General features: G+C 62.5%; 58 protein-coding genes, 2 tRNA genes and 3 pseudogenes. 37 read left to right on the top strand and 26 right to left on the bottom strand.

All coding sequences use genetic code 11. From position 1 onward, the window contains the following. The first annotated feature begins 188 nt into the window (after positions 1 to 188). The 4 genes from NKJ08_RS24395 to NKJ08_RS24410 are packed head-to-tail and all read left to right on the top strand — an operon-like array spanning position 189 to position 2,976. Complete coding sequence (locus NKJ08_RS24395; RefSeq protein ID WP_352529414.1) at positions 189 to 746, top strand: CDP-alcohol phosphatidyltransferase family protein; 558 nt, start codon at positions 189 to 191, stop codon at positions 744 to 746. After that, positions 718 to 1,920 (top strand): AI-2E family transporter, encoded by a 1,203-nt coding sequence (locus NKJ08_RS24400; RefSeq protein WP_352529319.1) that lies wholly within the window; start codon positions 718 to 720, stop codon positions 1,918 to 1,920. The genes NKJ08_RS24395 and NKJ08_RS24400 overlap by 29 nt, the downstream gene beginning before the upstream one ends. Before the next feature lie 5 nt (positions 1,921 to 1,925). Then, the gene (gene hdaA, locus NKJ08_RS24405) at positions 1,926 to 2,630 is read left to right on the top strand and encodes a DnaA regulatory inactivator HdaA (RefSeq protein WP_352529416.1); all 705 of its coding nucleotides are present in this window, start codon (positions 1,926 to 1,928) and stop codon (positions 2,628 to 2,630) included. A 10-nt stretch (positions 2,631 to 2,640) separates the two neighbouring features. Further along, positions 2,641 to 2,976 carry a hypothetical protein gene (locus NKJ08_RS24410; RefSeq protein ID WP_352529321.1) on the top strand — a complete coding sequence of 112 codons (336 nt, stop codon included), beginning with the start codon at positions 2,641 to 2,643 and terminating at the stop codon, positions 2,974 to 2,976. Positions 2,977 to 3,416: 440 nt separating this feature from the next. Here NKJ08_RS24410 and NKJ08_RS24415 read toward each other — a convergent pair whose 3' ends face one another. Further along, positions 3,417 to 4,469 carry a GlxA family transcriptional regulator gene (locus NKJ08_RS24415; protein WP_352783719.1) on the bottom strand — a complete coding sequence of 351 codons (1,053 nt, stop codon included), beginning with the start codon at positions 4,467 to 4,469 and terminating at the stop codon, positions 3,417 to 3,419. A 132-nt stretch (positions 4,470 to 4,601) separates the two neighbouring features. Here NKJ08_RS24415 and NKJ08_RS24420 point away from each other — a divergent pair, with 132 nt between their 5' ends. Continuing rightward, on the top strand, positions 4,602 to 5,429 hold the full coding sequence (locus tag NKJ08_RS24420; RefSeq protein ID WP_352529325.1) for an alpha/beta fold hydrolase: 828 nt from the start codon (positions 4,602 to 4,604) through the stop codon (positions 5,427 to 5,429). Between the two features lie 116 nt (positions 5,430 to 5,545). Here the strand turns inward: NKJ08_RS24420 and NKJ08_RS24425 are convergent. Then, positions 5,546 to 5,622 (bottom strand) — tRNA-Pro (locus NKJ08_RS24425). A gap of 159 nt (positions 5,623 to 5,781) precedes the next feature. On the opposite strand from NKJ08_RS24425, the gene NKJ08_RS24430 reads away from it, so the two are divergent. Beyond that, the gene (locus NKJ08_RS24430) at positions 5,782 to 6,087 is read left to right on the top strand and encodes an ETC complex I subunit (RefSeq protein WP_352479279.1); all 306 of its coding nucleotides are present in this window, start codon (positions 5,782 to 5,784) and stop codon (positions 6,085 to 6,087) included. Positions 6,088 to 6,143: 56 nt separating this feature from the next. After that, a tRNA-Arg gene (locus tag NKJ08_RS24435) sits at positions 6,144 to 6,220 on the top strand. 38 nt (positions 6,221 to 6,258) lie between these two features. Here the strand turns inward: NKJ08_RS24435 and NKJ08_RS24440 are convergent. Continuing rightward, positions 6,259 to 7,167: a LysR family transcriptional regulator gene (locus tag NKJ08_RS24440; protein WP_352783722.1), complete on the bottom strand. Its 909-nt coding sequence runs from the start codon at positions 7,165 to 7,167 to the stop codon at positions 6,259 to 6,261. A 163-nt stretch (positions 7,168 to 7,330) separates the two neighbouring features. Here NKJ08_RS24440 and NKJ08_RS24445 point away from each other — a divergent pair, with 163 nt between their 5' ends. The 6 genes from NKJ08_RS24445 to NKJ08_RS24470 all read left to right on the top strand — a co-directional run bounded on the left by NKJ08_RS24445 (position 7,331) and on the right by NKJ08_RS24470 (position 12,276). Beyond that, positions 7,331 to 8,521 (top strand): MFS transporter, encoded by a 1,191-nt coding sequence (locus NKJ08_RS24445; RefSeq protein ID WP_352529329.1) that lies wholly within the window; start codon positions 7,331 to 7,333, stop codon positions 8,519 to 8,521. Beyond that, positions 8,518 to 8,979, top strand: coding sequence for a cyclophilin-like fold protein (locus tag NKJ08_RS24450; RefSeq protein WP_352778809.1), 462 nt, complete (start codon positions 8,518 to 8,520; stop codon positions 8,977 to 8,979). The genes NKJ08_RS24445 and NKJ08_RS24450 overlap by 4 nt, the downstream gene beginning before the upstream one ends. Positions 8,980 to 8,995: 16 nt before the next feature. After that, on the top strand, positions 8,996 to 10,012 hold the full coding sequence (locus NKJ08_RS24455) for a zinc-dependent alcohol dehydrogenase family protein (RefSeq protein WP_352783724.1): 1,017 nt from the start codon (positions 8,996 to 8,998) through the stop codon (positions 10,010 to 10,012). Positions 10,013 to 10,137: 125 nt separating this feature from the next. Further along, a complete protein-coding gene (locus NKJ08_RS24460) occupies positions 10,138 to 10,329 on the top strand; it encodes a hypothetical protein (RefSeq protein WP_352529335.1) in 192 nt (63 codons plus the stop codon). A gap of 72 nt (positions 10,330 to 10,401) precedes the next feature. Beyond that, positions 10,402 to 10,848, top strand: a complete 447-nt coding sequence (locus NKJ08_RS24465) for a hypothetical protein (protein ID WP_352529337.1) — start codon at positions 10,402 to 10,404, stop codon at positions 10,846 to 10,848. Between the two features lie 207 nt (positions 10,849 to 11,055). After that, positions 11,056 to 12,276: an anion transporter gene (locus NKJ08_RS24470; RefSeq protein ID WP_352529339.1), complete on the top strand. Its 1,221-nt coding sequence runs from the start codon at positions 11,056 to 11,058 to the stop codon at positions 12,274 to 12,276. Positions 12,277 to 12,280: 4 nt separating this feature from the next. On the opposite strand, the gene NKJ08_RS24475 is transcribed toward NKJ08_RS24470, so the two are convergent. The 4 genes from NKJ08_RS24475 to NKJ08_RS24490 all read right to left on the bottom strand — a co-directional run bounded on the left by NKJ08_RS24475 (position 12,281) and on the right by NKJ08_RS24490 (position 15,332). After that, positions 12,281 to 12,595 (bottom strand): cupredoxin domain-containing protein, encoded by a 315-nt coding sequence (locus NKJ08_RS24475; protein WP_352529341.1) that lies wholly within the window; start codon positions 12,593 to 12,595, stop codon positions 12,281 to 12,283. Between the two features lie 11 nt (positions 12,596 to 12,606). Then, positions 12,607 to 13,131: a DUF4142 domain-containing protein gene (locus tag NKJ08_RS24480; protein ID WP_352529343.1), complete on the bottom strand. Its 525-nt coding sequence runs from the start codon at positions 13,129 to 13,131 to the stop codon at positions 12,607 to 12,609. 104 nt (positions 13,132 to 13,235) lie between these two features. Further along, positions 13,236 to 13,907: an RNA polymerase sigma factor gene (locus NKJ08_RS24485; RefSeq protein WP_352529345.1), complete on the bottom strand. Its 672-nt coding sequence runs from the start codon at positions 13,905 to 13,907 to the stop codon at positions 13,236 to 13,238. Between the two features lie 255 nt (positions 13,908 to 14,162). Continuing rightward, entirely contained in the window at positions 14,163 to 15,332 is a 1,170-nt protein-coding gene (locus NKJ08_RS24490; protein WP_352529347.1) for a cystathionine beta-lyase, read from the bottom strand. A 427-nt stretch (positions 15,333 to 15,759) separates the two neighbouring features. On the opposite strand from NKJ08_RS24490, the gene NKJ08_RS24495 reads away from it, so the two are divergent. The 5 genes from NKJ08_RS24495 to NKJ08_RS24515 all read left to right on the top strand — a co-directional run bounded on the left by NKJ08_RS24495 (position 15,760) and on the right by NKJ08_RS24515 (position 22,322). Then, the gene (locus NKJ08_RS24495; protein ID WP_352529349.1) at positions 15,760 to 16,788 is read left to right on the top strand and encodes an amino acid ABC transporter substrate-binding protein; all 1,029 of its coding nucleotides are present in this window, start codon (positions 15,760 to 15,762) and stop codon (positions 16,786 to 16,788) included. A gap of 62 nt (positions 16,789 to 16,850) precedes the next feature. Next, positions 16,851 to 18,038 carry an amino acid ABC transporter permease gene (locus tag NKJ08_RS24500; RefSeq protein ID WP_352529351.1) on the top strand — a complete coding sequence of 396 codons (1,188 nt, stop codon included), beginning with the start codon at positions 16,851 to 16,853 and terminating at the stop codon, positions 18,036 to 18,038. A 4-nt stretch (positions 18,039 to 18,042) separates the two neighbouring features. Then, complete coding sequence (locus tag NKJ08_RS24505; protein WP_352529353.1) at positions 18,043 to 19,200, top strand: amino acid ABC transporter permease; 1,158 nt, start codon at positions 18,043 to 18,045, stop codon at positions 19,198 to 19,200. Positions 19,201 to 19,269: 69 nt separating this feature from the next. Next, positions 19,270 to 20,019, top strand: coding sequence for an amino acid ABC transporter ATP-binding protein (locus NKJ08_RS24510; RefSeq protein ID WP_502896133.1), 750 nt, complete (start codon positions 19,270 to 19,272; stop codon positions 20,017 to 20,019). Between the two features lie 377 nt (positions 20,020 to 20,396). After that, a complete protein-coding gene (locus NKJ08_RS24515) occupies positions 20,397 to 22,322 on the top strand; it encodes a multicopper oxidase domain-containing protein (protein WP_352529357.1) in 1,926 nt (641 codons plus the stop codon). 25 nt (positions 22,323 to 22,347) lie between these two features. Here NKJ08_RS24515 and NKJ08_RS39085 read toward each other — a convergent pair whose 3' ends face one another. The 3 genes and pseudogenes from NKJ08_RS39085 to NKJ08_RS24525 form a co-directional block, all read right to left on the bottom strand. After that, the gene (locus tag NKJ08_RS39085; RefSeq protein ID WP_502896132.1) at positions 22,348 to 22,785 is read right to left on the bottom strand and encodes a cation transporter dimerization domain-containing protein; all 438 of its coding nucleotides are present in this window, start codon (positions 22,783 to 22,785) and stop codon (positions 22,348 to 22,350) included. Next, positions 22,739 to 23,395, bottom strand: coding sequence for a cation diffusion facilitator family transporter (locus NKJ08_RS24520; protein WP_502896131.1), 657 nt, complete (start codon positions 23,393 to 23,395; stop codon positions 22,739 to 22,741). Before NKJ08_RS24520 ends, NKJ08_RS39085 begins: the two co-directional genes overlap by 47 nt. Continuing rightward, positions 23,392 to 23,656 (bottom strand): annotated as a pseudogene (locus tag NKJ08_RS24525) (metal-sensing transcriptional repressor). Before NKJ08_RS24525 ends, NKJ08_RS24520 begins: the two are co-directional and overlap by 4 nt. Positions 23,657 to 23,763: 107 nt before the next feature. Between NKJ08_RS24525 and NKJ08_RS24530 the strand changes: the two are divergent. Continuing rightward, on the top strand, positions 23,764 to 24,435 hold the full coding sequence (locus NKJ08_RS24530) for a TIGR02117 family protein (protein ID WP_352529361.1): 672 nt from the start codon (positions 23,764 to 23,766) through the stop codon (positions 24,433 to 24,435). A gap of 218 nt (positions 24,436 to 24,653) precedes the next feature. Here NKJ08_RS24530 and NKJ08_RS24535 read toward each other — a convergent pair whose 3' ends face one another. Together NKJ08_RS24535 and NKJ08_RS24540 are read right to left on the bottom strand one after the other, a co-directional pair. Beyond that, positions 24,654 to 25,889 carry an FAD-dependent monooxygenase gene (locus NKJ08_RS24535; protein ID WP_352783731.1) on the bottom strand — a complete coding sequence of 412 codons (1,236 nt, stop codon included), beginning with the start codon at positions 25,887 to 25,889 and terminating at the stop codon, positions 24,654 to 24,656. Positions 25,890 to 25,908: 19 nt separating this feature from the next. Further along, positions 25,909 to 26,154 (bottom strand): zinc-finger domain-containing protein, encoded by a 246-nt coding sequence (locus NKJ08_RS24540; protein WP_254820632.1) that lies wholly within the window; start codon positions 26,152 to 26,154, stop codon positions 25,909 to 25,911. 150 nt (positions 26,155 to 26,304) lie between these two features. On the opposite strand from NKJ08_RS24540, the gene NKJ08_RS24545 reads away from it, so the two are divergent. From NKJ08_RS24545 to NKJ08_RS24555, 3 genes are all read left to right on the top strand, one after another. Beyond that, positions 26,305 to 28,506, top strand: coding sequence for an RNA degradosome polyphosphate kinase (locus NKJ08_RS24545; RefSeq protein WP_352529365.1), 2,202 nt, complete (start codon positions 26,305 to 26,307; stop codon positions 28,504 to 28,506). Next, positions 28,506 to 30,038: an exopolyphosphatase gene (gene ppx, locus NKJ08_RS24550; RefSeq protein ID WP_352778803.1), complete on the top strand. Its 1,533-nt coding sequence runs from the start codon at positions 28,506 to 28,508 to the stop codon at positions 30,036 to 30,038. Before NKJ08_RS24545 ends, ppx begins: the two co-directional genes overlap by 1 nt. 63 nt (positions 30,039 to 30,101) lie before the next feature. Next, the gene (locus NKJ08_RS24555; RefSeq protein WP_352529369.1) at positions 30,102 to 30,728 is read left to right on the top strand and encodes a hypothetical protein; all 627 of its coding nucleotides are present in this window, start codon (positions 30,102 to 30,104) and stop codon (positions 30,726 to 30,728) included. An 18-nt stretch (positions 30,729 to 30,746) separates the two neighbouring features. Here the strand turns inward: NKJ08_RS24555 and NKJ08_RS24560 are convergent, their stop codons facing one another. The 5 genes from NKJ08_RS24560 to NKJ08_RS24580 all read right to left on the bottom strand — a co-directional run bounded on the left by NKJ08_RS24560 (position 30,747) and on the right by NKJ08_RS24580 (position 35,210). Then, on the bottom strand, positions 30,747 to 31,160 hold the full coding sequence (locus tag NKJ08_RS24560) for a DoxX family protein (RefSeq protein ID WP_352778799.1): 414 nt from the start codon (positions 31,158 to 31,160) through the stop codon (positions 30,747 to 30,749). A 144-nt stretch (positions 31,161 to 31,304) separates the two neighbouring features. Then, positions 31,305 to 31,739: a DoxX family protein gene (locus NKJ08_RS24565; RefSeq protein WP_023677622.1), complete on the bottom strand. Its 435-nt coding sequence runs from the start codon at positions 31,737 to 31,739 to the stop codon at positions 31,305 to 31,307. A 154-nt stretch (positions 31,740 to 31,893) separates the two neighbouring features. Continuing rightward, positions 31,894 to 33,291 (bottom strand): class II fumarate hydratase, encoded by a 1,398-nt coding sequence (fumC, locus tag NKJ08_RS24570; protein ID WP_352529372.1) that lies wholly within the window; start codon positions 33,289 to 33,291, stop codon positions 31,894 to 31,896. Positions 33,292 to 33,560: 269 nt separating this feature from the next. Further along, complete coding sequence (locus tag NKJ08_RS24575) at positions 33,561 to 34,319, bottom strand: SDR family NAD(P)-dependent oxidoreductase (protein ID WP_352529374.1); 759 nt, start codon at positions 34,317 to 34,319, stop codon at positions 33,561 to 33,563. A gap of 114 nt (positions 34,320 to 34,433) precedes the next feature. Then, the gene (locus NKJ08_RS24580) at positions 34,434 to 35,210 is read right to left on the bottom strand and encodes an NIPSNAP family protein (protein WP_352529376.1); all 777 of its coding nucleotides are present in this window, start codon (positions 35,208 to 35,210) and stop codon (positions 34,434 to 34,436) included. A gap of 133 nt (positions 35,211 to 35,343) precedes the next feature. Between NKJ08_RS24580 and NKJ08_RS24585 the strand changes: the two genes are divergently transcribed. Both NKJ08_RS24585 and NKJ08_RS24590 read left to right on the top strand, forming a co-directional pair. Then, positions 35,344 to 35,745, top strand: coding sequence for a hypothetical protein (locus NKJ08_RS24585; RefSeq protein ID WP_352529378.1), 402 nt, complete (start codon positions 35,344 to 35,346; stop codon positions 35,743 to 35,745). Between the two features lie 271 nt (positions 35,746 to 36,016). Continuing rightward, on the top strand, positions 36,017 to 36,628 hold the full coding sequence (locus NKJ08_RS24590) for a TetR/AcrR family transcriptional regulator (RefSeq protein ID WP_352529418.1): 612 nt from the start codon (positions 36,017 to 36,019) through the stop codon (positions 36,626 to 36,628). A 62-nt stretch (positions 36,629 to 36,690) separates the two neighbouring features. On the opposite strand, the gene NKJ08_RS24595 is transcribed toward NKJ08_RS24590, so the two are convergent. Further along, a complete protein-coding gene (locus NKJ08_RS24595) occupies positions 36,691 to 37,284 on the bottom strand; it encodes a hypothetical protein (protein WP_352529380.1) in 594 nt (197 codons plus the stop codon). A 120-nt stretch (positions 37,285 to 37,404) separates the two neighbouring features. On the opposite strand from NKJ08_RS24595, the gene NKJ08_RS24600 reads away from it, so the two are divergent. Continuing rightward, positions 37,405 to 38,535 (top strand): metallophosphoesterase, encoded by a 1,131-nt coding sequence (locus tag NKJ08_RS24600; RefSeq protein WP_352529382.1) that lies wholly within the window; start codon positions 37,405 to 37,407, stop codon positions 38,533 to 38,535. A 66-nt stretch (positions 38,536 to 38,601) separates the two neighbouring features. On the opposite strand, the gene NKJ08_RS24605 is transcribed toward NKJ08_RS24600, so the two are convergent. After that, entirely contained in the window at positions 38,602 to 38,781 is a 180-nt protein-coding gene (locus tag NKJ08_RS24605) for a CsbD family protein (protein WP_352529384.1), read from the bottom strand. Between the two features lie 150 nt (positions 38,782 to 38,931). Between NKJ08_RS24605 and NKJ08_RS24610 the strand changes: the two genes are divergently transcribed. Continuing rightward, complete coding sequence (locus NKJ08_RS24610; RefSeq protein ID WP_352529386.1) at positions 38,932 to 39,600, top strand: glutathione S-transferase family protein; 669 nt, start codon at positions 38,932 to 38,934, stop codon at positions 39,598 to 39,600. 83 nt (positions 39,601 to 39,683) lie between these two features. After that, positions 39,684 to 40,438 (top strand): annotated as a pseudogene (locus NKJ08_RS24615) (SDR family NAD(P)-dependent oxidoreductase). A gap of 14 nt (positions 40,439 to 40,452) precedes the next feature. Here NKJ08_RS24615 and NKJ08_RS24620 read toward each other — a convergent pair. Continuing rightward, positions 40,453 to 41,304 carry a LysR family transcriptional regulator gene (locus NKJ08_RS24620; RefSeq protein WP_352529388.1) on the bottom strand — a complete coding sequence of 284 codons (852 nt, stop codon included), beginning with the start codon at positions 41,302 to 41,304 and terminating at the stop codon, positions 40,453 to 40,455. 96 nt (positions 41,305 to 41,400) lie between these two features. Between NKJ08_RS24620 and NKJ08_RS24625 the strand changes: the two genes are divergently transcribed. From NKJ08_RS24625 to NKJ08_RS24655, 7 genes are all read left to right on the top strand, one after another. Next, positions 41,401 to 41,862 carry a RidA family protein gene (locus NKJ08_RS24625; protein WP_352783737.1) on the top strand — a complete coding sequence of 154 codons (462 nt, stop codon included), beginning with the start codon at positions 41,401 to 41,403 and terminating at the stop codon, positions 41,860 to 41,862. Between the two features lie 73 nt (positions 41,863 to 41,935). Further along, entirely contained in the window at positions 41,936 to 42,724 is a 789-nt protein-coding gene (locus tag NKJ08_RS24630; protein WP_352778794.1) for an SDR family oxidoreductase, read from the top strand. Positions 42,725 to 43,162: 438 nt separating this feature from the next. After that, positions 43,163 to 43,372, top strand: a complete 210-nt coding sequence (locus NKJ08_RS24635) for a cold-shock protein (RefSeq protein ID WP_010915421.1) — start codon at positions 43,163 to 43,165, stop codon at positions 43,370 to 43,372. Between the two features lie 349 nt (positions 43,373 to 43,721). Beyond that, on the top strand, positions 43,722 to 43,949 hold the full coding sequence (locus NKJ08_RS24640) for a hypothetical protein (protein WP_352529420.1): 228 nt from the start codon (positions 43,722 to 43,724) through the stop codon (positions 43,947 to 43,949). Further along, a complete protein-coding gene (locus tag NKJ08_RS24645) occupies positions 43,949 to 44,356 on the top strand; it encodes a hypothetical protein (RefSeq protein ID WP_023722751.1) in 408 nt (135 codons plus the stop codon). The genes NKJ08_RS24640 and NKJ08_RS24645 overlap by 1 nt, the downstream gene beginning before the upstream one ends. Position 44,357: 1 nt before the next feature. Next, on the top strand, positions 44,358 to 44,522 hold the full coding sequence (locus tag NKJ08_RS24650) for a hypothetical protein (protein WP_352529394.1): 165 nt from the start codon (positions 44,358 to 44,360) through the stop codon (positions 44,520 to 44,522). A 50-nt stretch (positions 44,523 to 44,572) separates the two neighbouring features. After that, positions 44,573 to 44,911, top strand: coding sequence for a YkgJ family cysteine cluster protein (locus NKJ08_RS24655; RefSeq protein WP_352529396.1), 339 nt, complete (start codon positions 44,573 to 44,575; stop codon positions 44,909 to 44,911). Between the two features lie 22 nt (positions 44,912 to 44,933). On the opposite strand, the gene NKJ08_RS24660 is transcribed toward NKJ08_RS24655, so the two are convergent. Continuing rightward, positions 44,934 to 45,887 carry an AraC family transcriptional regulator gene (locus tag NKJ08_RS24660; protein ID WP_352529398.1) on the bottom strand — a complete coding sequence of 318 codons (954 nt, stop codon included), beginning with the start codon at positions 45,885 to 45,887 and terminating at the stop codon, positions 44,934 to 44,936. A gap of 171 nt (positions 45,888 to 46,058) precedes the next feature. Here NKJ08_RS24660 and NKJ08_RS24665 point away from each other — a divergent pair, with 171 nt between their 5' ends. Next, positions 46,059 to 46,475 carry a nuclear transport factor 2 family protein gene (locus NKJ08_RS24665; protein WP_352529400.1) on the top strand — a complete coding sequence of 139 codons (417 nt, stop codon included), beginning with the start codon at positions 46,059 to 46,061 and terminating at the stop codon, positions 46,473 to 46,475. 168 nt (positions 46,476 to 46,643) lie between these two features. Continuing rightward, positions 46,644 to 47,255 carry a LysE family translocator gene (locus NKJ08_RS24670; RefSeq protein WP_352529402.1) on the top strand — a complete coding sequence of 204 codons (612 nt, stop codon included), beginning with the start codon at positions 46,644 to 46,646 and terminating at the stop codon, positions 47,253 to 47,255. 6 nt (positions 47,256 to 47,261) lie between these two features. Here NKJ08_RS24670 and NKJ08_RS24675 read toward each other — a convergent pair whose 3' ends face one another. From NKJ08_RS24675 to NKJ08_RS24690, 4 genes and pseudogenes are all read right to left on the bottom strand, one after another. Continuing rightward, on the bottom strand, positions 47,262 to 47,648 hold the full coding sequence (locus NKJ08_RS24675) for a nuclear transport factor 2 family protein (RefSeq protein ID WP_352529404.1): 387 nt from the start codon (positions 47,646 to 47,648) through the stop codon (positions 47,262 to 47,264). Between the two features lie 15 nt (positions 47,649 to 47,663). Further along, complete coding sequence (locus tag NKJ08_RS24680; RefSeq protein ID WP_352529406.1) at positions 47,664 to 48,110, bottom strand: OsmC family protein; 447 nt, start codon at positions 48,108 to 48,110, stop codon at positions 47,664 to 47,666. Between the two features lie 37 nt (positions 48,111 to 48,147). Beyond that, complete coding sequence (locus tag NKJ08_RS24685) at positions 48,148 to 48,600, bottom strand: zinc-binding dehydrogenase (RefSeq protein WP_352529408.1); 453 nt, start codon at positions 48,598 to 48,600, stop codon at positions 48,148 to 48,150. Between the two features lie 229 nt (positions 48,601 to 48,829). Next, positions 48,830 to 49,159 (bottom strand): annotated as a pseudogene (locus NKJ08_RS24690) (alcohol dehydrogenase catalytic domain-containing protein); the annotation flags it as partial. Between the two features lie 97 nt (positions 49,160 to 49,256). On the opposite strand from NKJ08_RS24690, the gene NKJ08_RS24695 reads away from it, so the two are divergent. Continuing rightward, a complete protein-coding gene (locus NKJ08_RS24695) occupies positions 49,257 to 49,868 on the top strand; it encodes a TetR/AcrR family transcriptional regulator (protein WP_352529410.1) in 612 nt (203 codons plus the stop codon). Between the two features lie 79 nt (positions 49,869 to 49,947). Here NKJ08_RS24695 and NKJ08_RS24700 read toward each other — a convergent pair. Beyond that, positions 49,948 to 50,444, bottom strand: a 497-nt coding sequence (locus NKJ08_RS24700) for a TCP-1/cpn60 chaperonin family protein (RefSeq protein ID WP_352783741.1), incomplete at its 5' end; no start/stop codon positions are given.

The following is a 50,444-nucleotide window of genomic DNA, read 5'->3' on the forward strand; positions in this document are numbered from 1 at the left end:
ATGCATGAGGCTCTGCGCCGGCCAGCCGGCTTAACCCTCGTACCGTTGCATATCGGATGACGGGCCGCCCTCAGGCCCAGCAATCATAGGGACTAGTGCGGAGATTGGCAGCTTCTGCGTCGCTTCTCACTTGCCGTAACCCTCCATCTCCATCATGTATCGACAAACAAGAGCGACGGGATATGCGTTTGACCATCCCCAACATGATCACGATCATGCGCTTCGTGCTGGTGCCGGCCGTGGTGCTGGCCATGCTGCAGGAACGCTGGGACTGGGCCTTTGCCGGTTTCCTTATTGCCGGCATTTCCGACGGCGTCGACGGCTTCATCGCCCGCCATTTCAATCAGTTTTCCAGACTCGGCGCCTATCTCGACCCGATGGCCGACAAGCTGCTGCTGGTTTCCGTCTTCGTGGTCATGGGCTTCAGCGGCGAGCTGCCGCTATGGCTGGTCGTCACCATGGTGTCGCGCGATGCGCTGATCGTCTGCGCCGTCGTGCTGTCCACCGTCATGGCGCATCCGGTCGAGATGAAGCCGCTCCTGGTGTCGAAGGCCAACACCGCGATCCAGATCGTGCTGGCGGCGGTGGTACTGGGCGAACTCGCCTTTGACGTCCGTCTCGATCCGCTGAGGCCGGCCCTCATATTGCTGTCCGGGGTCTTGACCGTGGCTTCGGCCGCAGCCTATCTCGTGGCTTGGCTGAGGCATATGAGCGGCTATGGCGAAGGCTCCACACCGGGCACCTGACGAACGGTCCATCGACGCCGAGGCCGAAGCCGCGGCAGCGGAGGCTGCGGCATCGGCGTCGTTTCGCCGCCAGATCCGCTTCTGGCTGATCAGCGCCATCATCCTCGCCGCCTTCCTCTATGTGTTCAGCGGCATCCTTCTGCCCTTCGTCGCCGGAATGGTGCTCGCCTACTTCCTCGACCCTGTCGCCGACCGGCTGGAGCGGCTCGGCCTGTCCAGGCTGATGGCGACGGTGGTCATCCTCATCGCCTTTATCGTCGTCCTGGTGCTGGCCGTCGTCATCCTGGTTCCGATACTCGCCTCGCAGATGGCTGATTTCGCCAGCAAGCTGCCGGACTATCTGACCCGGCTGCAGAGCCTGATCACCAGCTTTGACCCGAAATGGCTGGAAGAGAAATTCGGCGTCGACGCCAACGGCCTGCGCGAAGGGTTGAACTCGCTGCTGACCTCCGGCTTCGGCCTCCTGACCGCCGTCTTCACCTCAATCTGGAGCTCCGGCGTGGCGCTGGTCTCGGTGGTCAGCCTGTTCGTGGTGACGCCGGTCGTCGCCTTCTACATGCTGCTCGACTGGGACCGCATGGTGGCAATCGTCGACAGCTGGGTGCCGCGCGACTATGTCAAGACGGTCCGGGCGATCGCCAGGGACATCAACACAGCGACCGCCGGCTTCGTGCGCGGCCAGGGCACGCTCTGCCTGGTGCTCGGCGCCATGTATGCCACCGGCCTGACGCTGACCGGACTGAATTTCGGCATCCTCATCGGCCTGTTCGCCGGGCTGATCTCGTTCATCCCCTATGTCGGCTCGCTGACCGGCCTGGTGCTGGCCGTCGGCGTCGCCTTCGTCCAGTTTTGGCCGGACTGGACCATGATCGCGGCGGTGGCCGGCGTGTTCTTCGTCGGCCAGTTCATCGAGGGCAACATTCTGCAGCCGCGGCTGGTCGGCAAAAGCGTCGGCCTGCATCCGGTGTGGCTGATGTTTGCGCTGTTTGCCTTCGGCGCGCTGTTCGGCTTCGTCGGCCTGCTGATTGCCGTGCCGGCCTCGGCGGCCGTTGCCGTTCTGGTACGCTTTGCCATCGCGCGCTATCTCGAATCGCCGCTCTACAAAGGCCATGCCGACGAGCCGGTGCCACCGCTGCCGGTACGGCGCCGCGGGGGCAGTGGCGCGCGCAGTTGAGCCAGATGCCGGACAACAAGATCGATCCGCCGCGCCAATTGCCGCTCGATCTAGGCCACGGCACCGGCTATTCGCGCGACGAGCTCGTCGTCTCCGGCACCAACAGCCAGGCGGCGGCGCTTGTCGACCGCTGGCCGGACTGGCCGTCGCCGGTGGTCGTGCTGGCCGGGCCGCCCGGCTCGGGGAAAACCCACCTGGCCTCGATCTGGCGGACCCGCGCCGGCGCCGTGAAAGTGGAGGCGGAGCGCATCGGCGACTGCATCGAAAATCTCGGCGCCCACCCGGCCCTGATCGACGATGTCGATGCCGGCCCGGTCGACGAAGAGGGGCTATTCCATCTGATCAACGCGGTGCGCGGCGCCGGCTCGACCTTGCTGTTGACGGCGCGGCGCTTTCCGTCCGCCTGGGGCGTCAGGCTGCCCGACCTGGCGTCGCGGCTCAAGGCGGCGGCCACCGTCGAGATCCACCAACCCGACGATCTTCTGCTGGCCGGCGTCATCACGAAACTATTCGCCGACCGGCAGGTCGAGGTCGAGCCGCATGTCGTGCAATATCTGGTGCGCCGCATCGAGCGCTCGCTGGCCACCGCAATGCGCGTGGTCGAGCGGCTCGACCGCACCGCGCTCGAGCGCAAGACGCCGATAACGCGCGCGCTGGCCACCGAGACCGTCAGCGCCATGGACGAAGGGCAGGGCGAGTTCGAGATTTAGAGGATACAAAATGACGTCTGAATTCAGTGCATACGACATCATTGATCCGTTTCTGATGTCGTGGGCAAATCGGCACGGAATACGGGTCGCCACTAAATATCGCGACGACGATGTCCGTTCTATCTGGGTCTACGACAAGAATGGCAATCGTCGTGCTCAGTTGTGGCTCGATCTGCCTGACGTCAACGGCAACGTAACCATTGTGGCGTCGGTGCTGGATCCTAAAAGCGCTACAAAATGGGGTGCCAGAGAGGAACGCCACGCGTCTCCCGAAATGCTGCAAGCCGCCCTTGAAGAACTACGGCCAATGGTTTTTGGCTGGGCCGGGGAAGGTGCATATACCTAGTTCTTACCTCGGCCGGTGTCTCATTTCGGGAAACAAACCTGGCATCTGTCTTGCACCTGACAGCTTGCCGGCTAACCCCGGTCCTGATTGCGTACCAAATCAGGTTGTAGGCTCGCCGGGAGATGGGGCGGTTGGGGTTCTCTTCCCGGCGAGCTTGCCATATGCGGCGATCCGACCAGTCGCCTTGAAGTGTGATTTTCTCGCCAGCTGATAGCGCCATTCTCAACGCTGTCGGTCTTGCCTGGAAATGATATCGGCGGCGTATTTTGATTGAGAGCCGTCCCACCCGCAGGCCGTGCATCGGCCGCTTTCGAAATGATGTTCGCAGTTTGGATATCCATAGAGCAGAGATGCGCATTCGGCACATAGACTGGCCATTGCGCTGCTGTCGGAAAAATATGTGCTGCCGCACTCATCGCAGGTCGCGATTGGTCGGTCCGTCATTGCTCTAGCCTCGCTACCGTTTCAGACCGATCGTCTCCCCCAAGCGCCGCTCGTTCCACGCCAAAGCGCCGACGGTAATCGCCCGGCACCAGCCCGGTTATCCTGGCGAATACCTTGCGGAAGGAGCCGGGATCGTCATAGCCGACCTCCCAGGCGATCTGGTCGATCGATCGTATCGTCGTTTCCAGCATCTCGCGCGCCTTGCCGACCCGCAGGTGCTGACAATATTCGGTCGGCTTGAGGCCGGTGGCGCTGCGGAAGCGGCGCAGAAAAGTCCGCTCCTCCAGCCTGGCGTGATCGGCCATGGCGCCAAGCGTCACATCGCGCGCGCCGTTCGCCTGCAGCCAATGCTGCACCTTAAGGATCGGTTCGTCGCCATGGGTCAGCCGTGGCGCAAACGGACTGTAAAAACGTTGCTCGCGGCCCGGCGGGTCGACCAGCATGAAACGCGCCGTGTCCACCATCACGGTTGACCCGAGCACCCTGTCCACGAGCTTGAGGCCGAGGTCGGTCCAGGCCATGTAGCCGCCGGCGGTGATGATATCGCCATTGTCGATGACCAGCCTGTCCGCATCGAGGAGGATGTCGGGAAAGCGTAGCGCCAGCGCGTCGCGATAGGCCCAGTGCGTCGTCGCCGCGCGACCGGACAACAGGCCGGTCTCGGCAAGCACGAAGGCGCCGGCGCAGACCGAACCGAGCGTCGCGCCTGCCGTGTGGCGATCCCTGAGCCAGCCGGCATAGGGCGCGGCCGCTTCGCGAGGGATCGGCTGCAGCAGGGTGGGCGGCAGGATGATCATGGCGGGTCCATCGCCCCGGCTTGGCCCGCTATCCCCGGCTTCGCTGTCCCCGGGCTCGCTGTCGAAAACGCGGATGACGGCGCTCTCCTGCAAGCGCCAATGGCTGACGCGAAGCCTCAGCGCGTCCGGCGACCGTTCGACAGCCAGCCGGTTTGCCAGCATAAAAAGATCGGTCAGGCCGAGCACGGCTGCTTCCTGCACGCCGGGATACAAGACAAGGCCGATTTCGATCAGATCACGCGCAGCCGTCATTTGTCAGTTTTGCCACGTTGAATGTCCGTTTTGCCAATGCTCACCCTGACAGCACTGTTATAATTTGTCCAGCTGAAGGGGGCTAAAAGCTTCCCTGTTACCCCCCCAACTTTTCCATCAAGGAGTAGAACGATGAGCACATTCACCACTCATGACGGCACCGAGATTTTCTACAAGGACTGGGGCAAGGGCCAGCCGATCGTCTTCCATCACGGCTGGCCGCTCAGCGGCGACGACTGGGACAACCAGATGCTGTTCTTCCTCGACAAAGGATACCGCGTCATCGCGCATGACCGGCGTGGGCACGGCCGCTCATCGCAGACCGCAACCGGCAACGAGATGGACACTTATGCCGCCGACGTCGCAGCGCTGGCCGCGCATCTCGATCTCAGGGATGCAATCCACATCGGCCACTCGACCGGCGGCGGCGAGGTGGCGCGTTACGTCGCGCATTATGGCGGCGGCGGCCGTGTTGCCAAGGCGGTGCTGATCGGTGCGGTGCCGCCGATCATGGTCAAGACCGACAGCAATCCGGGCGGCCTGCCGATCGAGGTCTTCGACGGCTTCCGCGCCGCTCTGGTCGCCAATCGCGCCCAATTCTACAGGGACGTGCCGGCCGGCCCGTTCTATGGCTTCAACCGCGACGGCGCCAAGGTCTCGCCAGGGGTCATCGACAATTGGTGGCGCCAGGGCATGATGGGCGGAGCCAAGGCCCATTACGATTGCATCAAGGCGTTCTCGGAGACCGACTTCACCGATGACCTCAAGAAGATCGAGGCCCCTGTCCTGATCATGCATGGCGACGACGACCAGATCGTGCCGATTGCCGACTCTGCGCTGCTTGCGGCCAAGCTGGTGAAACATGGCACGCTCAAGGTCTACAAGGGCCTGCCGCACGGCATGTGCACCACCCATCCGGAGATCATCAATCCGGATCTGCTGGCCTTCATCCAGGGCTGACGGCTGGAGCCTCTGACGGGCAGCGCGGAGATCCGTGCTGTCCGTCGGTCGCTTGAGCATGCCGATAGGTTCAAGCGTGATCCGCTTGCGCTGCCGACGAGATTTCGCGTGATGAATGGTCGGAGTGGAGAGATTCGAACTCCCGACCCTCTGGTCCCAAACCAGATGCGCTACCAGGCTGCGCTACACTCCGAACCGTCTGTTGCCTAGTGATTTCGGCCCGCCAAAGCAAGCGCAAAAACCATCGGCCTTGCTGCCGGCGGCATTGCGCAGTAATGACGGGTGAGTGCATGACCCGGGAATGGTAGTCTGGTTTCGAGGTCGTGTGCTTGCAACCAGCAATGAGGTGGTCATGTCAGCCCGCATTTTCAGCCCAGCCAAAACCGCGATGCAGTCCGGCAAGGCCAAGACCGGCCATTGGGTGCTGGAATTCGATCCGGAGCAGCGCAAGAAGATCGATCCGCTGATGGGCTACACCACGTCCGGCGACATGCGAAGCCAGATCAGGCTGACCTTCGACACCAGGGAAGAGGCGGTTGCCTATGCCGAGAAGGAAGGGCTGGCTTTCCGCGTCGAGGAGCCGAAGGAAATCAAACGCCGCCAGATTTCGTATGCGGAGAATTTCCGCTATGACCGCAGGACACCCTGGACGCATTGATCCTATGCCGGCCCTGCCGGCGCCCAACAAATCAGCCGGTCGTGCGGCCGGCCAGCGGTCCCGTAGCTCAGCTGGATAGAGCACCGGCCTTCTAAGCCGATGGTCACAGGTTCGAATCCTGTCGGGATCGCCAAACAATTCAGTGTACGGCCCGGAGACATAGGTTACGGTTTATACCCGTGTTCGACCTGCCTGATGCCGGAGGGCATCGACGATCACCTTGAACGCTGGCGAATTCTGGCGGCTGCTGGGGTAGTAGAGATAATATCCGGCAAATTTCGGCGACCAAGGATCGAGGATCAGCTGCAGGCGGCGAGCAGCGATGTGATGCATGACGAGATTGTCGGGTACATAGGCGATACCGTACCCCGCAATGGCGGCGTCGACCATTGGGTAGGACGAGTTGAAAATGAGCTGGCCGTCGACGCGCACGCGAACGTCCTGTCCATGGTTTTGGAACTCCCAAGCATAGAGTCCGCCGCCAGTGGTCATGCGCATATTGATGCAGTTGTGGCCGATGAGATCCTGCGGCGTCCGAGGGATCGTGCGATCGGCGAAGTAGGTCGGCGCGCCGACCGCGACGAGACGCCAATCGGGTCCGATACGGACCGCGATCATATCCTTTTCGAGGCTTTCGCCGAGCCGGACACCGGCGTCGAAGCCGTCCTCGACGATATTTCGCAGGCCATTGTCCCGGCTGAGTTCCAGCTTGATGTCCGGGTATTCGCTCAGGACGGGCTGCAGCTTCGGCCATACCACGCTCTCAAACGCGTGGTCTGACACAGTGATGCGCACGGTGCCGGAAGGCTTGTCGCGATAGGCCGTCAGGGCAGCGATGTCGGTCTCGATTTCCGCGATGCGCGGCGCGAGCGATTGACGAAGCCGCTCCCCGGCCTCTGTTGTCGATACGCTGCGTGTCGTTCGCGCCAGGAGCCGCAACCCCATACGCGTTTCGAGCCGCTTGATGGTGTGGCTGAGGGTCGACTGCGTAACGCCGATCTTGGCGGCCGCTTTGGTAAAACTGCGTTCTTCGGCTACGACCAGAAACCACAGCAGGTCGTTGAAATTCTCCCGCGCCATGCAGCCTCCTGTGAACCAATCTCTCCCCATATTTATGTTTCTGGTCGATAAGTTCAAACGAATTCAAGAGGCTAATCATGGCAATCTTCCAGTGCCATCTTTCGCCGTGGACAAGCCGCCCGGATCGCATCGGGGCGGCCGGCTTGCATGTTCGGTGAAATTCATGGACACGACTTTCGACGACAGGCTGGTTGAGCCTCGCACGGCCTGGGGCGCGGTGTTTTCGATGGCGCTTTGCGTCGCCGTTCTCATCGCCTCCGAGTTCATGCCGGTCAGCCTGCTGACGCCAATAGCGGGCGATCTCGGCATCACCGAAGGTCGCGTCGGTCAGGCAATCTCCATCTCCGGCGTCTTTGCGGTCGTCACCAGCCTGCTCATCGTCGCTCTCGCGAAGCGCATCGACCGCAAGCGCGTTCTGCTCTCCTTTTCGCTGCTGCTGGTGGCGTCCGGCGTGGTGGTGACATTCGCGCCCAATTACACGGTGCTGATGATCGGCCGCGCCTTGCTTGGAATCGCCATCGGCGGATTCTGGTCGATGTCCACCGCGATCGTCATGCGTCTGGTGCCGGAAGACTCCGTGCCTAAGGGGCTGGCGATGATCAACGCCGGCAACGCCATCGCGGCCACCGTATCGGCCCCTCTGGGGAGCCTGCTCGGCGATCATGTCGGCTGGCGCGGCGCGTTCTTCCTCGTGGTTCCATTGGCGTTGTTCGCACTGGTGTGGCAGTGGCTCGCTTTGCCTTCGCTGCCACCGAGGCGGCGCCAGGCGTCGGGCAGCGTCTTCAGGCTGCTTTTGCGCCGGCAGGTGGCACTCGGCATGACGTCGATCCTGCTGCTTTTCATGGGCCAGTTCGCGCTCTTCACCTATCTTAGGCCGTTCCTCGAATCCGTGACCGGTTTTAGCGTTTCGACCCTGTCGGCAGTCCTCCTCGTGATGGGCCTCGCCGGCGTTGCCGGCACCTGGACCATCGGCGAGTTGGTCAGGACGCGCCTTTATGGCATCGTCATCGCCATTCCGCTGATCATGGCATTGCTGGCGACGGCGCTGATCGCGTTGGGATCGATGCCAATTGCCGTCGCGGCGCTGTTGATCGGCTGGGGCTTCTTCGGAACCGCGGCGCCTGTAGGCTGGGGCACCTGGCTAAGCCGTGCATTGGGCGACGACGCCGAGGCTGGCGGTGGCCTGCAGGTAGCCGTCATCCAGTTCGCCATTACGCTCGGCGCTGCGACAGGCGGCCTGTTGTTTGACGCCTTCGGTTGGCGGAGCCCTTTCGGGTTCGGCGCCGTGTTGCTGCTGGGATCGGCTCTCGCCGCGGCCGCCGCGGCCTGCGATCACAGCCGAGGCGCGAGATGAAGCCCGTCACGCGCCGCGCTGCGATCGTCACGCTGCTGGGCAGCACCGTCGGTTCATCCATCGCTCTTGCCCAGAGCGGGCGAGCGGCACCCTCAGAGAGAATGATCATGCAGATCGCAATCGACGTGAGCGGCACGCGCTTGACGGCATCGCTGTTCGACAATCCAAGCGCCCGCGACTTCGCCTCGATGCTGCCGCTCGATCTGGCGCTTGAGAACTACGCCGCCAACGAGAAGATCGGCTATCTGCCGCGCAAGCTGACGACGGACGGCAGCGGTCCCTTTGGCGGCGAGGCCATTGGTGACATCGCGTACTATGCGCCGTGGGGCAACCTCGCCTTTTTCTATGGCGGCTACCGATATTCGCGAGGGCTGATCCGGCTTGGAAGGCTCGACGGCGATATCGCGCCTTTGCTGCGCGACGGTCGTTTCACGGTGCGCATCGAGCGCCTGCCATGATGTAAAGGAGAAAATTATGCTTGGAACAATTCTTTACGGTCCCGGCGACATTCGCTGCGAGGAGGTCGAGGAGCCGAAGCTCCTCGCGCCGACCGACGCCATCGTCAAGCTCTCGGCAAGCTGCATCTGCGGCTCCGACCTGTGGCCGTATCGCGGGCTTCAGCCGGTGAACGAACCGATGCATATGGGCCACGAATATTGCGGCGTGGTTGTGGAAGTCGGCAGCGCGGTCCGGACTGTGAAGCCAGGGCAGTTCGTCGTCGGTTCGTTCTGCATTTCCGACAACGCCTGTCCGCATTGCCGCTTCGGCTTCCAGTCATCGTGCGAGCAACGCGAGTTCATGAGCCGCGCGCAAGCGCCGCTGGCTCGCGTGCCGCTCGCCGACGGCACTCTGGTCGCTACCGCGGAACTGCCCGAGGACGATCTTATTCCGGGCCTGCTGGCGGCGTCGGACGTTCTCGGCACCGGCTGGTACGCAGCCGATGCCGCGCGGGTGCAGCCAGGCTCGACGGCCGTCGTCGTGGGCGACGGGGCGGTTGGGCTGATGGGCGTGCTTGCGGCCAGGCAGATGGGCGCGGAGCGGATTATCGCCATGAGCCGTCACAAGACGCGCCAGGACCTCGCCCTCGAATTTGGCGCGACCGACATCATCTCCGAACGTGGTAGCGAGGGCGTGGCCCGGATCAAGGAACTGACCGACGGCGTCGGCGCGGAATCGGTGCTGGAATGTGTCGGCACGCAGGAATCCATGATGCAGGCCATCAACTGCGCGCGTCCCGGTGGTTCGATCGGCTTCGTCGGAGTGCCGCACGGCGTCCAGCTCGACGGCCAGGGTTTGTTCTTCGCTCAGAAAAGCTTGCTTGGCGGTCCCGCTCCCGTGCGGCGCTTCCTTCCGCACCTGATGGACCTCGTACTCGATCGCAAGATCAATCCCGGAAAGGTCTTCGATCTCACGCTGCCGCTTTCGGATGTTGCCGAGGGTTATCGCGCCATGGATGAGAGGCGGGCGATCAAGACGCTGCTCCGGGTGTGAGCAGCAGCTAAACACTTTCCGGAAACCGGTGCGCCAAAACGGCGCACCGGTTTCCGCCATTTTGTCGTGTATCGCAGGAGAAAGCGCCGAATAAATGAGCGCGCCCTCAACAGGATTTCCGAGACATGACAGCGATGGGCGCGGCGGCACTGCTGATCCTTGTCCTGACCTATGCCGGCATCGCCATCGGCAGGATACACGGGCTGCGCCTCGACAGGGCAGGGATCGCGCCGCTCGACGGTCCACTTTTGCGTATTGAACTCCGCTATTTTGGTCCCAAGCGAATAGCGTCTCCTGCCTCACTCCCACCTCTTTGACCGGCTTGGATAGTGTCAGGGCTTGTCGTTCCAGTCCTTGGTATTCGACCAGGAGTAAACGGTGGATCATTCATGAAACTTATTCTCGTCCTGGCTGCCTTGGCGCTGCTTAGCGCTTGCAAGACCAGCGCCACGCCTCCGGCCGCTGCTTCGGTCCCGGCTCCTGCCGTGACGACGCCAAGCACAGCGGGTTTCGATCCGCTTCCTGGCGACGCGCTCAAGTCATTGATCGTCGGGAAAGCGCTTCACCTTTCGGGCACGAGCGATAGCACTGCCACATACTTTGCCGACGGCAGATACGATTCCGTTGATGCGAACGGCCATTCGACGGGAACCTATGCCTTTCAGGGTGACAAGGTTTGTGTGACTTTCTCGACCGGCCCAACCCGGAAAGGGAGCAAGCGGTGCGACCAGGTTGCAATGATCGGCACCGACTACTGGCTCATCGCCACGGACGGCCAACGGTCGAAGGTCAAGTCGATCGAGCCTGTAGCCGGGTCTGCGCCTAAGCCGTCATAGCACCGGTCTAAGCCGTCGCAGCATCGGTCTCGTCCCGCCAAGTCGCCGGCCACGGCTCGGCCATCTTCCTTGTTGTCGGATTTTGGACTATTCGACGCTGACAACGGCGCCGGCGCAGCTCTCGTCGGCGGATATCGCGTCAGGCACCGAGGTCGGTTCCGGACAGATACATTCGCCGACGGCCCGATCTGAACAGGATTTCCAGACATGACAGCGATGGGCGCGGCGGCACTGCTGATCCTTGTCCTGACCTATGCCGGCGTCGCAATCGGCAGGATACCTGGGCTGCGCCTCGACCGGGCGGGTATCGCGCTGCTCGGCGGTGCGGCGATGATCGCCATCGGCGCGCTCAGCATGGAGGACGCCTACCGCGCCATGAGTTTCGACACCATCACGCTTTTGCTCGGCATGATGATCGTGGTGGCGCATCTGAAAGTGTCCGGCGCCTTTCGCGCGCTCGGTGGGTTCGCCATCGAGCACGCCCATGCGCCATTCATGCTGCTGGTGATGGTGACGCTCTTGACCGGCGTCCTGTCGGCATTCCTGGTCAACGACGCAATCTGCCTGGTCATGGCGCCGATCGTCGTCCACGTCACCCGCGTCATCAACCGCAACCCGGTTCCCTATCTGGTCGCGACTGCCACGGCATCGAATTGCGGCAGTGTCGCCACCATCACCGGCAATCCGCAGAATATGGTCATCGGCGCGCTGTCGGGGATTTCCTATCCGGCCTTTTCGGCCGCGCTGGCGCCGGTCGCGCTGTTCGGCCTCGTCGCCGTCATTGTCATCATCCGCATCGTCTACCGCGCCGAATTTTCGCGCAAGGCCGAGCTCAGCCCCGAAGTCTATCGCGGCCGCATGCTGCCGGGACAGGTGCTCAAGGCGGTGGTGGTCTGCATCGGCCTGGCGATCGCCTTCTTTGCCGGCGTTCCCGTTGCCAAGGCGGCTCTGATCGGCGGCGCCATTCTTCTTTTGACCCGCGCCATCAAGCCCGAGCGCATCTATCGCGAGATCGACGGGCCGCTGCTGTTCATGTTCGCCGGGCTGTTCATCGTTGTCGCCGGTGCCGAGAAGACGCTGCTCACGCCCGACATCATTGCCTCGGCAAAAGGCCTCGGGCTGGACGATGTCTGGCGGCTGTCCGGCTTCACCGCGGTGCTGTCCAACATCATGAGCAATGTGCCGGCCGTGCTGGCGCTGCGGCCGTTCATACCTGGCCTGGAAAACCCCGAGCGCGCCTGGCTGGTCGTCGCCATGAGCTCGACACTGGCCGGCAATTTTACGCTGCTCGGCTCGGTCGCCAATCTGATCGTCGCCGAGCACGCGCGGATCTCCGGCAAACCGCTGGGCTTCATCGCCTTCTTCAAGGTCGGCCTGCCGCTGACGCTGGTCACGCTTCTTGTCGGGACGGCGTGGCTGGCGGCATAGCCAGTCAGGGCGAAGTCACCGTCAGATGGCCTTTCATGTTCGGATGGAAGCGGCAGAAATAATCGACCGATTCCGCCTTCCTCACCGTCAGGCTCGCGGCCTTCTTCGGCGGGATCATCACCTCCCAGCCGCCGTTCACGGTTGCCGTGTGGGCGAATACGTCCTTGTTCACCCACCGGATCGTGTCGCCGACCTTCGCCTCGATCTTTGCCGGCGAAAACACAAGCTTCTCGATCGTCACCTCAATGGTTTCGGCCTTGGCCGGTGCGGCACCGATGGTCAGCGCCAGTGCAACCCACAGATGCCGCCTCGACACCATTGGTCCAATCCTCACTTCAGCATGCCGGCGACATGTTCGGCGTGCTGTTCATGGCCCTGGAATATTTTCAGGCCGGTTTCCAGCAGGCTCTTCAGCTCGGCATTGCTGGCGGACGGGATCAGCAGCGTTTCCAGCGCGCCATTGACCTGCTTGTGGTAGGCCACTTCACTGGCGACATAGGCCTTGTCGAACGCCGCGCCCTTGAGCTTGGCAAGCTTGGCACGTTCTTCGGCCGCCGCCTTGGTCAGCGCTTTGCTGGTCGGATTGTCCTCAGGCGTGACCTTGAGCTTCTTGACCAGCTCGAGAGCCTGTCTGTTGACCGCCTCGTGATCTCGCACCATGTCCTTGGCGAAATCTACGACCTCTTTGTTTTTCGATTTCTTCAGCGCCTGCTTGGCCGCCTCGACGTCAAGCACGCCCGCTGTGTAGGCGATATCTGCGATCTGCGGATCGGTTGGCTTGTCGGCAGCTTGCGACAAGGGCGCTGCGCTAAGCAGGAAAAGTGCGGCCAGTGCCGTGGTCGATCGAATAAACATGATGCTCTCCTTCGCCCCGACGCGGAACTGCATCGGGCTTCGTTTTCAGTGACGCTCATTGGATGCAGGTCGCCGGCAAACGTTCCCGCAAAAATCAACGCGACCTACCCGGAAAGACCAAGCCGCCGCATCACGGCATTGGTCAGCCGCTCACAGCGCCGACCCGCGAATGGAAAGGCGTCGAGCAGCACCGGGCCGATCTGGTCGTCCAGCGCCTTGCGCACGAGGGCACGGGCGCGGTGCAGCCGGGTCTTGATGGTTTCGGGCCGCACGCCAAGCAGTTCGGCGGTCTCCTCGATGCTCAGTCCCTCGATGACGCGCGCCACGAACACCATCCGGTAGACATCGGGAAGACTGTCGGTTGCCCGTTCGACAAGCTCAAGGATCTGCCGCTGCGCCATCGTCCTCTCCGGATCGTCGCTCGGGTTGAGGGGGAACCGGATGATTTCGGCTTGCGGATTTTCAGGCATCGCTACCATTCGCCGCCTTTTGCGCAAGCGGCCGAGCGCTTCGTTGATGACGATACGCGACAGCCACGTGGCGAGCGAGGCATCGCCGCGAAAGGCCTCGAGATGGGCAAAGGCGCTGACATAGGCCTCCTGGACGATGTCCTCGGCTTCGCTGTCGTCACGCACTACGCCGCTGGCGATGCGGTAGAGCCTTTGGTTGTGCGTCTTGATGATGGTGCGGAATGCATCGCCATCGCGTGCCAGCGCGCGGCCGACAAGCTGCATATCGCCGGAAGCGGCGGACGTTGCCGTCAACGTAGCAGGCATGGCCGATCTCCTGATAGGCTCCTCATCGGGATATTGGATGCATCTGCCGACAAAAGGTTCCCGACCAATCCGCCGGCCAGCTTGGACCCGCATCAAGGGCCGGCAGTGGCTATTCTACTGCTTCCACCACATCGGCGTCTTATTCTCTTTTTAGGCACCGTTTCATCGGCAGATCGGCCGCGATTACGTGGCTCAGATCGCTATTGTTCCAGGCTGTTACGCCGATTTCCTGACTTAGCTTGGAAAGGTGCCGGCTCAGGCGTGGGCGGCCGCCGCCAGCCCACGCGCCAGGTCGGCCTTCAAATCCTCGATGTCCTCGAGCCCGATCTGCAACCGCACCAGCGGTCCGTCATACGGGCCCTTGGCGACGGTACGGTCGCCCAGGAATACCGGCACGGCAAGGCTCTCATAGCCGCCCCAGGAATAGCCGAGGCCGAAAAACTTCAACGCGTCGAGGAAGGCGTGCTGCTGCTTCTGTCCGCCGCCTGCAAGAACGATCGAGAAGATGCCGCTCGATCCGCAAAAATCGCGCTTCCACAAAGCGTGGTCGGGGTGGCTGGGCAGCCCCGGATGCAGCACCTGCGCCACGCCCGGCTGGCTCTCCAGCCAGACGGCGAGGGCAAGCGCGCTCTTTTGATGGTGTTCCAGCCGCACGCCCATGGTGCGCAGGCCGCGCAGCACCTGGTAGACGTCGTCCGGCCCGGCGCAGCAGCCCATCGTGTTGAACGTCTCGCAAAGCTGCTTCCAGCAGTCCGCATTGGCCGACACCGTGCCAAGCAGCACGTCGGAATGGCCGGCCGGGTATTTCGTCGCCGCTTGGATCGAGATGTCGACGCCATGGTCGAGCGGACGGAAGTAGAGCGGCGTCGCCCAGGTGTTGTCCATCATGACGATGGCGCCGGCGGCATGTGCCGCCATGGCGATGGCCGGTATGTCTTGCACCTCGAAAGTGTTGGAGGCCGGCGATTCGGTGAACACGACCCTGGTGTTGGGCTTGATCAGCGCCGCAATGGCGGCGCCGATGCGGGGATCGTAATATTCGACCTCGACGCCCAGCCGCTTCAGCATCGTGTCGGCGAAGTTGCGGGTCGGGTGATAGACGGAATCGACGATCAGCAGATGGTCGCCGGCCGACAGGAAGGCGAGCAGCGGCAGCACCACTGCCGCCAGGCCGGACGGCACAGCGACCGTGCCGGCGGAGCCTTCCAGCGCGTCGATCGCGCTGGTCAGCGCATCGGTGGTCGGCGTGCCGCGCGTGCCGTAGGTGTATTTCTGGCCGCGTGCCGCCATCGTCGCCGCGTTGGGATAGAGCACGGTCGAGGCATGCACGACCGGCGGATTGACGAAGCCGAAATAGTCATGCGGGTTGTTGCCGGAATGGGCGAGCCGCGTGTTGATGCCCATCTCGCTGCCGTCTTTTGCCATTGCTTTTCGTCCCATGGGTAGGTCGTTAGCCATAGTGCGGCGGCATTGGCCACGCAACCGCGCGGCGCCCGCCAGGCCAAGGTCTCGAATATGCCAATTCAGCAATGCGCCGTAGATCCTCTGGACGGCTGCCAGGTGCGCTTGGCAAGTCACGGTCCGACTTTGCCGGCTTTATTGGCGCGCTGACCAATTTGCGAGCGCGTTTGTCTGCAATTTCAGGCATTTCAGGCGGTTGGTTTTCAAAGTCTTTCGGATTTGGTCATTTCCCTTGACCTCACAGGAATAATCGCCTTCGATGTTGTTCGTGAATGGGAGGCAGCGCGTCGGTTACGATGCGGGATTCCGGTAATGGGCCGGGATACATAGCTGCGTTCACACGGGAAAAAGTCAGGTTCGCCTGGAAAAAACAGAAAAGGGTCTGTGGGTCATGAAACACATTGCAATCGGCGTTTTGGGCGCCGCCGCGTTTGGATTCGCGGCTTCGGCGGCTTCGGCGGCCACGCTCGACGATGTCAAGGCGAAGGGCTTCATCCAATGCGGCGTCTCGACCGGCCTGGCCGGCTTCTCGGCGCCGGACGACAAGGGTGAGTGGCAAGGCATCGATGCGGATTTCTGCCGCGCGGTCGCGGCCGCCGTGTTCGGCGACGGCACCAAGGTGAAGTTCACGCCGCTCAGCGCCAAGGAACGGTTTACCGCTTTGCAGTCGGGCGAGATCGACATCCTGTCGCGCAACACCACCTGGACCATCAATCGCGACACCGCACTCGGCCTGAACTTCATCGGCACCACTTATTATGACGGCCAGGGCTTCATGATCAACGCCAAGAAGCTTCCGGGCGTGAACTCGGCGCTGCAGCTTTCTGGCGCGGCGGTCTGCGTGCAGAGCGGCACCACGACCGAGCTCAACCTTGCCGACTATTTCAAGTCGAACAAGATGGAGTACAACCCGGTCGTCTTCGAAAAGCTCGAAGAGGTCAACGCCGCCTATGACGCCGGCCGCTGCGACGTCTACACCACCGATCAGTCCGGCCTCTATGGCATCCGTCTGACGCTCGGCGCGCCGGCCGACCACGTCGTGTTGCCCGAGATCATCTCCAAGGAACCGCTTGGGCCGGCCGTGCGCCAGGGCGACGACCAGTGGTACCACATCGTCAAGTGGACCTATTTCGCGCTGCTCGACGCCGAGGAACTCGGCATCACCAAGGCTAATGTCGACGAGATGAAGAACTCGGACAATCCCGAGATCAAGCGCGTGCTCGGCCAGGAAGCCGACACCAAGATCGGCACCGATCTCGGCGTCTCCAACGACTGGGTCGTCAACATCGTCAAGGCAGTTGGCAATTACGGCGAGATGTTCGAACGCAATGTCGGTTCGGGCAGCCCGCTGAAGATCGCGCGCGGCATCAACGCGTTGTGGACCAAGGGCGGCCTGCAATACGCTCCGCCGATCCGCTGATCGAAAATTGATCCGGAAGGCAGATCGCCTGCCTTCCGGTTTCTCTTTCAGAGGACGGTCGAATGGCATCGCAGGAAGTTCTTCGCGAGGAGCCAAGCCGCGGTTCCTTCATCAATGATCCTCGCGTCCGCGGTATATTCTTTCAAGCAGTGGTCCTCGTCCTGCTGGTAGCGGGGGTCTGGTGGGTTACCCACAACGTCATCGTCAATCTGACGCGCCTGCACATCGCTTCCGGCTTCGGCTTCCTCAAGGGCCGCGCCGGCTTCGACATCAGCGAAAGCGCGATCGCTTATTCGTCGGATTCGACCTATGGCCGCGCCATTTTGGTTGGCTTTATCAACACCGTGATCGTTGCTGTCGTCGGCATCATCACCGCCACCATCATCGGTTTCATCGTCGGCATCGGCCGGCTGTCGCAGAACTGGCTGATCAGGAAGATCTGCACGGTCTATGTCGAGGTCTTTCGCAACATCCCGCCGCTGCTGGTCATCTTCTTCTGGTATTCCGGCGTGCTTGCCGTGCTGCCGCCGCCGCGCGAGAGCATCAATTTGCCGTTCGGCTCCTTCCTCAACCAGCGCGGCTTCTATTTTCCGCGCGCTATGTGGGGCCAGGGCTCCTGGCTGATCTTGGTCGCGCTGCTCCTTGGCATCGCCATGGCCTGGTTCGTCGCCCATAAGGCGCGGCAGCGGCAGATGGCGACGGGTCAGCCATTCCCGGTGCTCTGGACATCCATAGCGTTGATCGTCGGCCTGCCGCTGCTGGCTTACGCGCTGAGTGGCTTTCCGCTGAGCTTCGAATTCCCAAAGCAGTCGACCTTCAACCTGGTTGGTGGCTTTCAGGTCAGGCCGGAGTTCCTGTCGCTCTATCTGGCGCTGTCCTGCTATACGGCAGCCTTCATCGCCGAGATCGTGCGTGCCGGCATCAGGGGGGTCAGCAAGGGCCAGACCGAGGCGGCCGCGGCACTCGGGCTGCGCTCGGGATCGATCCTCAGGCTTGTCGTCGTTCCGCAGGCGATGCGCATCGTCATTCCGCCGTTGACCAGCCAATATCTCAACTTGACCAAGAACTCCTCGCTGGCCATCGCCATCGGCTATCCGGACCTGACGGCGACCGCCGGCACTGTCTTGAACCAGACCGGGCAGGCGGTCGAAGGCGTAGTGATCATGATGGCTGTCTATCTCGCGCTCAGCCTGATCACGTCGGCGATCATGAACGTCGTCAACGCCAGGATGGCGCTGGTGGAGAGGTAGGGCCATGCAGGAGCACGACATGTCCTGGGTACGGACGGAGATGGCGCTGGCGCAGCCGGCGCCGTCGAGCGAGCGTGGCCTCACCGCCTGGATCCGCAAGAACCTGATCGCCACCACGGGCGACACCATCCTGACCATCGTCGGCATCGCGCTGGTCGCTATGATCCTGCCGCAAATCGTCAATTGGGCCTTCATCAACGCCCAGTGGACCGGACCCGACCGCTCGGTCTGCGCCACCGTGGCGCAAGGCGGCGTCCAGCCGGACGGCTGGACCGGCGCCTGCTGGGCGTTCGTCAACGCCAAGTTCGGCCAGTTCATGTTCGGCACCTATCCTATCGAGGAGCGTTGGCGGCCGATCCTGGTGGCCATCCTGTTTGTGGCTCTGCTGGTGCCTTTGCTTATCCCACGCGTGCCGCGCAAAGGGCTGAACGCCATTCTTCTCTTCCTGGTGCTGCCGGTCGTCGCCTTCGTTCTGCTGGTCGGCGGCATGTTCGGCCTGCCGCATGTCGAAACGTCGCGGTGGGGTGGACTGCTGGTGACGCTCAGCCTGTCGTTCGTCGGCATAGCCGTGTCGCTGCCGATCGGCATTATGCTGGCGCTCGGCCGGCGCTCGAAGATGCCCATCGTCAAGACGCTGTGCGTGGTCTTCATCGAGACGGTACGCGGCATTCCGCTGATCACCGTGCTGTTCTTTGCCAGCGTCATGCTGCCGCTGTTCCTGCCGGCCGGTGTCAGCTTCGACAAGTTCCTGCGCGCGCTGATCGGTGTGTCGTTGTTTGCCGCTGCCTACATGGCCGAAGTGGTGCGCGGCGGCCTGCAGGCGATCCCCAAGGGCCAGTATGAAGGCGCCGATTCGCTCGGCCTCGGCTATTGGCAGAAGATGGGCCTGGTCGTCATGCCGCAGGCGCTGAAGCTGGTCATTCCCGGCATCGTCAACACCTTCATCGGCATGTTCAAAGACACCAGCCTGGTCATCGTCATCTCGATGTTCGACCTGCTCGGCATCGTCAAGCAGAACTTCTCTGACGCCAACTGGGCGACGCCGCAGACGGCCAGGTCCGGCCTGGTGTTCGCGGCCTTCATCTTCTGGCTGTTCTGCTTCGGCATGTCGCGCTATTCGATGTACACGGAACGCCGCCTCGACACCGGCCACAAACGCTAAAAAAGGGATCTTGCCATGGCCATAGAAAACGCCGTCAGCGCGGAAGAGATCAAGGTCAATGCCGCCAAGATGCATATTTCCACCACCGATGTCGCCATCGACATCATCGCCATGCACAAATGGTACGGCGAATTCCATGTGCTGAAGGACATCAATCTGAAGGTGATGCGCGGCGAGCGGATCGTCATCTGCGGTCCGTCGGGCTCCGGCAAATCGACGATGATCCGCTGCATAAACCGACTGGAGGAACACCAGAAGGGCAAAATCATCGTCGACGGCAAGGAACTGACCAATGATCTGAAGAAGATCGACGAGGTGCGCCGCGAGGTCGGCATGGTGTTCCAGCACTTCAACCTGTTCCCGCATTTGACCATCCTGGAGAACTGCACGCTGGCGCCGATCTGGGTGCGCAAGACGCCCAAGAAGCAGGCCGAGGAAATCGCCATGCATTTCCTCAAGCGCGTCAAGATCCCCGAACAGGCCAACAAATATCCCGGCCAGCTTTCGGGCGGCCAGCAGCAGCGCGTGGCGATCGCCCGCTCGCTGTGCATGAACCCGCGCATCATGCTGTTCGACGAACCGACCTCGGCGCTCGACCCGGAAATGATCAAGGAAGTGCTGGAGACGATGGTCGGGCTGGCGGAGGAGGGCATGACCATGCTCTGCGTCACCCACGAGATGGGCTTTGCGCGCAAAGTCGCCAACCGCGTGATCTTCATGGACCAAGGCCAGATCGTCGAGCAGAACACGCCGGCCGAGTTCTTCGACAACCCGCGCCATGAACGCACGAAACTGTTTCTGTCTCAGATCCTGCACTGATCCTGTACGCCGGTTTGGACAAGACCGGCAGACCGGGCTCTCTGTCTTGCTCGGGCCTTGCGCGTATTCGACGAGCGGTGATGCTCGGGAGATGAACCAGCGCCTGCGCTGGACGTGTTTGGGCTCATTGGCGCTCATCCCGGGCGCGCTGGTGCATATCGTGCGGCTGCGTGATGGGATCATGCGTGGCATGTTCTTTGGGCGGTCGGGCGCTGCGCCCAGAAGATAGCAAGGTCGCGTGCGACCGCATCGCCGTCCCTGCAACTCGCACGTACGGCCGGCGCGGATCATAAGCGCGCCGGCCGCGTTCATTGCCATTGGGAGTTGTATAACAAGCCGCGTGGGCGAGTGCGGCGGCAGGTCAAGGGTTCATCCTGATGCTCATACAACCGATCGATTATTTTCTTGTCGTTTGGTTCGCGCTGGCGCTGGCTTCGACGCTTTATGTCGGCTTCGACCAATATCGCAACAACCCCGAGCCGGTGGTGATGAAATGGGGTTTCATCCTGGTCACCCTCTATATGGGTCCACTCGGCTTGCTGCTCTACGTGCTCACCGACAAGGAACCCCGACCGGGCGAGCATGAGGTCTTCACCCGGCCGCTCTGGAAGCAGGGCGTCGGCTCCACCATCCACTGCGTCGCAGGCGATGCCACCGGCATCATTCTCGCCGCCGCCATCACGGCGGCGCTCGGCCTGCCGATGTGGATCGACCTGATCGTCGAATATCTCGCCGGCTTTGCCTTCGGCCTGTTCATCTTCCAATCGCTGTTCATGAAATCGATGATGGGCGGCACCTATTGGGAGAACGTGCGCAAGAGCTTCCTGCCCGAGTTCATCTCGATGAACTTCATGATGGCCGGCATGGCACCCGTCATGAGCTTCCTGATGATGGGCCGCGACATGCGCGCGATGGAACCGACGGAGCTTTTGTTCTGGGGTGTGATGTCGATCGGCGTCATCGCCGGCTTTGCGCTTGCCTACCCGGCCAATGTCTGGCTGGTCGCCCGCGGCTTGAAACATGGGCTGATGACACAGCGCCAGCAGACAGCCGGCACGAACGGTCGGGAGCAGGCCGGCCATGGGCAGCACGCGCAGATGCAAATGCAGCAGGCCGACGCCAGTGGCCGCGGCCATCACGGGCGAGGCCACGATATGGCTTCCCACAAAGGCAAAGGCAGCGGCGGTCATCACATGGAGACGGATGCCACGACCCCGCAGGTCGCTGCCCTTGGTGCCGTCTCCCTGCTGGCGCTCGCCATCGGCATGATCGCGCCGGCGAATTGGCTGAACCTGACGCTGTCGGCGCGCGACGTCGGCGGGGTGATCATGCCGCAAGGCATGATCATGGACCGCGACACTCCGGCCGACGCGATGCGCGACATGGCCGCCACCGATCCGCGCCTTGTGGCCGCCTCTTATGATCTGACGACAAAGGGTGACCAGGACCTGCCGTTTCGAATGGAGAACGGCATCAAGGTGTTCGAGCTCAGGCCTTCGGTGGTCCGCTGGCAAATCCTGCCGGACGTTGCGGTCGACGCCTATGCCTATAATGGCCAGATTCCCGGCCCGCGAATTCACATTCGCCAGGGCGACCGGGTCAGGATCAACGTCACCAACGGCCTGCCTGAGGAAACGACGGTGCATTGGCATGGCCTGATCCTGCCGAACCAGATGGATGGGCCAGCCGAAATCACCCAGGCGCCGATCGAGCCCGGGCAATCCTATTCATACGAGTTCACCGCAACCCAGCACGGAACTTATTTCTACCACCCTCATGCCAAGCCCGACCGGACCCAGGCGCTCGGTCTATATGGTGCACTGATCATCGATCCGGCCAATCCCGCCGATGAGGTCGCGGCCGACCATGATTACGTCATCGAGCTTCAGGAATGGCTGGTGCGGGAAGGGCTGACCTACCCGTCGATGCCGATGGACGGCGGCATGCCGAATTTCTTCACCATCAACGGCAAGGCCTATCCCTCGACCGAGACGATCCAGATGAAGGTCGGCGAGACGCTCAAGGTGCGGTTCATCGGCACCAATAACGGCTTCATCCATCCGATGCATATCCATGGTGGACCGTTCGAGGTCGTCGCCCGTGACGGCGAGACGCTTCCCGCATCGGCTCGGTTTCTTGCCGATACGATCAATGTCGGGCCGGGTCAGCGATACGACGTGATCTGGAAGGCGCAGCGTCCGGGCAAATGGCTGATCCACTGCCACATCCCGCATCACACCACGAACAACAATGTCGAGGAGAAGGGCGGTGGCGGGCTCATGGTCGTCATCGACGTCACGTGACCCGCTAGCCGCCTACAAAGGAGCGTCAACGCTCGTGGCCGTGGTTTTCGGCAGCCGCGTGCTCGTGAGGGTGCGGATGGTCGTTCTCTCCACGTTCGGTTGAAAACCGCACGTTCGCCGCAGCCAAGGCTGGCATATACTGGAACAGTTTGTCTTTCAGCGCTGCCGCGATCTTGTTCGCTTCCGACAGCGGCAGAGTTTCGTCTGCGGCAATTGCGATGTCGGCGTGTAATCTATGACCGATCCAGCGCGCTTTGGCATCGACAATATGCGCGCCCGGAACACGCTCGGCGGCATGATGGATTTCCTCAATTACCCTAGGGTCGACGCCGTCCAGCATGCGGGTCAACACCGAGCGAGCCGACTGCCACACGATGCCGAAGATCGCGATCGTGATCAGCAGGCCGACGATCGGGTCAGCCAGCGGAAAACCGAGCCAGACGCCAAACGCACCGAGGACCACGGCAAGGCTGGTAAGGCCCGTCGGTGCGGGCGTGGTAGCCGTCGGCGATCAGCGCCGCGCTGTTGATTTCCCGACCGACCCGAATGCGGAACACCGCGACAGCCTCATTGCCGAGAAACCCGACAATACCCGCCGCGGTCAGCCAGCCGAGATGTGTCACACCTAGCGGATTGAACAGCCTGTCAGTCGCCTGGTAACCGGCGACAATGGCGCTGAACAGGATGATCAGGACGATGATGATCCCGGCCAGATCCTCGACCCGGCCAAGGCCGTAGGTGAAGGTCCGCGATGGCTTGCGCCGGGCCAGCATGAACGCGATCCACAGCGGAATCGCCGTAGTGGCATCCCCGATATTGTGGATCGTATCGGCCAGCAGCGCCACGCTGCCCGACAGCACGACCACGACCATCTGCAATGCCGCCGTGACTGCCAGAATGACGAACGACCATTTTATGGCCCAGATGCCACGATCGGTGGTGGCGATCGTTGCATCGATGACGCCGTGGGTGTGAGCGTGCGAACGGTGATCGCCATGGCTATGGTTATGGGTGGCGGGATCGTGCGAGCCGAAACCAAACCAGTCCAGAATCCGCACTACAATGTCGTTCATAGATACTTCGCCAGCTGCTTGAGCTCCGCCAGCGAATTGCCGCCGGTTTCCGCGCTGTCAGTAAAGGCAATGTTCGATGTGATCGTGGATCAGCTCGCGCTTGGCGCTGCTGATGGCCCTTTCGACGGCATGGAGCTGCTGCGCCAGATCAACGCAAGGGCGATGCGCCTCGATCATGGACAGCACCGCCGCAAGGTGGCCTTGCGCGCGCTTCAGGCGCTTTATGATGGAAGGATGCGAAGCATGGAGGTGATCTGACATGCTTGACGCATATCCTCCGGGGGAGGATATGCGTCAAGCGCTTTTATCAGCCGGTACAACTTCCACAGACACTTCACCTTGAGCATTGCTTGCTCTATGCCTTCCCCATGAAGAAGCTTGCTCGTTTTCTTGGCCTGCTGGTCGTCGCAATAGTCGTTGCGGTGGCGCTTGGCACGCTGCTGCCGCGCCCGCTCTGGCCGGCGGCCGTTGCCGATCCGATCGGCGCAAGCCACCGCATCCTGGTGCTGCAAAATCCGATCCACACCGACATCGCCATCCCGGTCGACGACAATGTGCGCCGGCGCTTCCATTTCCTGGTCGATGCCGGCATTCCGGCCGACATGGCGGAGGTCCGCTACATCGTCTTCGGCTGGGGCGGCCGCGCCTTCTATCTGGAGACGCCGACCTGGTCGGAGCTGAAGGCGGTGCCGGTGCTCAAGGCGCTGACCGTCGACGCCTCGGTGATGCATGTCGACGTTTCCGGCGACATCGCCGAGCTGCATCCCGACGTCGCCGGCTTCGCCATCGGCGATGAGCGCTTTGCGGCGCTGCTCGATTACATTGCAGCAAGCTTCCAGCAGGGACCCAACGGGGCCATGCCGATCGAGAACGCCGCCTATTCCCGCTTCGATCGTTTTTTCGAAGCCAACGGCCATTTCAACGCGCTGGTCGGCTGCAACACCTGGACGGCGGCGGCGTTACGCATAGCCGGGCTGCGCACAGGCTGGTGGAACCCGCTGCCGGCCTCGCTCGGCCTGTCGATGCGGCTTTATGATTGACAGGTGTTCCGGCTGATCAGCGCCGCGATTCTTCGCGCCCCCTCTGTCCTGCCGGACATCTTCCCCACAGGGAGGGAGATTGGCAGCTTCGGCGCTGCGCTTCATCCTGCAACGTTGCAAATTGGCGAAAGCCGAGGTGACGGCCGATTCTCCCCCCAAGTGGGGGAGATGTCCGGCAGGACAGAGAGGGGCGCTGTCCCGCCGGCCTGTCGAGCGTATCATCGCGCGCCACCATCCGGCATCCGCCAGCCATAGAGCCAGTCGAGATCAGCGGTTAGCTTTTCGGACGAGCGCATCGCCAGGAACAGGTTGCGGGCCATCGCCACCGGCCCGGCCGCATGCCAGGCGAGGCGGTTGATGGCGCCGCGGCGGGCGACCTGGGCGACGCGCGGCCGCCGTGCCTGTTCCCAAGCGGCAAGCGCCCCCTCAAGATCGGCTGGCGAAGCGGCAACGAAGCCGGCAAGCGTCGCGGCGTCCTCGATCGCCATCGCCGCGCCCTGTGCGGCAAAGGGCGTCATCGCATGCGCCGCATCGCCGATCAGGGCGATCCCTTCCCGCGTCGTCCACCGCCGCTGCTCGACGGTGTGGATCGGCCATGCCGTCCACGGCGCCGCCTCGCCCGCCAGCCGGACCAGCGCCGGCGCGGTACCGCGCATGGCGCAGGCGAAACTGGCGGGGTTGGCATGCCCCGACCAGCCTTCGGCGATGCGCTCGCCCTTGGTGAAGGCAGCGAGGTTGAAGGCAGTGCCACGTCTGACCGGATAGGCGACCATATGGAAGCCGGGATGGAGGAATGCAGTAACGCAATAGGGCGCGCCGACCGCTGCAAAGGCTTGCCCAGCAGGGCTGCCGGCACCCACGGTGGCGCGCCAGGCAAGCTCGCCCGAGAAGCGGCTTCTGACAAAATCGGCCTCCTTGCGGGCCAGCTTTTCTCGCACCGACGACCAGACGCCATCGGCGCCGATCAGCAAGAATGCCGCGGTTTCGACGGTCGTGCCGGCGCTCTCGATCGTCGCCGTGATGCCATGCGGTCCGGTGGCGGCACTGCCGACGCGGGCACCGGTGACAAGCTCGATCTCAGGCCGCTCGGCTGCTCGCTGCATCAGCGCGGCTTGCAGATCGGCACGGTGGGCGACGAGATAGGGCGCCCCCCAGCGCGTTTCGGCGGCGTGGCCAAGCGGTACGCGCGCCAGCTCGCGCAGCGTGGCGGCATCCTTGAGTACGACCGCCTCGGGCCGCACCGCATTGGGCATCAGCCGATCGAGTACGCCGAGTTGTCGAAGAATGCGCGTCGCGTTGGGCGAAAGCTGGATGCCGGCGCCGACAGCCTCGAGGTGCTGCGCTTGTTCGAACAATTTTACCGAATAGCCGCGCTCGGCGAAGGCCAATGCCGCGGTCAGCCCGGCGACGCCCGCCCCGGCGATGACCACCTGCCGGGACTGCGTTTCTCGCATCAGGCTTGTCGCGGAAGAATCAGGCGGCCTGGTCGATATAGAGGCAGCCCGGCGGCTGCGTTTCCAATGCCTTCAGCTTCGGCGAATAGCGATAGAGCGTCGAGCAATAGGGGCAGACTTTTTCATTGTCGTCGCCCATGTCGAGAAACACATGCGGATGGTCGAAAGGTGGGTTGGCGCCGGTGCACATGAATTCCTTGACGCCGATGTCGATCGCCGGATAGCCCGCATCGTTCTGGAAATGGGGAATGGAACCGCCTGCCATCGTCGTCTCCTGATCTTGTCGATTGCATCTGGATTATAACCCGTCTCTTTGCAAGATCGATGAAATGAAACTGTCGCAAAAGCCTGTCAGAGGATAAGTTAAGCCGGTTAACGCCGTAATCGGCGGACGGGTGTGGGAAGAGCAGGAATCATGAACGAACTGAAGCCGGTCCAGAACGAATTCATCACCGTCGAGGTGGCGAGCCCCGAAGGCGGCAATCCCGACCGCTTCGTCAATCGCGAGTTTTCCTGGCTGCAATTCAATCGGCGCGTGCTTGAGGAATCGCTGAACGCCAATCATCCGCTGCTCGAGCGCGTTCGCTTCCTGTCGATATCGGCCGCCAACCTCGACGAGTTCTTCATGGTCCGCGTCGCCGGTCTTGCCGGCCAGGTGCGAGAAGGCATAGTGCTGAAGAGCCCGGACGGCCGCACCCCCGAACAGCAGCTCGAACAATTGCTGCGCGAGGTCGAACGTCTGCAGGAGGACCAGCAGAACAGTCTTTCGGCGCTGATGCTGCTGCTCAACAAGGAAGGCATCGAGAGCATCACCCGTGATGCGCTGACCAAGGACGAGAAGGTCTGGCTCGAGGACCATTTCCAGGAGCAGGTGTTTCCGGTCCTGACGCCGCTGTCGATCGACCCGGCGCATCCGTTTCCGTTCATTCCCAATCTCGGTTTCTCGATGGCGTTGCAATTGCGCCATCGCAAGAACGGCGAGGAAATGAGCGCGCTTTTGCGCCTGCCGGTGGCGCTGAGGCGCTTCATCCGCTTGCCGGATCGCAAGCACCATGTCCGCTTCATCCCGCTCGAAGAGGCGGTCAGTCTCTACATCGGCAAGCTGTTCCCCGGCTATGAGGTCAAGGGCTCCGGTACGTTCCGCATCATCCGCGACAGCGATATCGAGGTCGAGGAAGAATCCGAGGACCTGGTGCGGCTGTTCGAGACGGCACTGAAGCGGCGGCGCCGCGGCTCGGTCATCCGGATCGAATTCGACCGGCTGATGCCGCCCGAGCTGCGCGACTTCGTCGCCGGCGAGCTTGGCGTCTCGGCAAGCCGCATCAGCGTGCTCACCGGTCCGCTGGCGCTCAGCCAGATTTCGGAGATCGTCGCCGTCGCCCGCGACGATCTGAAATTCACGCCCTACAACCCGCGCTTCCCCGAGCGCATCCGCGAGCATGGCGGCGATTGTTTTGCCGCGATCCGCGAGAAGGACATCATCGTCCACCACCCCTACGAATCCTTCGACGTGGTGGTGCAGTTCCTGCGCCAGGCGATGGCCGACCCGGAAGTGGTGGCAATCAAGCAGACGCTCTACCGCACCTCCAACGACAGCCCGATCGTGCGCGCTTTGGTCGACGCCGCCGAGGCCGGCAAGTCGGTGACGGCGCTGGTCGAGCTCAAGGCGCGTTTCGACGAAGAAGCCAACATCCGCTGGGCCCGCGACCTCGAGCGCGCCGGCGTCCAGGTCGTCTTCGGCTTCCTCGAGCTGAAGACCCACGCGAAAATGTCGCTGGTGGTGCGGCGCGAGGATGGCAGGCTACGCAATTACGTGCATCTCGGCACCGGCAACTACCACCCTGTCACCGCGCGCATCTACACCGACCTGTCCTTCTTCACCACCGCCCCGACGATCGCGCGCGATGTCGCCCAGCTGTTCAACTTCATCACCGGCTATGCCGAGCCGGCCGAGCAGATGCGGCTGGCCATCTCGCCGTTTACGCTGCGCGACCGCATCCTCAAGCACATTTCGGACGAGATCAGTCACGCGCTGGAGAGCAGGCCGGCCCGCATCTGGATGAAGATGAACGCCTTGGTCGACCCGATCATCATCGATGCTCTCTATGATGCCAGCCGCGCCGGCGTCGAGATCGATCTCGTCGTGCGCGGCATCTGCTGCCTGAGGCCGCAGGTGCCCGGCCTGTCGGAGAACATCAGGGTGAAGTCGATCGTCGGCCGCTTCCTCGAGCACAGCCGCATCTATTGCTTCGGCAACGGCCACGGCCTGCCCTCGGACGGGGCGATCGTCTACATCTCCTCAGCCGACCTGATGCCGCGCAATCTCGACCGCCGCGTCGAGACCATGGTGCCGATCACCAATCCAACTGTGCATGAACAGGTGCTCGGCCAGATCATGCTCGGCAACATCATGGACAACCAGCAAAGTTTCGACGTATTGGCTGACGGAACTTCCCGGCGCGTTGTGCTGGAGGAGGGCGAGGAACCGTTCAACGCGCAGGAATATTTCATGACCAATCCGAGCCTGTCCGGACGGGGCGATGCGTTGAAGTCGCATGCGCCCAAGCGCATCGCGCAGTTCAAGCGCCGCAAGAAACAGAACGCAGCGACGGGCTGATGATTTCAGCATCCCAGGGCCGGCTTCAGGACCGCCGACCGCTGTCCATCATCGATATCGGGTCGAACTCGATCCGTCTTGTCATCTATGAGGGGCTGGCGCGCTCGCCGACCTTGCTGTTCAACGAAAAGATGCTGGCCGGCCTCGGCCGAGGCATCGTTTCGACCGGAAAGCTCGATCCCGAGGCGGTGACGCGCTCCATGGAAGAGTTCCGCCGCTTCCGCGCGCTGTCCGACCAGGCCGGCGCCGAGCGCATGTATGTGCTGGCGACCGCCGCCGCTCGTGAGGCGGTCAACGGCCCCGACTTCATCCACCGCGCCGAGGATGTGCTCAAGACCGAGATCCAGGTACTGAGCGGCCGCGAGGAAGCCCATTATTCGGCGCTCGGCGTCATCTCCGGTTTCCACCCGGCCAACGGCATTGCCGGCGATCTTGGCGGCGGCAGCCTCGAACTGATCGACATCGACGGTGAGACGATCGGTGACGGCATCACGCTGCCGTTGGGCGGCCTGCGCCTGCAGGACATGGCGAAGAACTCGCTGGCCCAGGCGGCAAAGATCACGCGCGAGCAACTGGCGCGGGCGAAATTGCTGAAAGCCGGGCAGGGCAGGGCCTTCTACACGGTTGGCGGCACCTGGCGAAACCTCGCCCGACTGCACATGGAAATGACCAACTACCCGCTCGGCGTCATGCATCATTACGAGATCGGCATCGAAAGCGCCGCGAACTTCCTCCGGCAGGTCGCGAAAGCAGAGATCGATAAGGTCAAGGGCATCGAGGGCATCTCCAAGAACCGCCGCTCGCTGCTGCCCTATGGCGCCATCGTGCTGCAGGAGATCATGGCGGCGATGCAGCCGTCGAAGATCATCGTCTCGGCGCTGGGCGTGCGCGAGGGCTTTCTCTACTCGCTGCTCGACAAGGCCGAGCAGAAGGCCGATCCACTGATCTCGGCGGCCGAAGAGCTTGCCCGCCTGCGCTCGCGCTCGGTCGACCACGCGCATGAGCTTGTCGAATGGACCGGCAAGGCCTTCGCTGCCTTCGGCATCAACGAAACCAGGGATGAGGCGCGCTACCGCCACGCCGCCTGCCTGCTCGCCGATATCGGCTGGCGCGCCCATCCCGAATATCGCGGCAAGCAATCGCTCAACATCATCGCCCACGCCTCGTTCATTGGCGTCGACCATCCCGGCCGCGCCTTCCTGGCGCTTGTCAGCCTGTTTCGCCACGAGGGCGTGTTCAATGAAGCCGCTCCGGAAATCCGCGGACTGGCGACACCGCGCTATCTCGAGCGCGCCCGTGTGCTGGCCGCGCTGCTGCGCGTCGTCTATTTGCTGACCGCGGCAATGCCGGGCGTCATGCCGCGGCTGAAATGGGAAAACCGCGGCAATGGCGTGCTGGCGCTGGTCCTGCCGGCGCCGCTGGCCGATCTTTACGGCGAGCGGCCGGCCGGCCGGCTGGCACAGCTGGCAAGGGTCACCAACCGCCGGCTGGTGCTGGCGGTCGAGGGCGGGCCAAGCGTTTCGGTGAAGTAGCTTCAGGCCCGGCGCTGAATTGGATACCAATCGCGACGACTGCACGCTAGGGGGAAGAAGATCGTGAAATCCAGTCAAATCCTGCCGCTGCTGCTTTCCATCCTGCCATTGTTGATTTTCGACGCGGCCAGAGCTCAGACGGTTTCCAAGGTTTCCGTTGCTGCAACAGGCGCGTTTGAGTTTGAGAAGAGTTATCCAAAAGGCGCAGACGGCAAAACACCATTCAATTTGCTCAAAGGTTTTTTAGAACCTAAAAATGGGCAAAAGATAAATTACTTTGTATTTAGAATAAGCGACGAAATGATCAAATTTCAAAGATCGATTTCGATGAACACATTTTATGCGGACGTTAATCTCTGTCCTGGCGCTGTCGATCGAACCGTGTCCGTTCATCAGCCCCTCGGCAACTTTCTTGAGCCTATCGTGGGCCGAACCGACCTGTTGCCATACGTTAAGAGGGCAAGCCTGATCCAATTGCGCAACTACCTGTATGTCGCGATTGACAGCAATCTTCGGAGCTACTCCCCCAAGGGCGCAGATCAATATGGATATGAATGGCTGCCGATCGCGGTGGAAAGCAGACAGGTTTGCCTGACCATCAGCGTCGGTCGAATGGGGCATGGCGCCTTTCTCTCTCAGCCCATAAACATAACCAGGCTTGCGGAGTTCGTCTTTCTCGACAGCAAATGAGCCGAGCCGGGCGGCAGCTTAGCCAGTCCCTGCAGCCATCCCGCCGTCGGCCGACCATGCACCCGCGCCAGCCATCGCCAGCGCCAGAAAACCGCCTGATATCGCGATGTCCTTCATCAGCATCTGCGAATGCATGAAGGTCAGCGTCGGATCGCCGCCGCCCTGGCCATAGTGGCCGATGAACGCTGTCGCGACGCAAAAGGCGGCGAGCAGCAGCGCCACGATCGGCGTCTTGAAGCCGACGAGGATGAGCAGCCCGGCGATCAGTTCGAACAGCCCCGTGCCCCAGGCAGCGAGCGTTGGCAGCGGCAGGCCGAGGCCGGCGAAATAGCCCGATGTGCCGGCGATGTCGGCAAGCGCATGGAAGCCGGACGGCACGAACAGTGCGGCAAACAGCAGCCGGGAAAGCAAAAGCAGCGCATTGCGGGGCATCTTCACCTCCGTTGTCGACGGCCGCTTGGCCTGGCGCCCGATCTTAGCAGGTTTTCCGTCAGCGGACCGAAGGGCACAAACCGACAACGAAAAAGGGGCGCGGAAAATTCCGCACCCCTTTTGTCCAAGTAATGCTGGACTGCTTCAGCCGCGCTTGGCGTCGATCGAGTAGGCTCCGGGGCCCGAGGAGGCGAGCACGAGGAAGCCGCCGGCAATCGCGACGTTCTTCAGGAAATTGATCATCTGCATCTGATCGGCCCAGCCGGTGTGGGCAACCAGTGCGGTGGCGACGGTGAAGATCGCCATCACCCAGCCCACGATCCGGGTCTGGAAGCCGACGAGGATGGCGAGACCGCCAAGCAGTTCGATCAGGCCGACGACAATGGCGGTCACCATCGGCAGCGGCAGGCCGAGGCTGCCGAAATAGCCGGCCGTGCCGGCAATCGCCGTCAGCTTGCCGAAACCGGAAAGCAGGAAGATGACCGACAGCAGGATGCGGCCGAGCAGGATCGTGCCCGAGGCGCCGGCGGCGGTGCCGGAACCGGCAAACGAAGTGTTGGTGGACGTGTTGGTGGACATGGCGGTTACTCTCTCCAGAAGGGTTTGGAATACCCGTCCAGTTAGCGCAGGCCGACTGTTCACCAAAGACGCCGGATTGGTTACGGATTGTTCACCGAGGTAACGTTTTCGCGATCAACATAGGTGTGTTGAGATTCAGGGATATCAACATACCTTAGCCCGGATGCGTCATGTCCTCCGGCCGCACCAGCCGCTCATAGTCGGCTTCGCTGACCAGCCCGGTGGCCAAGGCTTCCTGGCGCAGCGTCGTGCCGTTCTTGTGCGCCGCCTTGGCGATCTTGGCCGCGTTGTCGTAGCCGATCGTCGGCGCCAGCGCGGTCACCAGCATCAGCGAACGGTCGAGCGCCGCCTTGATGTTGTCTTCGCGGGCCTCGATGCCGACGACGCAATTGTCGGTGAAGGAGATGGAGGCGTCGGCGAGCAGCTGCACCGACTGCAGGAAACAATAGGCCATCAGCGGATTGTAGACGTTGAGCTCGAAATGGCCCTGGCTGCCGGCGAAGCTGATAGCCGCATTGTTGCCGAACACCTGCACGCAAACCTGCGTCATCGCTTCGCACTGGGTCGGGTTGACCTTGCCCGGCATGATCGAGGAGCCCGGTTCGTTTTCCGGCAGCGACAATTCGCCGAGGCCCGAACGCGGGCCGGAACCGAGCAGACGGATGTCGTTGGCGATCTTGAACAGCGCCGCCGCGCAGGCATTGATGGCGCCGTGCGAGAACACCATGGAATCATGGGCGGCGAGCGCCTCGAACTTGTTCGGCGCAGTGACGAAATCGATGCCGGTGATCGCGGCGATACGCGCCGCCACCTTTTCGGCAAAACCGACCGGCGCGTTGAGGCCGGTGCCGACCGCGGTGCCGCCTTGCGCCAATTCCTGCAGGCCGGGCAGCGTCATCTCGATGCGCTTGATCGACGAGGCGACCTGCGCCGCATAGCCGGAGAACTCCTGGCCGAGCGTCAGCGGCGTCGCGTCCTGCGTGTGGGTGCGGCCGATCTTGACGATGTGGGCGAAAGCCTCGGTTTTGGCCTCGAGCGCCGCGTGCAAATGCCTCAGCGCCGGCAGCAGATCGTGGATGATGCGCTCGGCGCAGGCGATGTGCATGGCCGTCGGATAGGTGTCATTCGATGACTGGCTCATATTGACGTGGTCGTTGGGATGCACCGGCTTCTTCGACCCCATAATGCCGCCCAAAAGCTGGATCGCCCGGTTGGAGATCACCTCATTGGCGTTCATGTTGGACTGGGTGCCCGAGCCGGTCTGCCAGACGACCAGCGGGAAATGGTCGTTGAGCTTGCCGTCGCTGACCTCCTGGGAGGCCTCGACAATGGCCTTGCCGATCGCCGGATCGAGCCGCTTCAGCTCCATGTTGGCTTCGGCGGCCGCCCGCTTGACGATGCCCAGCGCCCGCACGATCGAGGCCGGCTGCTTTTCCCAGCCGATCTTGAAATTGGCCAGCGAACGCTGCGCCTGCGCGCCCCAATAGCGGTCGGCGGCGACCTCGATGGGACCGAACGTGTCGGTTTCGGTTCTTGTCTCTGGCGCGCTCACGAGGTCTCTCCGGTTTGCAATTTGCAAACGGCGTATCGCGTTGCACAAATGCCTTCAAGCGGAGATTGCGGGTGGGAGCGATGCAAATCGGTTGAAGGAGTGGCGCCTTTCCTTCTCCCCTTGTGGGAGAAGGTGGATCGGCGCGTAGCGCCGAGCCGGATGAGGGGTGTTGGACGGAATGCGGTGGTGTCAAGCTGGAACACCCCTCATCCGACCGAGCTTCGCTCGGCCACCTTCTCCCACAGGGGGAGAAGGAAGAGGCGCTCCTCTCACCCCGCCGTGTACCCGCCGTCGATGGCAAAGATGCCGCCGCTGGTCCACGCCGCCTCGTCGCTGGCGAGATAGACCGCGATGCCGGCAAGGTCGGTGGTCCGGCCGATGCGGCCGAGCGGATAGCTGCGCTCGACATAGGCCTTGAGCTCGGCTTGCGCGGCTTCCGGCAGGTTTTCGATCGACCTGCGCCGCATCGCTGTGTCGACCGTGCCGGGCGCGATGGCATTGACCCTTATGCCGCGCGGCCCGAGCTCGAAGGCGAGCGACTTGGTCAGCGAATTGAGCGCGCCTTTCGACAGCGAATAGAGGCTGGACGGCCGCTTCGGGATCATCTTGTGCGCAAAATAGGACGAGATGTTGATCACCGAAGCCCCGCTTGGCGCGAGATGCGGCAGCAATCCCTGGGTGAGGAAAAACACCGCCGTCACATTGAGCGCGAACGACTGCTGGAACTGGTCCTCGCTGACGGTTTCGAACGGCACCAGGAACGCCACGCCGGCATTGTTGACGAGGATATCGAGAGGTGGGCCGCGCTTGACATGCTCGACCACGGCGTCGATGCCGGCGCTGGCCGACAGGTCGGCCGACAGCGTTTCGACGTCATCCCCGAGCTGCTTGCGGGCGGCCTTGAGCTTCCCGGCATCGCGGCCGACGATCAGCACGTCCGCGCCTTCGCGCAAGAAAGCTTCGGCGATCGCCAGCCCGATCCCGTCAGAGCCGCCGGTGACCAGCGCCCGTTTACCGTGAAGTCTCATTCAACGCTCCCGCGCGCGTGCCGCTTCCGCCGGCGGCATGCACCCCAGAGCAGCGCTGCCTGCACTCCGGGTCAAGTCGCCTGCCTATCCCAGCGTATGAAACTTCGCCTCGTGTCACCGCCCAAGCAGCGACTGTGAGGTTGGCGACAGCCGCAAAGTCTCAGTCGGCTTGGCCATGCGTGACTGGACGCTTTGCCGGAAGGCCTGCCACTCCGGGGATGCGGCCAAGGCTGCCTCGTGGCGGGCATGGGCGTCCGCGCTGTCGAAACCCGTGACGCTGATGAAGACGTTTTCACTGGCCCGCACCGGCAGCCGCGGAAAGCTGTTTTCGGCATGTTCGCTGACGAAGGCGGCGAGTGGCCGTGCGCCAGATGCGGCGAGCACTGGAAGAGCTCCGGTCTGGAAGTCGTTGGCGAAGCCGGCTTCCAGGCCCGGTCGCAAATGATGAATCCTGATGACAATGATTGCCTGCAAATCACTGCTTGCGCTCGGCTTTTCGAGATCCTGCAAGGCTGTCCGGCGCAGTCCCGAGAGGTCGAAGCCGGCGTCCGGCCAAGCCGGCCTCAGCATCAGCACGTCGTCGGATGAGATCATCGTGGCGTTGGCGGCGTCGCGCCAGGCAGCCCATACCGGCCCATCATAGAAGGCGCCCAGCGCGTGCTTCCGCGCTTCCATGTCATCGAAGCCGCGCAGCCAGACGAACATGTCCGGCCGATCGAGATCGCGGAACTGGCCGATGATGGTCATGCCTGCCGTTTCCTGGCCCTCGATCAAATGATTGTCGAAGATGCCGATCAGCGTCTCGCGCCGGCCGGGTTTCAGCGTGTATTGCCGGAGTTCGACGATGGGCGAGGCGAGCAGGTTGGGCACGGCGTTCAAAGGCAGGTTCATCGCTCGATCTCCAAAACAGGGCAGTCATCCTGTTTTGCAAAACAGACCAGTTGTCCTGTTTTGTCAATCTGCTATCGTGTGAAAGATTGGTGCTCGCCCGAGCGGGCTCGAAAACGCGCCAATGATCTGAGGCATGCGCAAGAAAGTGCTCGGTGTGAAGCAGCCAAAAGCGCCGGCAAGAGGCCTCGAAGAAGAATACGTTGAGGCTGCCATATTGCACCGTCAGCTACTTGAAATGGGGGATGTCAAAGGATCGAATGCGGCTCACGACCGCTTGATCCGCGCAATAAGGGAGATCAGGAACCGAACTGATCGCGGGCGATCTTTTCTATTGGGAATCCTGAGGCATACAGACGAAAATGTCAGGCTCTGGAGTGCCGGGCACCTTTTGCCGCTCGAGGAAAAACTGGCTCTTGCTGAAATGAAGCGACTCTCAAGAGACGCGAAATCGTGGGTGGTTAGTTCAAGCGCCGATGTGACCGCAACGGAGTGGCGAAAAGGCACGTTGGATATTGATTGGTTCATGAAAGAGTAGAAGCTCAGTATCTGCCATCATAAGCATAATCCGACGTGAACATCCCTTATGATTCTAAGCCGGCGGCCGGCCATGCGGCCTCAGCAGCGCGTCGTCCGAATCCGATCACCGTGGCGTTGGCGGCGTCGCGCCAGGCAGCTCCCAAATCGGCTATTTGACAAAACAGACCGGTTGTCCTGTTTTGTCAATCTGCTATCGTGTGAAAATGTCAGCTGAGATTGCCGCTCGCGCAAAGGCGCGGCCTCAAAAACGCACCAACAACCCCGAAGGCATGCGCAAAAAGGTGCTCGATGTCGCCGAGGAGGCGTTTCAGGCGCGCGGCTACCACGCCTCAAGCATGGGCGACCTGATGGCGACGGCGGGCGTCACCGGCGGTGCGCTGCACCACCATTTCCCGACCAAGAAGGCGCTGGCGCTTGCAGTGATCGAGGAGCGGGTCGCCGCCGCCGTCGAAGAGACATGGATCGCGCCGGTGCGGATGGCCGGCTCGGCGCGGGAGGGCGTGCGCTCCGTGTTTGCGGCCGTCGCGGCGGAGCTGGAGCAGCAGGGTTTCGTGCGCGGTTGCCCGCTCAACAATCTGGCGCATGAATTGTCGCTTGCCGATCCGGATTTCCGCACGGCCCTTGCCGGCATTTTTTCGGCCTGGCGTCAGGCGATCGCCGACAAGCTCAGGGTCGACCAGCAGGCGGGCCGGGAGCAGGGCACCGATCCGCAGCGCTTCGCAGCGCTCGCCGTCGCCATCTATTCCGGCGCCATGTCGATGGCCAAGACCGCACAGGACGCAAGCGTGCTGCGCGACTGCCTGGTGGCGTTGGAGCAGGGAGCTACATCGTCCAAGACAGGAGCGAGGCGACGTCGCAGGATACTGCACAGAGCCCTTTGACGCCGGCAGGACAGAGGCGCCGCCGCCGCTGATGTCACGACCAAGGCCGGAAGGCCGGTGTCCTAATTCGGCAGCGGCTTGATCAGCTCGTAGCCGACCACGCTTTCGGCACTGGTGCCCTCGTCATAGCGCCTGGCCACAACCGCCTGCAGGTCGGGTGCGTAAAGCGCGGTAAACTCGTCCTGCGTCTCGCCGGCTTCGCTCCTGATCGTCTGCTTGACCGTGAGCACGGAGTATTTGCAGTCGCCGAGGCTGAACGTCTCTTTGCCCTTGACGTTGATCTCCAGCGTCTCGGTGCCCTTCGGCGGCTTGTTCGGCGCGAGGCGAGCAAACACGGTCTTGCTCTTTGCCCCCGGCTTCAGCGGAAACAGCTTTCTGAGATCGGAATACGGGATCATCGCCAGCTCGCCCGTGCTGCTGTCGCGAAACACCTCGATCAGCCCGCCGAACAGGAACTGCGACTGTGGCGATTGCGACTGGTATTTGTTGGCGACGGCCACCATTCCGCCTGCCGCCGGACGAAATTCGCTGTGGATGCCAGGCCTTTCGAGAATGAAGCCGGCCTTGGCTGATTTGGCGTCGATGCATTCGGCGCCATGCGCTGCGCTCGTCACCGCCAGAATGGCCAATATCATGCCGATGGTTACAGTTTTCATGGCGTCCTCCTCTGCCCGCGCAGGTTGAATGCTGAAAGCAATGCCAGACCGAAGGCAGCGTGTCGACATGCCGTGCGAGAGAACTGGACTGCAGGCGTCTGTCATGCTGAACTTTGATGCATGATGAACCGTATCCCGGCTCGACCGGTCTCCCGGCGCAGGTTCCTGATGCACGTAGCGGGCCTTGCCGCGGCCGGCGCCGTTTCGCGTCCGGCCTTCGGCCAGACCGGGCAGCGCATCCCGCCCATCGACGCTACCTTCCTGTTCATTGCCGATGTCCATGCTTGCCGCACGGAGAGCGGGTTGAGCCCGCATTGCGAGCAGGAAGGCAAGACCGACGCCGCCCTGCTGCGCAATGTCGCTGCACTCAACGGCATCGCCGACAGACAATGGCCGGCTGAAATCAACGGCGTCGCCACCGACCTGCGCTCAAAAGGCAGCATCGGCACGCCGCTCGGCCTCGTCGTTGGCGGTGACATCACCGATGATGGCGGTGGCCAGATCACCCAGCCCAGCGAGGGCACGCAGCTGCTCCAGTTCAGCCAGCGCTACCAGCAAGGCGTCGGCCCCGACCGCGTGCACATGCCGGTCTATGTCGGCCTCGGCAACCACGACCTCGACCAGAACGGCCCGCGCTCGCATGTCGACTGGTACCGCCGCGAAATGCGCGACTACGTCGAGGTCAACCACCGCCCCGGCGTGTTCTTCAAGCCGCCCGCGCCGGCGACCGACTACAACGTCGAGACCGACTGCTATTCATGGGACTGGGGCGGTCTGCATCTTGTCCAGACGCACCGCTTTGCCGGCGACACCGGCCATGGCGCCGCCAGCAGCCTGCCATGGCTGAAGCAGGATCTGGCGACCTATGCCGGCGACGGCCGCCCGGTTATCCTGTTCCAGCATTATGGCTGGGATACTTTCTCGATTGAAAGATGGGACGCCGCGGAGAGAACCTTCGACGACAGCGGCACGGGTCCGCCGCATTGGTGGAGCGAGGCGGACAGGCAGGCGCTGCTGGCTGTTCTGAAAGGCTACAATGTCGTCGGCATTTTCCATGGCCATCAGCACGCGACGCCGATGATCTATCATCGTGGCGGGCTCGATTTGTTCAAGCCGAAGGCCGCCTTCATGGGCGGCTTCGCGTTGGCGCGGGTGACCGGCAACAGCATGGATGTGGTACTGGGCGAAGCCGCCGGAGATCATGGCGAGGTCACCTTCACCAACGCGTACAGCAAAAATCTGACTTTCTGACGGGTAAGAGACGGCGCAAAAAAAGGCGGCCGAGCCGCCTTTTTCCTGGTTTGCGAAGGGCCAGCATCAAAGCGCCTTCTTCACCTTGTCCTTCACGTCGCCGTAAGCCTTCTGTATCTTGCCGGTGGCCTTGTCGACATCGCCTTCAGCCTCGGTGCGCCTGTTGCCGGTGGCCTTGCCGGCGGCCTGTTTGACCGAGCCCTTGGCTTGCTTGGCGACGCCCGCAACCTGATCCTTGTTCACCATCGCGCATCTCCTGAACCGTTCGCCTAAAGAAACGGTCGCCGATCGCTTAGGTTCCGGCTTCGGCCGGTCGATTTGGGCCGGCTTCCGGCCGCGAAGCGGACAGGATAGGGTGCGCCAGAAAGCCCGAGCAGGCAGGGCCGGAGAGGGACAATGGCTGAATTCACGCTCTTCATCGGCAACAAGTGTTTTTCGTCGTGGTCGCTGAGGCCATGGCTGGCGATGAAGCATCTGGAGATCCCGTTCGAAGAGGGTTTTGTGCGCCTGCGCACGCCCGAGACCGCCGCCAATCTGGCCAGGATATCGCCGACCGGCCAGGTGCCGGTGCTGAACCATCGGCTGTCGAATGGCGAGGTCCTGATCGTCTGGGAAACCCTCGCCATCCTTGAATATCTTGCCGACCTGTTTCCCAAGAAGCAGCTCTGGCCGGCCGATATCGGCGCCCGCGCGCTGGCCCGCTCGGCGGCGACCGAGATGCATTCCGGCTTTCGCGAGGTCCGCTACGGCTGGCCGATGAATTTGCGCCGGCCGAAAGGCCACAAGCCGCTCGACGCCGACGGTGAGGCGCAACGGGCGCGCATCGAGGAGCTGTGGCGGCAATGCCGTGAAAAATACGGCAAAGGCGGGCCGTTCCTGTTTGGCCATTTCACCGCGGCCGACGCCATGTATGCGCCGGTCGTCACCCGCTTCGACACCTATGGCGGCACGCTGGCGCCCGACACCCGCGCCTATGTCGACGCCGTGCTTTCAATGCCGGCGATGCGCCACTGGTATGCCGAGGCGGCAAAGGAGCCATGGCCGGAGCCCGGCCCCGACGAATAGAGCCGGGTAACCGACAGCCGGTCTTTCACATCGCGGCCCGCGGCCTATCTGGAAGGTCGGGCAGGGGTTTTGGAGACTTTACAATGACATCTGTTTCCTCCGCACTGGCCGGCAAGATTGCGCTGGTCACCGGCGCATCGTCGGGCATCGGCGAGGCGACGGCTGCGGCGCTGGCCGCCGCCGGGGCAAAGGTGGCGATTGCCGCACGCCGCGCCGATCGCCTCGAAGCGCTGGGCGCGCGTATCGAAAAGGCCGGCGGCACGGCGCTCCGCATCGAGACCGACGTCACCAGCAACGACGATGTCACCGCGATGGTCGACAAGGTCGTCGCCGAATGGGGCCGCCTCGACATCCTCGTCAACAATGCCGGCGTCATGCTTTTGTCGCCGGCCTCCGAGGCGGCTCTCGACGACTGGCGCCGCATGATTAGCTCAACCTGCTGGCGCTGATGGGCGTTACCAAGGCGGCGCTGCCGCATCTCAGGGCCGCCAAGGGTCACATCGTCAATGTCTCGTCGATTGCCGGCCGCGTCGCCAATCCCGGCGCCAGCGGGTACGCGGCGACCAAGTTCGGCGTCGTCGGCTTTTCGGAGTCGCTGCGCCGCGAAGTCTACGCCGACAAGGTTCGCGTCACCGTCATCGAGCCCGGCCTGGTGCATACCGAGCTCGGCGACCACATCACCAATCCGGCGTTCAAGGCTGATCTGGATAAGCGGCTCGCCGCCATGGAGGCGCTGACCGCCGAGGACATCGCCGCGGCCATTCTCTATGCCGTGAGCCAGCCGGCACACGTCAACGTCAACGAGATCGTCATCCGCCCGACCGACCAGGAACGGTGAATGACGTCTTTTCGCTACACCTCGAATCCCGCCCGCAGGAAATCGCCACACTCCTCGACCAGCCGGGATGGGTCCTTCGCGATGTAGACGCCGAAATCCGCCGTCGGCGCCGGCGGCAGGTTGAAGCGTCCATTGAGGCTTTGGCAGTCGGGCGGCAATCCTTCCTGCAGCAGAAGCCCGATGCCAAGCCCGGCCCTGAGCGCCGACATCAGCGTCGCGAAGGTCGACACGCGGCAGCCGACCTTCCAGCCGATCCCGGCCTCTGCGAGCGAGGCCAGCATTCGGTCCTGCCAGGAGCAGGCACCTTCGAAGATGATCAAGGGAAGCTCGACCTCGTCATCGATCTCGATCATGCGGCTTGCCGCCCAGACCAGCTGTCGCGACAGATGGCCTCGCGGCGCTTTTGCGAAGCGCGCCGGATCGGCCATGACGATGTCGCATTTTTCCTCGCCTAGCGACTTGCTGAGATCGGTGCTGCTGGCCGATGTCAGCTCGATCTCCACGGAAGGGTGCCGGCGTCGGAAGTCGGCGATGATCAGCGGCAGCCGCGTCACCGCCAAATCCTCGACGATGCCCAGCCGGACACGGCCGACCAGCCTGCGGCCTTCTATCTCGCGCCTGGCATCCTCGCCGATCGCGATGGCCTTGCGGGCGAAGGCGAGCAGGATCTCGCCGGCCTCCGTCAGCGTCACGCCGCGCGGCGAACGGCGCAGCAGCTCGGCGCCGACTTCGCCCTCTAGGCGCTGAAGCTGCATGCTCACCGCCGCCTGGGTGCGGGCAAGCCGATCGGCGGCCCGGCTCACCGTTCCCGTATCGGCCACGGTGACGAAGGCGCGCAGCAGCCTGACGTCGATATCTCCAGTCATAAGAATTCCTGATAGCTGTGTCAGCACTATCAGGCTATCCCAAAGGCCGGTCTAAATTCAAGGTCCGCTCGCATCAACGAAACAGGAGCAGCCTCCTTGTCCTACAGAAGAAGATTTGAAGAGCTCGGTGTCGCCTGGCCGTCGCTGTCGCGGCCCGCTTTGCCGTTCTCGCCGACGGTTCGCGTCGCGGACATCGTCTATGTCTCCGGTGAGATACCGGAGATTGGCGAGGAGATCGCCGCGATCGGCCAGGTCGGCAGAGAGATCGATCTGGCTGCGGCGCGGAGCGCCGCCCGGCTTTGCGCGGGCAACATCGTCTATTGGCTGGACAAGGAACTGGACGGCAATCTCGACCGCGTCGTCAAATTCGCCAAGCTGACCGTCTATGTGAATGCGGCGACGGGCTTTTCGGCCTATTCGGAGGTCGGCAACGGAGCGTCCGAATTTCTGCTCGATATTTTCGGCGAGGGTGGCGAGCACGCCCGCTGCTCACTCGGCATGGCCGGCTTGCCGGCCAATGTTTCGGTCGAAGCCGACGCCATCGTGCATGTCCGCTGACGCATGTCGCCCAAAGCATGCCCTCGGGCCTGACCCGAGGGTGCGCAGTGAAACCAGAAGGAGGCTTGGCTTGATGGCTGCAAATCTTGAGGGGCGGAAGGCGCTGGTTCTCGGCGGAGGCAAGGGCCTCGGCTTCGGCGTCGCTGAAGCGCTCGCGGCGAAAGGCGCCGAAGTCATCCTGGTCGGACGAGGGGAGGAGACCCTGGATGCGGCGCGGCGCGCGATCGGGGCCGCCGGCCGCGTCTGCTCGACCTTCAGCGCTGACCTGTCCGACAACGATAGCGTCTCCCGGCTGTTCCGTGCCGTCGAGGAAGAGCATCAGCGGATCGACATCGTCCTGCTCAATGGCGGCGGCCCGCCACCCTTTGCGGCCAGCGTCTTCGATGCGAGCGTCTGGGAGAAGCAGTTCACCAGCATGGTGCTGAGCCAGATGCGCATTGCCAGTTCTTTCCTGCCCGGCATGCGGGCGCGGTGCTGGGGGCGCATCATCGCCGTTTCCTCGACTTCCGTCCGTGAGCCGATCCCCGGCCTTACCGCTTCGAACGCGTTGCGTGCGTCGCTCGCTGGCTGGGCCAAGACCCTGGCGGGCGAAGTGGCTGCGGACGGCGTCACCGTCAACCTGTTGCTGCCGGGCCGTTTTGCGACGGACCGGACGAAAGAGTTCGACGCCATGGACGCAGCCGACAGGGGTGTCGACGCCGCCGTGATCGCCGCCGAGAGTCAGGCCGAAATCCCGGCAAAGCGTTATGGAACCCCCGCCGAGTTCGGCGCGGTCGCTGCATTCCTGGCCAGCGACGCCGCCGCCTATGTCACCGGCGTGGCGTTGCCGGTGGATGGCGGACTCAGCCGCGGCATGCTGTGAGGGGCAGGGTGATGTGACGGCACGATTGCTTGCATCTCACAGGAACGCCCCTCGTGCCTTTTATCTGCGCGGGGGGCGTCCTGTTTGTCGTCCGCCTTTCTCAAGATCGCTCTTCGAGAACGGCTTTCGACACTGAAAAAAATGCCCCGGCGCCAAAATGGTTCCCGGCTAAGTGGTTTTTTCGGCGGGCAATAGCCCGGCGCTGTCGGAAGTGCCTGCACGGGCAGCCGCCACGCGTCTCTGCGAGTGTGGCAAATCAAAAAAATTGACACAACGCGCAAAGAAGTCTATAAGAACTTTGTCGATGTTTGTTTGACCGACTTTTGTTATCCGCGTGCCGAGGCGCGCCTTTGACGAACTTCCCCATCAAAATCGAGACAAACGTTGTTATGCATCCGCATGACAGCGAACGAATATTTGCCATGGAAAGGGTTCGTTATGAGCACAGGCACAGTTAAATGGTTCAATGCCACCAAGGGTTTTGGTTTTATTCAGCCTGACGACGGTTCTGCCGACGTTTTTGTCCACATCTCAGCCGTCGAGCGCGCCGGAATGCGCGATATCGTCGAGGGCCAGAAGCTTGGCTATGAGATGGTCCGCGACAACAAGTCGGGCAAGATGTCCGCCGACCAGTTGAAGGCGGCCTAAAACGGAATTAAGCCTCACCGGTGACCACGGATGTACTGGCACCGGTGAATGGCAAATTCCAGCGCATGATCGCGGGATGTTAAATCTCGGAACGGATCATGTGCATTGAGAAGAACGTTTCTTTGCGCGTCTCTCGGGATGCGCAGGCGCTCTTATGGAAGGTCAGGCAGTGCCTGGCCTTTTTCATTTTTGCACTTCGACCGCCGAAAGAGCGCTGCTCGACGGCCCGGACGTGCTAAGGACGTTTCAGCAATTTGAAACCGGCTGCCGTATTGCTTTGTGCGGGATCCTGGCCGAAAGACCAGTCTCGCCACTTTTCGGCGGCCCGCTCCGAACCGGGAGAAAGACCTTGACCGCAACTTCAAAGAAACCCCGCGACCAAGCCGAATCCATTTTTAGCAAGACCCGGACCCAGTCAATGTCGCTCGACCGCATCATTTCCGAACGGGATGCCGTCAGCGAGGCCCGCGAAGCCAAGACCGCGCGGCTTCGCGAACTGCGCCTGGAAAAGGAAGCCGACGAGATGGCGGCGGCCGTTGCGCTCGCAGCCTCGCCGAAACGCGCAGGCAAACGCTGATGGCCACCAAACGTGTGCCTCAAAAGGCGATCGCCGCCGATTCGACCATCGCCGATGTCGTGGGCGAGCTCGACAAGCCGGTCGAATATGTCCGGCGCGTGCTTGAAAAGCTCGAGCGCTGCAGGCGTGTCCACGGCGATGCCCAGGTGCGGCTCGGCGTGCGCGGCCGTGCCGAATGCCCCAATTATCTGATCGAATACGTCCGGGAAAACGCTAAGACCCACGAGCGCGTGACCTATCAGGATGCCGCCTATAGCGGCAGCACGCATCGCGAGCTGGCGCCCCGGCACATCGAGGAGGCCAGGAACTGGTCGCCCGAAGAGATGAACATCACGGCCGTTTCGGCGCTCATCGGCCGCCTCCGCAATCCGAATGCGCCATCATCGCGTTTCTCTGACGAGGATTGATATGGCCATCAAGTTTTCCGCCAAAGACCAGCCGGCAGCGCCTGCTGCCGCCGTAAAGCCGGCCAAGCCGGCGGCCGCGCCGAAGACCGGCGAAGCCGCCGAAGCGGGCACCGATCTGTTCAGGTCGCCGGCCGAAGCGCCACCGCGCAAGCCGAAGAAGAAATAGCGCCTTTGCAGCAAAATACCGGCCGGAAATCTGCGCCAAAGCTGCTTGCCTTGGCGGTCGCAGAGGATTGTTCGTCGCCACAAGACGGCGCCGACCCGGTTGCCTTCGATTGCCAGACCTGTGGCGCCTGCTGCGCCTACTCGTCCAGATGGCCGCGCTTCTCCACCGAGGATGACGCGCAACTCGAGCTGATCCCGCAAAAATACGTGGCTGCCGACGAAGCCGGCATGCGCTGTGACGGCGCCCGCTGTTCGGCACTGTGCGGCGAGGTCGGCAAGTCGACTGCCTGCGGCATCTACGAGATCCGCCCCGACGTCTGCCGCGCCTGCATGCCAGGCGATGACGACTGCCTGATGGCGCGCCGGGCTCACGGACTGCCGACGCTGTAATGACGGCCCTCGGGCTGGCGTCTCAGTTTGAATTTCCACCTTGTGCCAAAGAGCGGACATTCTCAGTCAGATGATCGCTGCGGTAGAGGCCAGGCGATCGTCCGGTCAACCGTTTGAATGCCTGCGAGAACGACGGCACCGATTCATATCCGACGGCGCGCCCGATCTCGCCAATGTTCTGGTTCGTTTCGCGCAGAGCCTTGGCGGCAAGGTTCATCCGCCATCGAGTCACATAGGACAGCGGCGGCTGTCCTATAAGTTGGGTGAAGCGACGCGCGAAAGTGGCCCGGGACTGTGCCGCGCCGCTGGCAAGGGAAGCGATGGTCCAGGGATTACCCGGCCGCTCGTGGATTAGGCGCAAAGCTTGCGCAATGCCTTTATCGCGTAAGGCGCCAAACCATCCCCCTGTTCCGAGAGGCTGATGTTCTATCCAGGCACGCAGCAAGAAGATCAACGTGCTATCGAGAAGGCGTGGGGCGACAATATCGTGGCCGCCGAGATTGTCTTTCGCTTCGACCTGCAGAAGTTTCAGGACAAGCCGCAGCGGCTCGCTGGTGTCTATCTGATTTCGGGTCAAATGAATCAGCGGAGGAAGCAGCGAAACCATCGGATATGGCCCCACGCCGTCGAGTGAATATCTCGCACAAAGAAGAGTTGTCGCGCCGCCCTCGCTTTTCGGTTCCGGTCCGCTCCGATTTGCGGAAAGGACGGCAGATATGGATGCCGTCGGTGCATCCGCCGGATTACAAAGAGTATGTCCGACTCCGCTCGCGACAAGGATGACGTCTCCCTCGCCTAAGCGGATCGGCTCCTTTTGACCAGTCAGCCGCAACCAGCATTCGCCGTTCTGTATGACGTGGATGGCGGCATTCCTTGTCGGATCGACTGAAATACCCCACGGCCGATGTAGGATCGCGCTGCCGATCATGGCGCTGCCAAATCTCAGCGAAGCAAGAACTTCGGACAAGACGTCCACGAGAACACATCCTCCGATAATGCATCAGGCGACGATATTAGACGATTGGATAAGAATCCAGCGGAATAGCGTATCGACCATCTCACAAGCGCGACAGATTATGTTGGCAATGTCGGCGTGCGGACGCTCCTGTCCACAACAGGCAGAAGCAGGCACCTGAAGGAGCAAAACATGCGTGAACCATCAAATCCATTTCCAGCCAAGATTCATAATTCGCTGGAGACCAACAAGATGATCGTCCTGGACTTCATCGACAAAGCAGTAAACCAAGGGAACATCGAAGCTGCTTCGATGCATTTTGGCGAACGCTACATCCAACACAATCCGAACATTGCGGATGGTGCGGACGGTTTCAAAGCCTATCTGCATCAGCTCAAACAGTCATTTCCCCTCGTGAGAGGAGAGGTGAAGCGGATTTTTGCTGAAGGGGATTTCGTCATCGTGCACATGCACGCAAAACGCGAACCCGAAGAGGAGGGCTTGGCCATCGTCGACATTTTCAGGCTGAAGGACAGCAAGCTCATCGAACACTGGGAAGTTCGGCAGCCCATTGCGGATAGCAAGCTGCATGCCAATAGCATGATCTGAATGCGGATAGACGGCAGCGTAAGGAGCCAACTCGCGCTGCTGGAAGGTGCAGCCTCGGTTGTGGGCGAAAATTTCGAAATGAGACATTACCTGCTCTCAGGCTGGCTTGTCCCCAAGCATTTCGCTGGTTACGCTGCCAGCGGCAGGGCCAGCACCGGGAGACCATCTGTGAGCCTCGAATTCTTGTTGACGTCGCTGATTGTCGTGGCTTCGCCCGGCACCGGCGTTCTCTATACGCTGAGCGCCGGTCTGTCGCGTGGTGCGCGCGCCAGCGTCATTGCCGCTTTCGGCTGCACGCTCGGCATCATTCCGCACATGGCGGCCGCCATCACCGGCCTCGCGGCGCTGCTGCACACCAGCGCGGTCGCCTTCGAGACGCTGAAATATCTCGGTGTCGCCTACCTGCTCTACATGGCCTGGAACACGCTGAGGGAGAAGGGCGGCCTGAGCGTCGACGAAAATGTCGCGCCGCGCTCGGCCGGCAAGGTGATCACCTCGGGGATCCTCATCAACATCCTCAATCCGAAGCTGTCGATCTTCTTCTTTGCCTTCCTGCCGCAATTCGTCAGCACCACCGAACCGCATGCGTTGTCGAAGATGCTGGAGCTCAGCAGCGTCTTCATGCTGCTCACCTTCGTGGTCTTTGTCGGCTACGGCATTTTCGCGGCGTCGATCCGCAGCCATGTCGTGTCGCGGCCAAAGGTGCTGACCTGGATGCGTCGCACCTTCGCCGGCGCCTTTGTCATGCTCGGCGCCAAACTGGCGCTGGCGGACCGGTAGGCAGCCTTATCCCTTCACGTAGCCCATTGCCTCGACGATCTGCCCGTCCGCTACGCGCATCAGATTGACGCCACGGATGGAGTTACCGTCGGCGCGCCAGTAGCGCCAGCGGATCGTTGCCCGTTCGCCGGCCACGTAAGTTTCCTCGAGGTCGAAGCGTGTGCCGGGTTCGGTCGCGATCGCCGACCATAGCCTGATGCAGGCATCACGGCCGATATGACGGGCGCCATCCGGTGCCGGCGTCGTGTTTTCGATGACGCAGTCCTCGGCCACCAGGCCCGGGAGTGCCGACGGATCATGAAGCTGGAACACGTCGTTGAAGCGTCGCATGATCTCGGCCGTCTGTCTGGATTGATCGTCTGGATGGACGACGATGATGCTGTCCTGTTTCATTTCAGTATCTCGATTTCATTTTTCCGCAGCGGCCGCGATCAGCTCCGCGTTGAGCGTGATCTCAGCCACGCCGGCCAAAGCGCGCGAGACAAGGCATGTCGTCTTGGCGGATTGGGCAAGGCGCTGGAATTCCTCGGACTCCAGCCCTGGAATCTCGGCTTCAGTTTCGAGGTCGATGCGGGTCAGCGTCGGTCCAGCCGCGCTGGTGCCGAGATGCACCTTGGCGAGGGTGCGGATCCACACCGGAACATGGCCGTCTCTGCCCAGTATGGCGCTCAGCGCCATCGAGAAGCAGCCGGCATGCGCTGCCGCAATCCGTTCCTCGGGGTTGGTGCCGGGACCGTTCTCGAAACGCGACGGGAAGGAGTAGGCGCCTTCGAAGACGCCGCTGCCGAGCTTCAGCCGGCCCGAACCTTCTTTCAACGGTCCCTGCCATTGGGCTTCTGCTTCACGAATGGTCATTGCATCTCTCTCCATTGGTTTGAGGGGGGTCGATTAGTCAGGCGCCGTCGACGACCACTTTCCCGAAGACGTCGCCTTGCTGGAAATAGCGGTAGGCGTCTTTGGCCTCGTCGAAGGCGAACACCTTGTCGATGACAGGCTTAAGGCGATGCACCGAGATGGCGCGCAGCATGGCTTCGAGGCCGGTGCGATTGCCGACGAAGAGGCGGCTGATGGTGGCGAGGCTGCGCTGGTAGACGGGGCCGGGAATTTGCACCGTCCCGCCTTTCGCGTCCTGTATGGTGAGAAGCACGATGCGCCCGTAAAGCGCGCAGGCGATCATCGATTGCGCGAAAGTCGGCGGGCCGCCGGTCTCGATGACGAGGTCGATGCCACCGGTTTGCTCGCGCACCGCCGCACCCCATTCCGGCGTGTCGGCGGTGGAGACGACGAGGTCGGTGCCCAGCGCCCGCAGCCGGTCCACCTTCTCGCTGCGCGAGGTAACCGCCACAACACGGCAGCCGAGCAGCTTGGCGAATTGCAGTGCAAAACAGCGCGACGCCGCCCGAGCCGATGACCAGAACCCATTGGCCTGGCTTCGGCATCTCGGCCCCCGTCACCGCATTCCAGGCGGTCAGGCCGGCGCAGGTCAGCGTTGCTGCTTGATGCCAGTCGAGATGATCGGGAAGCCGCACCGCCCATTGCTCGTCGAGCATCGCGTATTCGGTCAGCATCCCGTCCAGCGTGCAGCCAAGCTGGTCGATCAGCCCGGCATTGATGCGGCCGTCGATCCAGCGCGCGATATAGCTGCCGGTGATGCGGTCGCCTACGGCAAAGCGGGTGACAGAATCGCCGACGGCAACGACTTCACCGGCACCATCACTCAGCGGGACGACGCCTTGGCGCGGCGTCAGCGGATAGGTGCCGTAGAGGATCATCGTATCGCGACGATTGAGCGAGGTGGCGCGGACGCGCACGACGATCTCGTGCGGCTTCGGCGTCGGCGGCGTCCCGTCGCGCATCACCAGGCACTTGGTCACGCCGGTTCCTTCAAGACGATAACTGCGCATTTGCCTCTCGTACTATGTAGACTAATCTACATAGTAGATAGACCGGTTGTCATATTCGAGGCAAGGCCTATAATGCTCACTCCTGACAGAGGTTGACATGGCGAACGACACCCGCATCCGCATACTCGAAACGACGGCGCTGCTGCTGAGGCAGCGCGGCTACCACGGCACGTCGCTCAACGACATATTGAGTGCCTCAGGCGCACCGAGAGGCTCGCTCTACTTCCACTTTCCGGGCGGCAAGGATCAGCTGGTCATCGAGGTGACGCGCGACAGCGTCGACGAGGTGACGCAGAGGCTTGGCGCCGCGCTCGCTGCCGAAAAGGATCCGGCAGTCGCCGTCCACCACATTTACCAGTCGATCGCCCGCATGCTGGAGGACAACCAGTTCACGCTCGGCTGCCCGATCGCGCCCGTGGTGCTGGACTCGCCGACTGACATGCCGGAGCTGGCCGAATTGTGCCGCTCGGCTTTCGAGCAATGGATAGGCTTGCTCAGGGCGGCCTTCGTCAGGGCAGGGGTGCCCGAGCGCCGCGCGCATGCGCTGGCGCTGCTGGTCGAATCATCACTGGAAGGGCTGATGGTGATCGCACGCGCCACCCGCGACCGCGCCCCGGTGCTGGCGGTGGCCGACGAAGTCGCCGCGGTGATTGAAGGTGCATTGCCGGCAAAGCTCTCGCCCTCGCGGCGTATTGACGCCGCCGTCTGAGCGGGCAACCCGCTAAACAAAGCAAACAAAAAGGGCGCCTTTCGGCGCCCTTTCTGTATCTCAAGGCTGATGGGTTGGATTAGAAATCCATACCACCCATGCCGCCCATGCCGCCGCCGCCCATGCCGCCAGGCATGCCGCCGCCAGCCGACTCCTTCTTCGGAGCCTCCGCGATCATGGCTTCGGTGGTGACGAGCAGGCCGGCGACCGAGGCCGCGTCCTGCAGAGCCGTACGCACAACCTTGACCGGATCGACGATACCCATGGCGATCATGTCGCCATATTCGCCGGTCTGGGCGTTGTAGCCGAAGGTCGCGCCCTTGTTCTCGAGGATCTTGCCGGCGACGATAGATGCTTCCGCACCGGCGTTGGCCGCGATCTGGCGGGCCGGAGCCTGCAGCGCGCGACGCACGATGCTGATGCCTGCGGTCTGGTCGGAGTTGGCGCCGACAGCCTTGATGCTCAGCGAAGCGCGCAGCAATGCGACGCCGCCGCCGGGAACGATGCCTTCTTCGACGGCCGCACGGGTCGCGTTGAGGGCGTCATCGACGCGGTCCTTCTTTTCCTTGACTTCCA

Source organism: Mesorhizobium sp. M0244 (assembly GCF_040321795.1).
In the GTDB taxonomy this organism is placed as follows: Bacteria; Pseudomonadota; Alphaproteobacteria; order Rhizobiales; family Rhizobiaceae; genus Mesorhizobium.

Excerpts from the sequence above, each read along its gene's own strand:
- NKJ08_RS24400 (WP_352529319.1), top strand. The coding sequence starts at position 718 with ATGGCGAAGGCTCCACACCGGGCACCTGACGAACGGTCCATCGACGCC.
- hdaA (WP_352529416.1), top strand. The coding sequence starts at position 1,926 with ATGCCGGACAACAAGATCGATCCGCCGCGCCAATTGCCGCTCGATCTA.
- NKJ08_RS24410 (WP_352529321.1), top strand. The coding sequence starts at position 2,641 with ATGACGTCTGAATTCAGTGCATACGACATCATTGATCCGTTTCTGATG.
- NKJ08_RS24415 (WP_352783719.1), bottom strand. The coding sequence starts at position 4,469 with ATGACGGCTGCGCGTGATCTGATCGAAATCGGCCTTGTCTTGTATCCC.
- NKJ08_RS24420 (WP_352529325.1), top strand. The coding sequence starts at position 4,602 with ATGAGCACATTCACCACTCATGACGGCACCGAGATTTTCTACAAGGAC.
- NKJ08_RS24430 (WP_352479279.1), top strand. The coding sequence starts at position 5,782 with ATGTCAGCCCGCATTTTCAGCCCAGCCAAAACCGCGATGCAGTCCGGC.
- NKJ08_RS24440 (WP_352783722.1), bottom strand. The coding sequence starts at position 7,167 with ATGGCGCGGGAGAATTTCAACGACCTGCTGTGGTTTCTGGTCGTAGCC.
- NKJ08_RS24445 (WP_352529329.1), top strand. The coding sequence starts at position 7,331 with ATGGACACGACTTTCGACGACAGGCTGGTTGAGCCTCGCACGGCCTGG.
- NKJ08_RS24450 (WP_352778809.1), top strand. The coding sequence starts at position 8,518 with ATGAAGCCCGTCACGCGCCGCGCTGCGATCGTCACGCTGCTGGGCAGC.
- NKJ08_RS24455 (WP_352783724.1), top strand. The coding sequence starts at position 8,996 with ATGCTTGGAACAATTCTTTACGGTCCCGGCGACATTCGCTGCGAGGAG.
- NKJ08_RS24460 (WP_352529335.1), top strand. The coding sequence starts at position 10,138 with ATGACAGCGATGGGCGCGGCGGCACTGCTGATCCTTGTCCTGACCTAT.
- NKJ08_RS24465 (WP_352529337.1), top strand. The coding sequence starts at position 10,402 with ATGAAACTTATTCTCGTCCTGGCTGCCTTGGCGCTGCTTAGCGCTTGC.
- NKJ08_RS24470 (WP_352529339.1), top strand. The coding sequence starts at position 11,056 with ATGACAGCGATGGGCGCGGCGGCACTGCTGATCCTTGTCCTGACCTAT.
- NKJ08_RS24475 (WP_352529341.1), bottom strand. The coding sequence starts at position 12,595 with ATGGTGTCGAGGCGGCATCTGTGGGTTGCACTGGCGCTGACCATCGGT.
- NKJ08_RS24480 (WP_352529343.1), bottom strand. The coding sequence starts at position 13,131 with ATGTTTATTCGATCGACCACGGCACTGGCCGCACTTTTCCTGCTTAGC.
- NKJ08_RS24485 (WP_352529345.1), bottom strand. The coding sequence starts at position 13,907 with ATGCCTGCTACGTTGACGGCAACGTCCGCCGCTTCCGGCGATATGCAG.
- NKJ08_RS24490 (WP_352529347.1), bottom strand. The coding sequence starts at position 15,332 with ATGGCAAAAGACGGCAGCGAGATGGGCATCAACACGCGGCTCGCCCAT.
- NKJ08_RS24495 (WP_352529349.1), top strand. The coding sequence starts at position 15,760 with ATGAAACACATTGCAATCGGCGTTTTGGGCGCCGCCGCGTTTGGATTC.
- NKJ08_RS24500 (WP_352529351.1), top strand. The coding sequence starts at position 16,851 with ATGGCATCGCAGGAAGTTCTTCGCGAGGAGCCAAGCCGCGGTTCCTTC.
- NKJ08_RS24505 (WP_352529353.1), top strand. The coding sequence starts at position 18,043 with ATGCAGGAGCACGACATGTCCTGGGTACGGACGGAGATGGCGCTGGCG.
- NKJ08_RS24510 (WP_502896133.1), top strand. The coding sequence starts at position 19,270 with ATGCATATTTCCACCACCGATGTCGCCATCGACATCATCGCCATGCAC.
- NKJ08_RS24515 (WP_352529357.1), top strand. The coding sequence starts at position 20,397 with ATGCTCATACAACCGATCGATTATTTTCTTGTCGTTTGGTTCGCGCTG.
- NKJ08_RS24520 (WP_502896131.1), bottom strand. The coding sequence starts at position 23,395 with ATGAACGACATTGTAGTGCGGATTCTGGACTGGTTTGGTTTCGGCTCG.
- NKJ08_RS24530 (WP_352529361.1), top strand. The coding sequence starts at position 23,764 with ATGAAGAAGCTTGCTCGTTTTCTTGGCCTGCTGGTCGTCGCAATAGTC.
- NKJ08_RS24535 (WP_352783731.1), bottom strand. The coding sequence starts at position 25,889 with ATGCGAGAAACGCAGTCCCGGCAGGTGGTCATCGCCGGGGCGGGCGTC.
- NKJ08_RS24540 (WP_254820632.1), bottom strand. The coding sequence starts at position 26,154 with ATGGCAGGCGGTTCCATTCCCCATTTCCAGAACGATGCGGGCTATCCG.
- NKJ08_RS24545 (WP_352529365.1), top strand. The coding sequence starts at position 26,305 with ATGAACGAACTGAAGCCGGTCCAGAACGAATTCATCACCGTCGAGGTG.
- ppx (WP_352778803.1), top strand. The coding sequence starts at position 28,506 with ATGATTTCAGCATCCCAGGGCCGGCTTCAGGACCGCCGACCGCTGTCC.
- NKJ08_RS24560 (WP_352778799.1), bottom strand. The coding sequence starts at position 31,160 with ATGCCCCGCAATGCGCTGCTTTTGCTTTCCCGGCTGCTGTTTGCCGCA.
- NKJ08_RS24565 (WP_023677622.1), bottom strand. The coding sequence starts at position 31,739 with ATGTCCACCAACACGTCCACCAACACTTCGTTTGCCGGTTCCGGCACC.
- NKJ08_RS24575 (WP_352529374.1), bottom strand. The coding sequence starts at position 34,319 with ATGAGACTTCACGGTAAACGGGCGCTGGTCACCGGCGGCTCTGACGGG.
- NKJ08_RS24580 (WP_352529376.1), bottom strand. The coding sequence starts at position 35,210 with ATGAACCTGCCTTTGAACGCCGTGCCCAACCTGCTCGCCTCGCCCATC.
- NKJ08_RS24585 (WP_352529378.1), top strand. The coding sequence starts at position 35,344 with ATGCGCAAGAAAGTGCTCGGTGTGAAGCAGCCAAAAGCGCCGGCAAGA.
- NKJ08_RS24590 (WP_352529418.1), top strand. The coding sequence starts at position 36,017 with ATGCGCAAAAAGGTGCTCGATGTCGCCGAGGAGGCGTTTCAGGCGCGC.
- NKJ08_RS24595 (WP_352529380.1), bottom strand. The coding sequence starts at position 37,284 with ATGAAAACTGTAACCATCGGCATGATATTGGCCATTCTGGCGGTGACG.
- NKJ08_RS24600 (WP_352529382.1), top strand. The coding sequence starts at position 37,405 with ATGATGAACCGTATCCCGGCTCGACCGGTCTCCCGGCGCAGGTTCCTG.
- NKJ08_RS24605 (WP_352529384.1), bottom strand. The coding sequence starts at position 38,781 with ATGGTGAACAAGGATCAGGTTGCGGGCGTCGCCAAGCAAGCCAAGGGC.
- NKJ08_RS24610 (WP_352529386.1), top strand. The coding sequence starts at position 38,932 with ATGGCTGAATTCACGCTCTTCATCGGCAACAAGTGTTTTTCGTCGTGG.
- NKJ08_RS24620 (WP_352529388.1), bottom strand. The coding sequence starts at position 41,304 with ATGACTGGAGATATCGACGTCAGGCTGCTGCGCGCCTTCGTCACCGTG.
- NKJ08_RS24630 (WP_352778794.1), top strand. The coding sequence starts at position 41,936 with ATGGCTGCAAATCTTGAGGGGCGGAAGGCGCTGGTTCTCGGCGGAGGC.
- NKJ08_RS24635 (WP_010915421.1), top strand. The coding sequence starts at position 43,163 with ATGAGCACAGGCACAGTTAAATGGTTCAATGCCACCAAGGGTTTTGGT.
- NKJ08_RS24645 (WP_023722751.1), top strand. The coding sequence starts at position 43,949 with ATGGCCACCAAACGTGTGCCTCAAAAGGCGATCGCCGCCGATTCGACC.
- NKJ08_RS24650 (WP_352529394.1), top strand. The coding sequence starts at position 44,358 with ATGGCCATCAAGTTTTCCGCCAAAGACCAGCCGGCAGCGCCTGCTGCC.
- NKJ08_RS24665 (WP_352529400.1), top strand. The coding sequence starts at position 46,059 with ATGCGTGAACCATCAAATCCATTTCCAGCCAAGATTCATAATTCGCTG.
- NKJ08_RS24675 (WP_352529404.1), bottom strand. The coding sequence starts at position 47,648 with ATGAAACAGGACAGCATCATCGTCGTCCATCCAGACGATCAATCCAGA.
- NKJ08_RS24680 (WP_352529406.1), bottom strand. The coding sequence starts at position 48,110 with ATGACCATTCGTGAAGCAGAAGCCCAATGGCAGGGACCGTTGAAAGAA.
- NKJ08_RS24695 (WP_352529410.1), top strand. The coding sequence starts at position 49,257 with ATGGCGAACGACACCCGCATCCGCATACTCGAAACGACGGCGCTGCTG.